Origin of the sequence: Pseudomonas sp. dw_612, from assembly GCF_018449725.1 — a bacterium.
Taxonomy (GTDB): domain Bacteria; phylum Pseudomonadota; class Gammaproteobacteria; order Pseudomonadales; family Pseudomonadaceae; genus Aquipseudomonas.
The window spans coordinates 345401-401685 of sequence record NZ_JAAVVC010000002.1; the positions used below are offsets into that span (position 1 = coordinate 345401).

A 56285-nucleotide genomic window follows, 5' to 3' on the forward strand; every position below is an offset into this window, starting at 1 on the left:
ACGCCATCGCCGTCTTCGTCGCCATCACCGTGTACCCAGCAATAAGCGGCTGCCGTGCCGCCGACCAGCAGCGCACCATACCCCGCCCACGCCGAACTTTCGGTCGCGCCGAGACCGGCACCGACGACGCCACCGACCGCCGCACAGGTCGGCCAGTCGGTTTTCTGCAAACCTGCGCAACCAGTCAACACACTGGTTAGCAGAACCAAGGGTAATGCTGTCCGAACTATGCTCATCTAGTTTTCTCCTGAGGGATCGGCTTAAAACCGATTCAGGGAGTAAAGACCGGAGTTTTAATCTCCGCCAGCAATAGGCCATTGCGGTTTCGCCCCATGTTCACGGCAGATCGGCACTTTTGGCACACAACGGCTCTAGGCCCGAACGTTAGGGCAGGCTAGTCTTGGCAGCTCTGATTGAGGATCTTCGATGATTGCAGGTATTTCTTCACGTACGCCCCAGCAGGCGTTGGCCGCTTTGCTTGACCGCTACGCCCCGGCACGCCTGTTGCTGATCGGCGCCAGCCAGTTTCCGGCGCTGGAAGCTTTCAAGCTCGCGCACCCGGACACTTGCGTTGCCCATGCCGGGCCTGGCCCATTGCCGGCGGAACTGGCGGCGCGGCGCTTTGACCTGGCGCTGGTGGTCGATTGCCTGGAGCACCTGCCCAAGCGCGATGGCCTGAACCTGCTGGGCGGAATCCGCAACCTCAACGCCAGTCGCATCGCGGTATTGGCCGATTTGCCGGCCGCCGGCTGGCAGGAAACCGACTTTTTCTCGCTGGCCCTGCAAGCCAGCGAACGATTCCAACGCGACGATCAGGTGCTGACGCTGTTCACCTATGATCTGCTGGACTATAAACAGGTGCCCGACTGGCTCAACTCACGGTTCTGGGCCAATCCGGAAAACTTCGGGAAATATTGGTGGTAACGCAATGAGTACATCCATTTGCCCTTGCGGCAGCGGCATTCCGCTCGATGCCTGCTGCGGTCATTATCATGCCGGCCATCCGGCGCCCTGCGCTGAAGCCTTGATGCGTTCGCGCTACAGCGCTTATGTGCTGGGGCTGGTGGATTATCTGGTAGCGACCACCCTGCCTGCCCAACAGGCTGGCCTGGATCGTCAATCCATCAGCGACTGGAGCGCCCAAAGCACCTGGCTGGGCCTGGATGTAGAAAGCTCCGAAGTGTTTGGCGGGCAACCGGAGCACGCCTTCGTCACCTTCACCGCACGCTGGCACGATGGCGGCGGGGAACACAGTCACCGCGAGCGCTCCTCGTTTGTGCAGAACACCGGCCACTGGTATTTCATCGATCCGACCGTGCAGCTCAAGGCCGGGCGCAACGACGCTTGCCCGTGTGCGAGCGGGCAGAAATTCAAGAAGTGTTGTGCGGGGTATTTCGGAGTTTGAGGTGACTTTAAAAGATCGCAGCCTTCGGCAGCTCCCACAGGTGCACGCCGATCCAATGCAGGACCTGCCGAAGGCTGCGATCTTTTAGGGCTAGACTGGTTCTCAAGGGAGAACCACCAACATGACCCGTCCGCGCCGCGCCTTACCTCTACTCACCCTGCTCGCCTTGCTGAGCCTGGGCGGTTGCGCCTCCTGGTTCAGCAGCGACGAACCGGATCCTCAGGTGCATCTGGTCAAGGTCGAAGTGGTGCAGGCCAAACTGCTGGAACAGAAATTCCTCCTGCACTTTCGCGTCGACAACCCCAACGACAGTGACCTGACGGTGCGTGGCCTCGAATACCGCATTCATCTGGGCGACATGCTGCTGGCCGAAGGCGAGCACGAGCACTGGTTCACCGTCGGCCCCAAACGCAGCGCCTATTTCAAAGTGCCGATCCGCACCAACCTGTGGCCCAAGGTGCGGGACCTGGTGAAAATGCTGAAAAGCCCCAAGCAACCCGTCCCCTATCGTCTGGAAGGTGAACTGGAAACCGGTTTATTCATCGCGCACTACGTGCACCTGGCGCGTAATGGCGTGATAATCCCCGCCGATTTAATTCCGGAGTAAACCCGATGACCCAGCAACCCCATGTCCATGGCCCAGACTGCAATCACGATCACGACGATCATGCCCATGACCACCATGATCACGACCATGGCCATGTCCACGGCCCGAACTGCGGCCACGCCCACCAGGAACCGGTGCGCAACGCCCTGAAAGACGTCGGCCGCAACGACCCTTGCCCATGCGGCAACGGCAAGAAATTCAAGAAGTGCCACGGCGCTTGATGCTTCGGGCGGAAATCCTTTTCGCCGGTTGAATCGCCTTCGCGAGCAGGCTCGCTCCCACATTTTGATCGGCGCCGTGCACAGACTTTGTGTACACCGCAGATCCCCTGTGGGAGCGGGCTTGCTCGCGAAAGCGGTGTGTCAGGCACCATTATTTGACTGGCACTCCCTCTTCGCGAGCAAGCCCGCTCCCACAGGGGATTCATTCAGGCTTCAGAATCTGCGCAGTGCTGACAACCGTCGCATACTCGCCATGCAGATTACCCAGCGACATGGCGTGCACTTCCTCAGCGGGATGCGCGTTACCGAAAAAATCGGCCTTGTCGAAGGTAAAGCACGCATCCTCCGCCACCCAGGTATCAAACCCCAGGTTACCGGCCGTTCGCGCCGTAGACTCCACCGAGTTATGGGTCGCCACGCCCACGATGATCAACTGATCAATCCCCGCCTCACGCAACCCCGCCTCCAGCCCCGTCGCGCAAAACGCATCCGGCACCTGTTTCTGAATCGGTTGCTCGCCGGCCATCGGCTGGAACCGTTCCTGAAATTCCACGCCCGATTGCTGCGGCCAGAACACCGAGTTCGGTGAGCGGGACAGGTGCTGCACGTGGATCACAGGCCGCGCGGAGCGCCGCCAAAACGCCAGTAACTCGACGATTCGCTCTTCGGCCTGAGGATTATTTCGACGGCCCAATTTGGGATGCAAGATGCCTTTTTGCTGATCGATGATGATCAGCGCTGCGTTGATCTTGAGCTCCATGCTGACTTTTCTCATGCCGGGTCATTGAATTTCACGCACTTCAGCATCACCTCTTCCTACAGGCAAGCTCTCCAGTGCAAACAGGACGACCTAATGCGAGCGGTTGCTGTCCGTACCTAACGACGTGCATTTTTTGGAGTACTCCATGATCGACCTGTATTACTGGACCACCCCCAACGGCCACAAGATCTCGATTTTCCTCGAGGAGGCCGGCCTCAAGTACGACGTGCACCCGATCAACATCAGCCAGAACGACCAGTTCAAGCCCGAATTCCTGAAAATCTCCCCGAACAACAAAATCCCGGCCATCGTCGATCACGAGCCGGCCGATGGTGGCGAGCCGTTGTCGCTGTTTGAATCCGGGGCGATTCTGCTGTACCTGGCGGAGAAGACCGGCCAGTTCCTGCCCAAAGACCTGCGCGGGCGTCAGCAAGCGCTGCAATGGTTGTTCTGGCAGATGGGCGGCCTCGGGCCGATGGCCGGGCAGAATCATCACTTCAGTCAATTTGCGCCGGAGAAAATCCCCTACGCGATCAAACGCTACATCGACGAAACCGCGCGCCTCTACGGCGTGCTCGACAAGCAATTGGCGAGCAATGAATTCGTCGCCGGCAACGAGTACAGCATCGCCGACATGGCGATCTACCCGTGGATCGTTTCCCACAAGTGGCAGAGCCAGAACCTCGAAGACTTCCCGAATGTGCTGCGTTGGTTCACGCATATCCAGAACCGCCCGGCGACGGTGAAGGCGTATGCGATTGCGGCGAAGGTCAATCCGCCGAATTCCTGATTTCAGGTCAAGAAGATCAAAAGATCGCAGCCTTCGGCAGCTCCTGCATGGGATTGATGCTCCCCCCGTAGGAGCTGCCGAAGGCTGCGATCCTTTGCGTTTGTCAGACAAATCCTGAAATAACCCCATGCCCCGCTTGCGCGGCCACCTCCTGCTCACTAACGTAGCGCCTTTATTGCGTTACTACCCCCGCAGGAGCTTTGCCATGGCCTCGCCAGCCCTCACACATTTTCTTCCCCGGTTCGGCGTTGCCGCAGCAGTGGCCGGTGTTTTGAGCCTGACCGGTTGTCAGACCTGGAATACTCAGGACACCCTCCCGCCAACCTCTGGCGTGCAGCCGCTCAAGGGCCTGGCGCAGAATGTTTCGATTCGACGCAATGCCATGGGCATGCCGTTGATCGAAAGCAACAGCTTCCACGACGCGCTGTTCACCCTCGGTTACGTCCACGCCAGCGACCGCCTCACGCAAATGGTCACCATGCGCCTGTTGGCCGAGGGCCGTCTGGCGGAAATGTCCGGCCCGGACCTGCTCGACGCCGACCGCTATATGCGCGCAGTCAACCTGAAGAAAAGCGCCGGTGAGCTGTACAAAGCCTCTTCGCCACGGCTCAAGCGCTTCTTCGAAGTCTATGCCCGGGGCGTCAACGCCTACCTGTTCCGCTACCGCGACAAGCTGCCCGCCGATCTCGCGGCAACCGGTTACAAGCCTGAATACTGGAAGCCGGAAGACTCGGCGCTGATTTTCTGCCTGCTGAATTTCAGCCAGTCGGCCAACCTGCCGGAAGAAATTTCTTCGCTGGTCCTCGCCCAAACCGTCAGCACCGACAAGCTGTCATGGCTGACCCCGTCCGCGCCCGACGAAAAACTGCCAACGGGCGAAACCGACAAGCTCCAGGGCCTCAAGCTCAACGGCGCGATCCCGGGCCTGGCAGAAATCACCAAGGCCACCGGGCAACTGTCCGATCTGAATCTGCTGGGTGCCACGTCGTCGAACAACTGGGCCATCGGCCCGCAACGCAGCCGCAGCGGCAAAAGCCTGCTGGCCAGCGACAGCCACGGGCCGATGGGCGTGCCGTCGTTGTTCAGCTACGTGCAGATCCGTGCGCCGAAATATCAGGCGGCGGGCGTCAGCATCGCCGGCCTGCCGATGGTGCTCGGCGGTTTCAACGGCAAAGTGGCGTGGAGCATGACCACGGTCATGGGCGACAACCAGGACCTGTTCCTGGAAAAAATCAAACGCCAGGGCAACGGCCTGACCTACGAAGCCAATGGCAAATGGCAACCGGTGGTGGTGCGTAACGAAACCTACTTCGCCAAAGGCCAGCGGCCGCTGCGCGAAGCGGTGTACGAAACCCGCCACGGGCCACTGCTCAACAGCGCTCAGGGCCTGAGCATGGCCAACGGTTTCGGCCTGGCCCTGCAAACCCCGAGCTTCACCGACGACAAGACCCTGGACGCGTTCTTCGACCTGTCCCGCGCGCAAACCGTCGAGAAAGCCTCGGACGCCAGCCGTGAAATCCGCGCCATCGCCCTGAACCTGGTGTTTGCCGACGCCAGCAACATTGGCTGGCAAGTCACCGGTCGTTACCCGAACCGTCGCGAAGGCGAAGGCCTGCTGCCGTCGCCGGGCTGGGAAGGTCGCTACGATTGGGACGGTTACGCCGACCCGATGTTGCACCCGTATGACCAGGACCCGGCCCAAGGCTGGCTCGGCACGGCCAACCAGCGGGTCATCCCCCACGGCTATGGCATGCAGCTGTCCAATTCCTGGTCCGCCCCGGAACGTGGCGAGCGCATGGCCGAACTGGCCGGCGCGGGCAAGCACGACAGCCGCAGCCTGATCGCCATGCAATACGACCAGACCACCACGTTCGCCGCCAAACTGAAGAAGATGTTTGAAGCACCGGGCATGGCGCAGCCGCTGAAACAGGCGATCGATGCGCTGCCGGAAGCCGATCGCAGCAAGGCGCGCGAGGCGTTGACGCGCTTGATGGCGTTCGACGGCAAGCTCAGTCCGACCTCCGCCGATGCGGCGATTTATGAGCTGTTCCTGCAAGAAAGCGCCAAGCAAATCTTCCTCGACGAGCTCGGCCCGGAAAGCAGCCCGGCGTGGAAAGCCTTTATCGCCAACGGCAAGTTGTCCTACGCGGCCCAGGCCGATCACCTGCTCGGTCGCGAAGACAGCCCGTTCTGGGATGACGCGCGCACCCCGCAAAAAGAAGACAAACCGGCGATCCTCGCTCGCAGCCTGGCGGCGGCCATCAGTGCCGGCGACAGTCAGTTGGGCGGCGATCACAAGGCATGGCAGTGGGGCAAACTGCACCGCTACGAGTGGAAGAATGCCAGTGGCCAGACCGTGCGCGGTCCGTTGGCGGCCGGCGGCGATCACACCACGTTGAACACCGCGGCGTTTGCCTGGGGCCAGGACTTCAACACCACGCTAGCGCCGTCGATGCGCTTTATCGTCGACTTCGGCCAGGCCGAACCGTTGATGGGGCAAAACGCTACGGGCCAGTCCGGTAACCCGGCGAGCCCGAACTACCTCGACAGCATCGACCCGTGGCTCAAAGGCCAATACATGAGCCTGCCAATGCAGCCGCAGAACTTTGACAAGGCGTATGGCAAGGCGCGGTTGACCCTGACACCTGGCAAATAAAAAACAAGTTCAAGAGATCGCAGCCTCGTTTCACTCGACAGCTCCTACATTGGAACGCGTGCTTCCTGTAGGAGCTGTGTAGGAGCTGTCGAGTGAAACGAGGCTGCGATCTTTTGATGTTCCCCTCTGAAAACCCGATAGAACTTCTGCCTTCGCGCCAACCTCCTAGCTAACAAGCCCCCCATATCGGCAACAACATGGACCTTGTTATCGCGCGTCCCGAAGGTTTGTACTGCCCCGCCGGCGATTTCTATATCGACCCTTGGCGTCCGGTGGAGCGCGCGGTGATTACCCACGCCCATGGCGACCATGCCCGCACCGGTAATCAACATTACCTGGCGGCGGCTCCCGGCGAAGGGATCTTGCGCTCACGCCTGGGCCAGGACATCAACCTGCAAACCCTGCCCTACGGCGATCGCTTGTTGCATCACGGCGTCACCCTGAGTTTTCACCCGGCCGGGCATGTGCTCGGTTCGGCGCAAGTGCGCCTGGAATACGGCGGTGAAGTCTGGGTCGCCTCGGGGGATTACAAGATTGAGCCCGACGGCACCTGCGCGCCGTTCGAACCGGTGCGTTGCCACACCTTCATCACGGAATCGACCTTCGGCCTGCCGATCTATCGCTGGCAGCCCCAGGCGCAGATCTTTGCCGACATCAATCAGTGGTGGCGGGCCAACATCGCCGCCGAGAAAGCCAGCGTCCTGTTCTGCTACTCCTTCGGCAAGGCCCAGCGCATTCTCCACGGCATCGATGCCAGCATCGGCCCCATTCTGGTGCATGGTGCCGTCGAGCCGCTGAACCGGGTTTATCGCGAAAGCGGTATTTATCTGCCGCCAACGATTTACGCCGGCGACGTCAAAAAGACCGATCCGATCATGCGCCAGGCCTTGGTCCTTGCCCCGCCCTCGGCCGGTGGCAGCAGCTGGATGCGCCGGTTTGGTGACTACAGCGACGGTTTCGCCAGTGGCTGGATGCGTTTACGCGGCACTCGACGGCGACGCGGGGTGGACCGGGGGTTTGTACTGTCGGACCACGCCGATTGGCCCGGATTGCTCTGGGCCATCGAACAGACCGGCGCGGAGCGCGTGATGGTGACCCATGGCTCGGTCGGGGTACTGGTTCGTCATTTGCGCGAACAAGGGCTGGATGCCCAGGGTTTCAGCACGGAGTACGGTGACGATGAGGAGGATCACGCCGCCGTCGCCCCGGAGCCCACCGAGGTGCAGCCATGAAAGCGTTCGCCGAGCTGTACGCGGAACTCGACGCCACCACTTCAAGCAACGCCAAACTCGCCGCCATGCAAGCCTACTTTGCACAGGCCGCGCCGGAAGATGCGGCGTGGGCTGTGTATTTTCTGTCCGGCGGCCGGCCTCGGCAGTTGGTACCCGTGCGCGCGCTGCGGGAGTTGGCGGTGGAGATTTCCGGGCTCTCGACGTGGTTGTTCGAGGAGAGTTATCAAGCGGTCGGTGATCTGGCGGAAACCATTTCATTGGTGCTCCCCGAAGCCCCTCACAGTTCTACCGAAGGGTTGGCGACCTGGATCGAAGACAAATTGCTGCCGCTGCGTGGTGAAACCCCGGAGTTCCTCGCCCGGCGCCTGCCCGCCCTCTGGGCGCAACTGGATCGCCCCAGCCTGATGCTGTGTATCAAGCTGATCACCGGCAGTTTTCGCGTCGGCGTTTCCAAGTTGTTGGTCACACGGGCGCTGGCGGCCATGGCTGGGCTCGACAGCAAACGGGTGGCCCAGCGCTTGGTGGGTTACACCGATTTGTCCAACCGGCCGAGCGCCGCCAGTTACTTGAAACTTATCGCGCCGCAGTCCGATGACGAACATGCCCAGCGCGGCGGCCAGCCCTATCCGTTTTTCCTCGCCCATGCCCTGCAACAATCCGTCGAGCAGTTCGACGCCGTGCTCGGTCCGGCCAGCCAATGGCAGGTGGAATGGAAGTGGGACGGAATCCGCGCCCAAGTGGTCAAGCGCGAGGGGCGGCTGTGGATCTGGTCCCGGGGCGAAGAACTGGTCAGCGAGCGCTTCCCCGAACTGGATGCGCTGACCCACGGCTTACCCGACGGCACGGTGATCGACGGGGAAATCGTCGCCTGGAAATCCGTCCATCCCACCACCGAGGATGCATTCAACCCGCAGTGCTCCGCGCCTCCCGCGGTGCAACCCTTCGCCCTGCTGCAACAGCGCATTGGTCGTAAAACCCTGGGCAAGAAAATCCTCGACGACGTGCCGGTGGTGCTACTCGCCTACGACCTGCTGGAATGGCAAGGCGAAGACTGGCGCAACCACACCCAGGTTGAACGGCGCACCCAACTGGAGCATGTCATCGCCCGTTGCAACAGCCCGGTGCTATTGGCATCGCCGGTGCTCACCGGAGAAGACTGGTTCGACCTCGCCCGGCAACGGGAAGCGTCGCGACGGCTCGGGGTCGAAGGCATGATGCTTAAGGCCCGGGATGCGCTGTATGGCGTGGGCCGGACCAAGGACATGGGCGTGTGGTGGAAGTGGAAAGTCGATCCATTCAGCGTCGATGCCGTGCTGATTTATGCGCAACGGGGCCATGGTCGTCGGGCGAGTCTGTACAGCGATTACACGTTCGCCGTATGGGACGGCCCGCCCGACGCGAGCGAACGGATGCTGGTGCCATTCGCCAAGGCTTATTCGGGCCTGACCGACGCGGAAATGCGCCAGGTCGACAGCATCGTGCGCAAAACCACCGTAGAGAAATTCGGGCCGGTGAGCAGTGTGAAGCCGAGCCTGGTGTTCGAGCTGGGGTTTGAAGGTATCGCCCTGTCCCGGCGGCACAAGAGCGGGATTGCGGTGCGGTTTCCGAGGATGTTGCGGTGGCGGCAGGATAAGACCGTCGAGGATGCCGATAGCCTGGCGACACTGCAGGATTTACTGAGCTAACTCAGATCGAAAATGTGGGAGCGGGCTTGCTCGCGAAAGCGGTGTGTCAGGCAATGAAAATTTGACTGACATGACGCCTTCGCGAGCAAGCCCGCTCCCACAGAGAGATTTGGGGCGATCTGATCTATATTGGTGCAGGAAATTTCCGACGCCCACTTTCGTGCACAAATGCGTCACAACCTTTTCTTTAATCACCTTTTAAAACGCTTGTTCGGGACTCTGGTTCGGAAATTGCTACTTTCATTAGGTCTTACGCTTTCCAGTAACAATAATTCTGCGCCACAAGCGCTCATATTGGTTCTTAGGGATTGAATAATGAAAAAAGCATTGCTGACCCTTTCTGCACTGGCGTTGTGCATGGCTGCCGGCTCCGCGCTGGCCAAGGAGTACAAAGAACTGCGTTTTGGCGTTGACCCTTCCTACGCACCTTTCGAGTCCAAAGCGGCCGACGGCAGCCTGGTGGGCTTCGACATCGATCTGGGCAATGCGATCTGCGCCGAGCTGAAGGTCAAGTGCAAATGGGTCGAAAGCGATTTCGACGGCATGATTCCGGGCCTCAAGGCCAATAAATTCGACGGTGTGATCTCTTCGATGACCGTCACCGAAGCCCGCGAAAAAGTCATCGACTTCTCCAGCGAGCTGTTCTCCGGCCCTACCGCTTACGTGTCGAAGAAAGGTTCGGGCATTACCACTGACGTTGCTTCGCTCAAGGGCAAAACCGTCGGTTACGAGCAAGGCACCATCCAGGAAGCCTACGCCAAAGCCGTTCTGGACAAGGCAGGCGTGAAAACCCAGGCTTATCAGAATCAGGATCAGGTGTATTCCGACCTGACTTCCGGTCGTCTCGACGCTGGCGTCCAGGACATGTTGCAAGCCGAACTGGGCTTTTTGAAGTCGCCACAGGGTGCCGATTACGAAGTCAGCAAACCAATCGACGCTCCCCTGCTGCCAGCCAAAACTGCTGTCGGTATCTCGAAAGGTAACAAAGACCTCAAGGCACTTCTGGATAAAGGTATCAAAGCGTTACACGACGATGGCACCTACGCCACCATTCAGAAGAAACACTTTGGCGATCTGAATCTGTACAGCGGCAAATAATGCCCGGCGCCCATCTCGCGATGGGCGCTTTTTTTACTCGATCAGGTTGCTGATTTATGTTCGAAAACCTCTTACAAAACCTGGGGCTCTCAGCCTTCAGCCTGAAGGGCTTCGGTCCTCTGCTGTTGGAAGGCACCTGGATGACCATCAAATTATCGGCGTTGTCGCTGCTGGTGGCCGTGTTGCTCGGCCTGCTGGGCGCCAGTGCCAAACTGTCGAAATCCAAATTGTTGCGCTTTCCTGCCCAGCTCTACACCACGCTGATTCGCGGCGTACCGGACCTGGTGCTGATGCTGCTGATCTTCTACAGCCTGCAAACCTGGCTGACGACGTTCACCGAGTACATGGAATGGGAATACATCGAGATCAACCCGTTCAGCGCCGGGGTCATCACCCTGGGCTTCATTTACGGCGCGTACTTCACTGAAACCTTCCGCGGGGCGATTCTTGCCGTACCACGGGGTCAGGTCGAAGCCGCCACGGCCTATGGCCTCAAACGCGGCCAGCGCTTCTGGATCGTGGTGTTCCCGCAAATGATGCGTTTCGCCCTGCCGGGCATCGGCAACAACTGGATGGTGATGCTCAAGGCCACCGCGCTGGTGTCGATCATCGGCCTCGCCGATCTGGTCAAGGCTGCGCAGGACGCCGGTAAAAGCACCTATCAACTGTTCTATTTCCTGGTCCTGGCAGCGCTGATCTATTTGCTGATCACCAGCGCTTCCAACTTCATCCTGCGCAAGCTTGAACGCCGCTACGCCGCCGGCTCCCGGGAGGCCGTACGATGATCGAACTCTTGCAGGAATACTGGAAACCCTTCCTTTATACGGACGGTTACCACATCACCGGCCTGGCCATGACCATGTGGCTGCTCAGCGCGTCGATCTTCATCGGTTTCCTGGTGTCGATCCCGCTCTCCATCGCCCGGGTGTCGCCGCACTTCTATATTCGCTGGCCGGTGCAGTTCTATACCTACCTGTTCCGCGGTACGCCGCTCTATATCCAGTTGCTGATTTGCTACACCGGGATCTACAGCCTGGCCGCCATCCGCGCACAACCGGTGCTGGACGCGTTCTTCCGCGATGCGATGAACTGCACCATCCTCGCTTTCGCCCTGAACACCTGCGCCTACACCACGGAGATTTTCGCCGGGGCCATTCGCAGCATGAACCACGGTGAAGTCGAAGCGGCCAAGGCGTACGGTCTGACGGGATGGAAGCTGTATGCCTACGTGATCATGCCTTCGGCCCTGCGTCGCTCGTTGCCTTATTACAGCAACGAAGTGATTCTGATGCTGCACTCGACCACCGTAGCGTTCACCGCGACCGTCCCGGACATCCTGAAAGTCGCACGGGACGCCAACTCGGCGACGTTCCTGACCTTCCAGTCGTTCGGCATCGCCGCGCTGATCTACCTGACCGTGACCTTTGCGCTGGTCGGCCTGTTCCGTCTCGCCGAACGCCGATGGCTGGCCTTCCTCGGGCCGACTCACTAGGACCCGCTTTCAGGAATAAAGAGACGAACATGCGCCACCAGATACATGACCTGCTGGCCCCGCTGCCGGGGACCGCACGACAGATCCACAGCTTCCACTTCGGCCCCGCGTCGGCCAAAGGCAAGATCTACATCCAATCGTCCCTGCACGCCGACGAGATGCCCGGCATGCTGGTGGCCTGGCACCTCAAGCAACGCCTGGCGGAGCTGGAAGCCGCCGGCCGCCTGCGCAGCGAAATCGTGCTGGTCCCCGTGGCCAACCCGGTCGGCCTGGAACAGGTGCTGATGGATGTGCCGCTGGGCCGCTACGAGCTGGAGAGCGGGCAGAACTTCAATCGCTGGTTCGTCGATTTGAGTGAAGAGGTCGGCAATGAGATCGAAGGCCAGCTCGGCAACGATCCCCGGCACAACCTCGAACTGATCCGCAGCAGCCTGCGCAACGCCCTCGCCCGGCAGACCGCCGCCACCCAACTGCAATCCCAGCGCCTGACCCTGCAACGGTTGGCCTGCGACGCGGACATGGTGCTGGACCTGCATTGCGATTTCGAAGCCGTCGCGCACCTTTACACCACGCCCGAGGCCTGGCCGCAGGTTGAGCCGCTGGCGCGCTACATCGGGTCCGAGGCGAGTCTGCTGGCCACCGATTCCGGCGGTCAGTCGTTCGATGAATGCTTCACGTTGCTGTGGTGGCAGTTGAAGGAACGCTTCGGCGAGCACTTCGATATTCCGCTGGGCAGTTTCTCGGTTACCGTCGAACTGCGCGGTCAGGGTGATGTTTATCATCCGCTGGCCAGCCGCGATTGCCAGGCGCTGATCAATTACCTGATTCACTTCGGCGCCATCGCCGGCGAAGCCGCACCGCTGCCAGAATTGCCCTACCCGGCCACGCCACTGGCCGGCGTTGAACCTGTCGCCACGCCGGTTGGCGGGCTGTTGGTGTTCACCGCTGTGCCGGGGCAATACCTGGAAGCCGGGCAACTCATCGCCGAAATCATCGACCCGATCCATGATCGCGTCACCCCTATCCATTGCACCGCAGCCGGGCTGATGTACGCCCGTTCGCTGCGGCGCATGGCCACTGCCGGCATGGTGATCGCCCACGTCGCGGGCACCGAAGCCTATCGCAGCGGCTACCTACTTTCGCCTTGAGGATGCATGCCCCATGTATAAATTGACCATCGACGGCCTGCATAAAAGCTATGGCGACCATCATGTGCTCAAAGGTGTTTCGCTCAAGGCCAACACCGGCGACGTCATCAGCCTGATCGGCGCCAGCGGCTCGGGGAAAAGTACTTTCCTGCGTTGCATCAACTTCCTTGAACAACCCAACGACGGCGCCATGAGCCTGGATGGCCAGGACATCCGCATGGTCAAGGATCGCCACGGCATGCACGTCGCCGATCCCGATGAACTGCAACGGATCCGCACCCGCCTGGCGATGGTGTTCCAGCACTTCAACCTGTGGAGCCACATGACCGTGCTGGAAAACATCACCATGGCCCCGCGCCGGGTGCTGGGTTGCAGCAAGCAGGAAGCCGAAGACCGCGCCCGTCGTTATCTCGACAAAGTGGGGCTGGCGGCGCGCGTTGCTGATCAGTACCCCGCGTTTCTCTCCGGTGGTCAGCAACAGCGTGTGGCGATTGCCCGAGCGCTGGCGATGGAGCCGGAAGTCATGCTGTTCGACGAACCGACTTCCGCGCTCGACCCGGAACTGGTGGGCGAAGTACTGCGCGTGATCCAGGGCCTGGCCGAAGAAGGCCGGACCATGATCATGGTGACCCACGAAATGAGCTTTGCCCGCAAAGTGTCGAGCCAGGTGTTGTTTCTGCACCAGGGGCTGGTGGAAGAAGAAGGCGCGCCGGAGGATGTGTTGGGCAATCCGAAGAGTGAGCGGTTGAAGCAGTTCCTCAGCGGTAACCTCAAGTAAACGCAGCCCTCCCCGTAGGAGCAAAGCTTGCTCGCGATGGCGCCCTTGAGATCGCCATCGCGGGCAAGCCTTGCTCCTACAAGCCTGACTATCGCGATTAAACCTTTCGCATCCCGGCATGGTCACTGAAAGAACACTTTCAGAGCGCAAACCGCCGGCATGGGCACCTCCCCCGACTACGCCAAACTCTGGTTCGCCGCCCGCGACTGGAAGCCGTTCGCCTTTCAGAAACAGGTGTGGGCGGCGGTTAAACGAGGCGAGTCCGGGTTGCTGCATGCCAGCACCGGTGCCGGTAAAACCTATGCGGTCTGGTTCGGTGCGCTCAATCGCTTTGCCTCTCCCATCGTGCCCGTTGAAACACTGCGTAAACGCAAACCGCCTGCTGAACCGCTGACGGTGCTGTGGATAACGCCGATGCGCGCGTTGGCCGCCGACACCGCGCGCGCCCTGGAAGCGCCGCTGACCGATTTGCTTATTCCCTGGAGCATCGGCCTGCGCACCGGCGACACCAGCAACAGCGAACGCGCCCGACAGAGCCGGCGCCTGCCGACGACACTGATCACCACCCCGGAAAGCCTGACGCTGATGCTCGCCCGGGCCGATGCGCAAACCGCGCTATCGACCTTGCGCATGGTGGTGGTCGATGAATGGCACGAGTTGCTCGGCAACAAGCGCGGCGTGCAACTGCAACTGGCCCTCGCCCGGTTGCGCCGCTGGCATCCCGGACTGATCGTCTGGGGCGTTTCCGCGACGCTCGGTAATCAGTCCCACGCCGAACAGGTCTTGATCCCACAGGGTGGCGGCGTCAGCGTTCAAGGCCAGACCAGCAAAGACCTACGCGTCGATACCCTGTTGCCACCCGCCATCGAGCGCTTCCCCTGGGCCGGGCACATCGGTTTGAAAATGTTGCCGCAAGTGGTCGCCGAACTCGACTCCAGCCCCAGCAGCCTGGTGTTCACCAACACCCGAGCGCAATCGGAAATCTGGTATCAAGCCTTGCTCGAGGCGCGCCCGGATTGGGCCGGGTTGATTGCCTTGCATCACAGTTCGCTGTCACGGGAGACCCGTGACTGGGTCGAGCGGGCACTCAAGGACGGGCAACTCAAAGCGGTGGTCTGCACCTCCAGCCTCGACTTGGGCGTGGATTTCCTGCCGGTGGAACGGGTGCTGCAAATCGGTTCAGCCAAAGGCGTGGCTCGGCTGATGCAGAGGGCGGGCCGCTCCGGGCATGCGCCGGGACGCGTATCACGAGTGACGTTGGTGCCGACCCACAGCCTGGAACTGATCGAAGCCGCCGCCGCGCAAGACGCCGTGGCGCAACGACGGATCGAACCCCGCGAATCGCCTTATAAGCCGCTGGATGTGCTGGTGCAGCATCTGGTCAGCATCGCGCTGGGCGGTGGTTTTGTGCCCGATGAGTTGTACGAAGAAGTACGCGGTGCCTGGGCCTATCGTGACTTTACGCCTGCGGACTGGGCCTGGGCGCTGGCTTTCGTACGCCACGGTGGACTTTCCCTGACAGCCTATCCGGATTATCGCCGGGTCGAACCCGATGAACAGGGCGTCTGGCGCGTACCGGATGCACGCTTGGCGCGCCGACATCGCATGAGCATCGGCACCATCGTCAGCGATGCGAGTATTCAGTTGAAATTCTGGAGCAAGGGCGGCGGTGGCAAGACACTGGGCAGTGTCGAGGAAGGGTTTATCGCAAGGCTCAAACCGGGTGACGGGTTTCTGTTCGCGGGACGTTTGCTGGAACTGGTGCGCGTTGAAAACATGACCGCTTACGTACGCCGCAGCAGCGTGAAAAAAGCCGCGGTGCCGCGCTGGAATGGCGGGCGCATGCCACTGTCCAGCGAACTGGCACAGGCAGTGGTCGCGAGTTTCAGTGCAGCGGCATCGGGTCATTTCGTCGGCCCGGAAATGACCGCGTTGCGTCCACTGCTGGAAGTGCAGCAACGCTGGTCCGGGCTGCCGACCGAGGATTCGCTGCTGGCCGAGGCGCTTAAATCTCGCGAGGGCTGGCACTTGTTTCTCTACCCCTTCGCCGGGCGCCAGGTGCATCAGGGGCTCGCGAGCCTGTTGGCGTGGCGGGTCAGTCAGCGCCAACCGGTTACGTTTTCAATTGCGGTCAACGATTACGGCCTGGAATTACTGAGTGCGACGCCCATTGACTGGTCCGTTCATCTGAATCCCGATGTGTTCAACACCAAGCATCTGTTGCCCGATGTGCTCGCCAGCCTGAACGCTGGTGAACTGGCGCTGCGGCGTTTTCGCGAGATCGCGCGGATTGCCGGACTGGTGTTCGCCGGCTACCCCGGCGCGCCCAAAAGTACGCGACAAGTCCAGGCATCCAGCGGCTTGTTCTTCGAAGTGTTCAAGCAATACGACGCCGACAATTTGTTGCTGGCTCAGGCCGGGGCAGAAGTCCTGCGGGAAGAATTGGATATTCGGCGACTGGAGCAGACCTTGGCACGCATCAACAGATTGAAATTCGACCTGCATCAGATCAAACGTCCTACGCCCCTGGGCTTTCCGCTGCTGGTGGAACGGATGCGCGAGAGCATGAGTTCCGAAAAACTGGCGGATCGAATCAGGCGAATGGTCGGTGATCTGGAAAAAACCGCTGAAACCGGGAAGGCTTGATGGGCACGCCCTACCCTGTGCGTCTGGCCGGCGAAGAACTCTGGTTGTTACCCGAGAAGGCGTTGTATTGGCCGGCACAGCAAGCGCTGTTGATCGCCGATGTGCATTTCGGCAAGGCTGCGGCCTATCGCAGCCTCGGCCAGCCTGTGCCACGAGGCACGACGGCGCAAAACATCGCAGTGCTGGACGGGTTGCTGGCCGCCCTGCCCTGTCGCCAGCTGATTTTCCTCGGCGACTTTCTCCACGGCCCAGGCTCACACGCCGTGGACACCTTGCAGGCGCTGGCAGCCTGGCGAGAACGCCATCGCGAACTGCCAATGACGCTGATTCGCGGCAATCATGACAAACGGGCGGGTGATCCACCCGCCTCGCTGAACATCCGCGTGGTACCCGAGCCTTTACTACTGGGCCCGTTTGCCCTGCAGCATGAACCGGATCCGCACCCAAGCCGTCATGTTCTGGCGGGGCATGTGCATCCGGTCTATCGGCTGCACGGCAGAGGCCGTCAAAGCTTGCGCCTGGCGTGTTTCAGGTTGGGGACGGAAATCAGCTTATTGCCCGCGTTCGGCGCGTTTACCGGCGGGTATCAAGTCGAAGCGGGCGAGAGCTGCAGGATCTTTGTCATCGGCGACAACGAAATATGGCCAGTCACGCTGTAGGTGCATCGCTTGCTCGCGATGGCGGCGACACCTTCACGTCGATGTGAATGGTAAAGCGCAATCGCGAGCAAGCTTTGCTCCTACACAGAGCGGAATCAAGCAACCGGCGCGGGAGGCGGCTCATCCGGCAGGGTGGGTTCACCGGGTTCGGTCGGCTGTTCGTTGGGGGTATCAGGATCAGGCTGGCCGGGAATGCCCCCTGCCATGTTGATTGGCGGATGTGCCAACAAGGACCAGGCCAAAACGCCAATCTGATTGGGCTCAAGCCTGGCCAGTTCGGCGCTGATTTGCGGATCGATCTTCATGGAGCACTCCTGAGCAGTGGCCCGGTTCGCTGTGCGCAAACCGGGCAGTACACCCAATAGAGTGTCTACCTGCTGAAGAATTCCCGGGAACTGTCAGATGGACGGATCAGGTGCGTGGCAAGGTGACGCCGCGTTGGCCCTGATACTTGCCGCCACGGTCCTTGTAGGAGACTTCGCACTCTTCGTCGGATTCGAAGAACAGCATCTGTGCGACGCCTTCATTGGCGTAGATTTTCGCCGGCAAGGTGGTGGTGTTGGAGAATTCCAGAGTCACGTGGCCTTCCCACTCAGGCTCGAGCGGCGTCACGTTGACGATAATGCCGCAGCGGGCGTAGGTGCTTTTACCCAGGCAAATGGTCAGCACGTTGCGCGGAATGCGGAAGAATTCCACAGTGCGCGCGAGGGCGAAGGAGTTCGGCGGGATAATGCAAACGTCGCTGGTCACGTCAACGAAGCTTTTTTCGTCGAAGTTCTTTGGGTCGACAATTGCCGAGTTGATGTTGGTGAACACCTTGAATTCACCGGCGCAGCGCACGTCGTATCCGTAGCTCGATACACCGTAGGAAATCAGCCGCTCGGCACCTTCGCCGCGCATCTGGCGCTCGACGAACGGTTCAATCATGCCGTGCTCTTGCGCCATGCGGCGAATCCACTTGTCCGATTTGATGCTCATGGCGGGGTGTCCTGAATAGCGAGGTGGAAAAATTCTGTCCGGCATCTTACTAGGCGCGCGCTCCGGGTTCAAAGCGCAGGCATTAATTCTCGCCGATCCCCCCTGATTGCCGGGCCTTGGCGTCAATAAGATGCACCGTCAGTCACGAAAACAGAGAAACCTTCGCAGGAAGCATTGGCACGTTCCGGAAAAAGGGTTAAGGTGGCGCCACTGTGCTGCTTGTGTCACTGAGAATCTCTACACGATATGTTGAATTTCGATCCAACCATCTACAAGAATTTTTCCTGCTCTTTGCACTCAGTCTCGGCCAGGGTTCTTCCTGCGTCGCAGTTATCTTTGTTCAAGGAGTTACACCATGTCTAATCGCCAAACTGGTACCGTTAAGTGGTTCAACGATGAAAAAGGCTTCGGCTTCATCACTCCACAATCCGGTGACGACCTGTTCGTTCACTTCAAAGCTATCCAATCCGACGGCTTCAAAAGCCTGAAAGAAGGCCAACAGGTTTCTTTCATCGCTACCCGCGGTCAGAAAGGCATGCAAGCTGAAGAAGTTCAAGTTATCTAACTTGTACTTGCTTTAGTAAAAAGCCCCGCCCTTAAAAGCGGGGCTTTTTTGTGGGCGCTGTTTTTCGCCTTACGCTAACCGCCTGTCGTCTATATGATTTGCCGCCTGGAAATCACATGGAAGCAGCAGGATGCCGTTCAAACAATGGAAAACGCTGGGTGCAGCGCTGATTACACTCGCACTCCCCTTCTCGACTCACGCCGATACCCGCCCCGACCATCCGACCATCATCGTCGGCATGGACACTCGCGCCACGTACCTCGCCAAAGGCCCGGACGTCCAAGGCGCCGCGCAGCTCCAGCTAATGGCCGCCGTACGACTGCAACTCTCCACCACAAACGCTTGCGGCAGCAATGAGGTTTACCTCACCCCGGACTCGTCGGGCATCCCCGCAGAGTCTTTCAGTCGAGCCCTGGACGAAATCCAGGAGCTGATCGATAACGAAACACCTGTATTGATGACGCTCTCGGCCTGCGACGGAAAACGCGCGTTTTTCGAAAAAATTCGCGAGTGCACCCCGCAAGAATGCGGCAAGCTCACGGCATCCCTGGTCGACGGAAAGCTGTATCTGGACGAGCAATATGCGCCGACCGGCAAAAGCCAGGCGTCCTACTTCCTGAAAATGCCGATGCCGTACGACAGCAAGCGCAAGGCATGGAAAGCAAAAGTCTTCTATGTCGACTCCAAGACGCTGCGCCGTGACTACTTCGTCAATGCCAAGGACTTCGTTTCAGGCAGACCCGTCCTCGCCTCAAAAACCTACTACTCGAGCGGAAAACTCGGACAAAGCTATCAGAACGATGCCAAGGGCCAGCGCCAAGGCGAGGCGATCACTTATTCCGAAAGCGGCGTTGTCATCAAACGCGCGAACTACCTGAACGATGAACTGGAAGGCTGGCAAACCACCTACCACGACAACGGTAAAGAAGCCGAATCCTACAACTGGCATCAGGGCAAACGTGTCGACGGCGAGTACCTGGAGCATGACGAAAACGGCGCACTGACCGGCCGCATCAGCTATCGCAATGACGAGCCCGACGGCCCGGCCATGAGCTACTACCCAAGCGGCAAACTCAAGGACAGCAGCACCTTCGTGGCAGGGAAGGCCCAAGGAGCGAGCACTTCTTACTTCGAAAACGGCGCGATACGCAGCACTCGTCATAACGTGGACAGCAGCCCGGATGGCTGGGTGATCAGTTATTACGCCGACGGCAAAGTGGAAGAAAAACAGTTTTTCGAGCGTGAAGTGCAGCGCAGCTACGCCACCTGGAACGAGCAAGGCATCCAGACCGTGCAATGGCAGTGGGACGAACAGCACCGCGAACAAGGGGATTTCAAGAAGTGGTACGAAAACGGCCAGCTTCAGGATCACCGCATCTACAAGGACGGCAAACTGCAGGGACCGGCTATCACTTGGTTTGAAAATGGCCAGATGAGTTTGTCGGTCGATTACGTCGATGGCCTCGAGCAAGGCGTGATGCGCACGTGGAAACAAGACGGCAGCCCGATCGGCGAATGTCGTTACGAAGCGGGTGTCCGCCAGGACGAATGCACGTAACCCGCGCCGTCAGCCCAACTGACTGAAACACCCGGCAAAGAAAAGCCCCGCAACCTTATCGGTTGCGGGGCTTTTTCATACGACCGGGTTGTTACCAGGCCACGCCAAACCCTGCGGTATAACGGGTCTTTTCCAAATCAGCATCATTGGTCCCGCTGATGATGTCCCGCTCGGCCTTGAGGTTAAGCGAAGCCCAGTCGGTGACTTTGTAGCGCAAGCCCATTTCCGCATCGAGCGAGTAATCGGCCACGCCGGAAAGCGGTTTGCCCACTTCGCCGTTGGTGAAGAATTCCACCTTCTTGCCAATCAGGTAACGGTTGTAGTCCCACTTCATGGCCACGGAATAGAAGTTGTCCTTGCCGCCGTCCCGGTATTCGTAATCGGTGCGGTTGAGCAGAGAGCCGAGCGAGAACGCGCCGAGTTCGTCATCCCAGAATTGATAGCCCGGACCGGTACCCACCACGCGCTGACGGGACAACTCTTCGACCTTGTCGCGCTTGTAGTTCAAGCGTCCCTGCCAGTACCAGTGATCCGTGAGGAATCGATCGAGGGCGTATTCGGCGCGCCAGTTGTCGGTGGTGACCACGTCATCCTGGAATTCACGGTTGTACTCACCCTCTGCCGTATGCCGCCAGCGACCATGACGGGCCGTGGTCTTGAAGCCGACATCGTAGTCGTCGGTGTCCTTCTCGGCGCGCTGGTAATCCAGCGCCATGTCGACATTACCTTTCCAGACCAGGTCTTCGACGATCGGCTTGGGCTTGAGGATCTGCTGGATACTCGCCAGCTCGACGGTTTTCGGCGCCTCGCCGTTGGCCAGGATCACCTTGCCATCTTCGGCCGCTTTCAAGGATTTGGCTTTCTCACCGTTATAGGCATCCTGCTTGACCAGCAACTCCTGATCGCTTTCCAGGGTTTTGACCTGTTTCCAGTCGATCGGGATCGCACCGGCGTATTCGGTCTGGATCAACAGTTTGCCGCCATCGAACACAGTGATCTTGCCGCTCAATTTGTCACCGTTTTTCAACCATACGGTGTCGGCGAGCAAAGGCGTGGAAGCACTGAAGACAGCGAGGCACAACAAGGTTCTGGACAACATAAGCAGATCGAAGGCTCTGGTTTGCGAAAAAAAGTCGGCATTATCCGCAGGAATAAGGCGCTAGCAAGGACTGACCCGACTATTTCTATTGAGTTCATTTCTCAATTGTCACTTCAGGACTTAATCTACGCGCGGCAAAACGAATTTCTTCAGGAACAGCGGACGTGACAGACGCGACCAGCGAAACCGAAAGCCCGGCGCAAATCCGACGCACGGCGCTCTATCTGACCCTAGCCCAAGTGCCGGAGGGCAAAGTCGTGAGCTACGGACAACTGGCCGAGCTGGCGGGACTGGGTCGTGCCGCTCGCTGGGTCGGGCGCACGCTGAGCCAGTTGCCGGGCGACACCAAGCTGCCCTGGCATCGGGTGCTCGGCGCCGGCGGTCGGATCAGTCTGCCGGTTGGCAGTCCTTCGGGGGATGAACAACGGGCGCGTTTGCGCGCTGAGGGCATCAGTATCCTGAATAATCGTGTTGATATTCAGCGTCATGGCTGGCGCCCGGTAGAGCACAGCGGTTAGAGTGCGCGCTTTGTTTCCGTAATCTTGAGGCAGACTTCAGCCCATGCCCCGTAAAACCTGGCGCGCCGCGCTCGCCGCCTATGCCAGTCCATCAACGCTCGTGCTGTTGCTGCTTGGTTTCGCCGCCGGCTTGCCCTACATGCTGGTGTTTTCGACGCTGTCGGTCTGGTTGCGTGAGGCCGGTGTGGCCCGTGAAACCATCGGCTATGCAAGCCTGATCGGTTTGGCCTACGCCTTTAAATGGGTGTGGTCGCCCCTGCTCGACCAATGGCGCCTGCCACTGCTCGGGAAACTCGGCCGCCGCCGTTCCTGGCTGGTGCTGGCCCAATCGCTGGTGATCCTCGGTCTGATCGGCATGGGCTTCTGCGACCCGCAAAAGCACCTGTCCTGGCTGATCGCCATTGCCGTGGTTGTCGCGTTCGCCTCGGCGACCCAAGACATCGCCGTGGACGCCTACCGCCTGGAAATCGCTGACGACAGCCGCCAGGCCGCCCTGGCCGCCAGTTACATGTCGGGCTATCGGATCGCAGCGCTGCTGGCTACCGCCGGTGCGCTGTTCTTCGCCGAAGGCTTCGGCTCCACCGGTTTCAACTACCAGCATTCCGCCTGGACCGGCACCTATGTGCTGTTCGGCGCCCTGATGATCCCTGCGCTGCTCACGACTCTGTTCATGCGCGAGCCCCCGGTGCCGTTGCGCACTCAATTGCAGGCCGGGCGCTACAGTTTTGTGCATCAACTGGCGTCGGTGTTCGTGCTGATCGTTTTGCTGGTATCCGTGCCGGCCATGTTCACCCAGCTCTACAACACTGATTTCGCCAGCGTGCTGTTCGGCGGCGTCAGCCTGCTCGACCTGCTGCTGGAAGACCGCGCGTTCCTTCGGGCGATTCTCTACATCACGTTGACCGCGTTGTGCCTGTCGTCCATGGGCCGCCGAGGCCTGGCGCCCGTGCTGACACCGGTCAACGACTTTATCCTGCGTTATCGCTGGCAAGCGTTCCTGCTGCTCGGGCTGATCGCCACCTACCGCATGTCCGACACGGTCATGGGCGTGATGGCCAACGTGTTCTACATCGACCAAGGCTTCACCAAGGATCAGATTGCCAGCGTCAGCAAGATCTTCGGCCTGATCATGACCCTGGTTGGCGCCGGCATGGGCGGCCTGCTGATTGTGCGTTTCGGCATTCTGCCGATCCTGTTCATCGGCGGCGTGGCCTCGGCCGGCACCAATCTGCTGTTCCTGATGCTCGCCGACATGGGCGCCAACCTGAACATGCTGATCCTGACCATTTCCCTGGACAACTTCAGCTCGGGCCTGGCGACTTCGGCGTTCGTCGCTTACTTGTCGAGCCTGACCAACCTCAAGTTCTCCGCCACCCAATACGCCCTGCTCAGCTCGATCATGCTGCTGCTGCCACGTTTGATCGGCGGCTATTCAGGGGTCATGGTGGAGAAGTTCGGCTATCACAACTTCTTCCTGATCACCGCCCTGCTCGGCGTTCCGACGCTGCTGCTGATCGCCCTGCACTGGTTCCAGGAAAGCCGCCGGGCCGGCCCGACGCCCAAACCGGAACCGGTACAGACGCAGGTCGTGGAAGAGTCGTAGGAAACGTCCCGAATGGCGGGAAGATTCCCGCCTTCAAGCCTCACCGCCGGCCGCACTTCTGTACGTCAGCAGATCTCGCCCGTACAATGCTCCGTCATTTCTCGTCATCAGCAACCGACAACGGCCAACCATGCGCACCAGTCAATTTTTGCTCGCCACACAGAAAGAAACGCCTTCCGACGCGGTCGTGATCAGCCACCAGCTGATGCTGCGCGCCGGCATGATCCGCAAACTCGCCTCGGGCCTGTACACCTGGCTGCCCATGGGTTTGCGAGTGATGCGCAAGGTCGAAGCCGTCGTTCGTGAAGAAATGAACGCCGCCGGCTCGCTTGAAGTGTTGATGCCGAGCACTCAGCCGGCTGAGCTGTGGCAGGAATCCGGTCGCTGGGAAGAATACGGCCCTGAATTGCTGCGCTTCAAGGATCGTCACGGTCGCGATTTCTGCGCCGGCCCGACCCACGAAGAAGTGATCACTGACCTGATGCGCAACGAATTGAGCAGCTACAAACAGCTGCCGATCAACGTGTATCAGATCCAGACCAAATTCCGTGACGAAATCCGTCCACGCTTCGGCTTGATGCGCGGTCGCGAATTCATCATGAAGGACGCCTACTCCTTCCACGCGGACCAGCCTTCGCTGCAGATCACTTACGATCGCATGCACCAGGCCTACTGCAACGTGTTCACTCGCCTGGGCCTGAAGTTCCGCCCTGTTGAAGCCGACAACGGTTCCATCGGCGGCGCCGGCTCCCACGAGTTCCACGTACTGGCCGAATCCGGCGAAGACGATATCGTCTTCAGCAACGGTTCCGACTACGCCGCGAACATCGAGAAAGCCGAAGCCGTACCGCGCGAAACCTCCCGCGCCGCGCCGGCTGAAGAGCTGCGCCTGGTCGACACCCCGAACGCCAAGACCATTGCGCAACTGGTCGAAGGCTTCAATCTGCCGATCGAAAAAACCATCAAGACCCTCGTGGTTCACGCTGAAGAGAAAGGCAAGCTGATTGCCCTGATCATCCGTGGCGACCACGAGCTCAACGAAATCAAGGCATCCAACCAGCCAGGCGTTGCCAGCCCACTGGTCATGGCGTCCGAGTCCGAACTGCGCGACGCCATTGGCGCCGGTGCCGGTTCCCTCGGCCCGCTGAACCTGCCGCTGCCGATCATCATCGACCGTTCGGTCGAGCTGATGAGCGACTTCGGGATTGGTGCCAACATCGACGACAAGCACTACTTCGGCGTGAACTGGGAGCGCGATCTGCCGGTTCCAACCGTGGCCGACCTGCGCAACGTCGTGGCCGGCGACCCAAGCCCGGATGGCCAGGGCACCCTGGAAATCAAGCGCGGCATCGAAGTCGGGCACATTTTCCAGCTGGGCAACAAGTACAGCAAAGCGATGAAGTGCGAAGTGCTGGGCGAGAACGGCAAGCCAGTTACCCTGGAAATGGGTTGCTACGGCATCGGCGTTTCCCGCGTGGTGGCCGCCGCCATCGAGCAGAACAACGACGACAAAGGCATCATCTGGAGCGACACCCTCGCGCCATTCCAGGTGGCTTTGGTGCCGCTGCGCTATGAAACCGAGCAAGTTCGCGAAGCCACCGACAAGCTGTACGCCGAATTGACGGCGGCCGGTTTTGAAGTGCTGCTGGACGACCGCGACAAGAAAACCAGCCCGGGCATCAAGTTCGCGGACATGGAGCTGATCGGCATTCCTCACCGGATCGTGGTCAGTGACCGCGGCCTCGCCGAAGGCAATCTGGAATACAAGAGCCGCACCGAGGCCGAGGCGCAAGCCCTGCCGGTCGCTGATGTGCTGTCCTTCCTCCAGGCCCGTATCCGCCGCTGACACCAGATAGAGAAGTCATGTTCAAGCGAAACACCTTAGGCCTCGGTGGTGCCGCCCTGTGCGGCACCCTGCTGGTCAGCGGCTGTGCCAATCACATGTCACAACGCAGCGAGCACGAGGAACGGGTCGAGCGCAAATTGCTCGATCACAGCCTGCAGATTGATGTCGGTGAGCCCAAGGTGCTTGAGCTGCCGCAACGTCGGGTGAAAATCCACGAGCAAAAGACCTTCGAAGTCACCGAATTCGAAGTCACGCGTCACTACGACCGCTACACGCCCTACCAACCCTGGCGGGAGGTCTACGAGATTCCGCTGGGCATGGTGGCCGTGGTGGCCGGTGTCGGCGCGAACGTCGTTAACGTGTTTGCTCTGGGTAATCTGCCGGACAGCGTGACCAAGGATTGGCTGAGCTACGGTTTCGCCGGGATCAACCCGTTCATGAACGTGCAGTCCCACGGGCGCGCCCAGCAAAACCTGGCCGGCATCGACGAAGTCCAGCGTGATAAACGCACGGAATACTCGAGCCTGCCGTGGAGCGAGCGCCCGGTGCAGGTCAAGGCCGGCAAGGAAACTTTCGACCTGAACACCGACAAAAACGGCGTACTGCGCATTAATCTGCTGGACAGTCCGTTCGCTGAACATGACATCAATCATCTGAGCCGACTGTTAATCACTGTCGAAGACGCCCAGGACGACGTGCACACCGACTCATCCCTGGCGGTCAGCAGTGGTTTGCGCGGCAAGTTGCTCGAAGCCCACGGCTTGATTTACGACGACCTCGAAGACGACGAAGTGAGCCAGTGGGTCCACCGGGTCAAACGCCTGTCGGAATTGGGTCTGGAAGAAGAAGCCAGCGAGCTGGAACAAAGCCTGATCGAACTGACGCGCAACGATCCGGAGTTGCAGACCGAATTCCTCAAGTCGTTGACCAAGGATGCCGGGCGGTTGGTGGCGGATCCAAACCCGAATTAAAAGCAAAAGCTTAAAAGCTTCGCGAGCAAGCCCGCTCCCACAGGGGATTTGAGGTGTTCACAAATAATGTGTCCACAGCAGATCCAATGTGGGAGCGGGCTTGCTCGCGAAGAGGCCCGAACATTCAACACTGAACTACCGCTCAAACAACTCCATCTGCTCAAACCCACCCCGCAAATCCTCCAGCCTTACCCCGACCCCCAACAACCGCACCGGTTTGCCGCCGCGATTGAATGCCTGGGTCAACAACAGCTGATAACTCCCCAGATCCCGCCCTGCCCCGGCCTGCTCCAGCGTGGTTTGGGTAAAGTCATGGAATTTCACTTTGACGAACGGCTTGCCCGGCCGATAGCTGCTGTCGATGCGCGCCATGCGCCCGGCCAGGGTTTCCAGGAGTTCAGGCAGCTTGTCCAGGCAACTCACCAGATCCGGCAGATCCACGTCGTAAGTATTTTCGACACTGATCGATTGCCGACGGTTGTCGTTGTGCACCAGACGCTCATCGATCCCACGGGCCAGGCTCCAGAGTCGCTCGCCGAAACTGCCGAATTCGCGCACCAGCGCCAACTTGTCCCACTCACGCAAATGTGCGCAATCAATGATGCCGAGCCGGCCCAGTTTGTCGGCGGTCACCTTGCCCACGCCGTGCAGCTTGCTCACGGGTAAACCGCTGACAAAGTCCTCCACCTGATCCGGCGTGATCACGAACAGGCCGTTGGGCTTCTTCCAGTCACTGGCGATCTTGGCCAGGAACTTGTTCGGCGCCACGCCTGCCGAGACGGTGATGTGCAGTTGATTGGAAACCCGACGGCGGATGTCCTGGGCAATTCGCGTGGCACTGCCGCCAAAATGCGCGCTGTCCGACACGTCCAGGTACGCCTCATCGAGGGAAAGCGGTTCGATCAGGTCGGTGTAATCGCTGAAGATCGTATGAATTTCCTTCGACGCTTCTCTATAAGCGTCCATCCGCGGCTTGACGATGGTCAGGTCCGGGCACAGCTTCAAGGCATGCCCGGAAGACATCGCCGAACGCACGCCATAGGCCCGCGCTTCGTAATTGCAGGTGGCGATCACCCCGCGCCGGTCCGCCGACCCGCCCACTGCCAATGGCTTGCCGGCCAGACGCGGGTCATCACGCATCTCGATGGCGGCGTAGAAGCAGTCACAGTCGACGTGGATGATTTTGCGTTGAGTCATATAGAAGCAGTGTTCATGGCAGGGAAATGAAGTAATGACGAGCCGGATCGGCAGTATCTCACCGACACCTGTATATAGCACCAGTACTCTGAATCTTCTTCACCGGCTGTAGGAAAAGGGTAGATGAATTTATTTTCTCAATCGAATAACACCCACCGATAGAGCTGGAACCCTTGCCACACGTGCCTTCCAGCGCGGCAGCCCTTCCCTTTTTGCAGCTAAGCGATTGAACAGGAACAGGTTTTCTCTGAATTGAAGGTTGACACCCCAGCGTTCCTCTGTAGAATGCCGACACACAGACGCGGGATGGAGCAGTCTGGTAGCTCGTCGGGCTCATAACCCGAAGGTCGTCGGTTCAAATCCGGCTCCCGCAACCAAATATCAAGAAAGGCTACTCGAAAGAGTGGCCTTTTTTGTGCGCGTCTGTTTTGTCGAAAGACATCGATCATCCGCGCGCAGACAGAAACAAGAAATCGTTCTGATTCCGAAACTTATCTCTCCCCCGTCACCGTTCGACGCTAATTCACGCTTATTTGACCTGATTCAGGATTAACCGTTGACACCCCGGCGTTCCGCTGTAGAATGCCGCCACACAGACGCGGGATGGAGCAGTCTGGTAGCTCGTCGGGCTCATAACCCGAAGGTCGTCGGTTCAAATCCGGCTCCCGCAACCAAACATCAAAAAAGGCTGCTCGAAAGAGTGGCCTTTTTTGTATCTGTTGAAAAAGTCCTTTCGCAACAATGATCTGTCACTGTGTAGTGAACCGTTCGGGATCACCAAGGCTCTGAGTTCAGACTATGCTCTGTGCCAGGCAGGCCCTCTACGACCGATGACGTGCCATCGCCGTAAACCGGTGAGAGGCGTTAATATTTGTGATTATTTTTTTCTACAGGGATTGGTAACTTGGCTCGATACCTCCATCCTGTCGCGCACAATCCAAGAGGTGATTGATGCGCGCCAACTCGTCTGATCCACAAGACACCGTCACAGCGACACAACCTATCAAGGCCGAGCGTTTGCGCCTGCTTGATCTGGTCAGCAAGTACCGTCAGCCCATAGGTCTTGCGGTCACCTTACTGTTGTTCGCTATCGCGCTGATTGCCTGTCGCCACCTGTTAAGCGAACTCGATCTGTATGCGCTCCACGACTCGATCCTGGAAGTGCCGAAACCCGCATTGATCGGCGCATTGGGCGCGACCGTCGTCGGCTTCATCATTTTGCTGGGCTACGAATGGTCCGCCAGTCGCTATGCCGGCGTCACCCTGGCACCACGCGTGCTGGCCCTGGGCGGTTTCACCGCATTTGCCATCGGCAACGCCATCGGCCTGTCGATGCTGTCGGGTGGTTCGGTTCGCTACCGTTTATATGCGCGTCATGGTCTGGGGGCTGCCGACGTTGCCCACATGACGCTGTTCGCCAGCCTCTCACTCGGCTGCGCCCTGCCCCCACTGGCCGCTCTCGCGACCCTGAGCAACCTGCCTGCCGCCTCCGCCGCCCTGGGCCTCTCCGAGACCTTGCTCGGGGTGATTGCGGCCGCGGTGCTGTTGCTGACGACCGTGCTGGCCATCGGCATCTATCGCCGTCGCCTGCCGGATCAGCCTTACCCGGATAATCTGCTGGTCAAGGCCGGACGCCGCACGTTGCGTCTGCCGGGCCGCCGCCTGACGTTCCTGCAACTGGTGATCACCGCCCTGGACGTGGCCGCCGCCGCGACCGTGCTTTATCTGTTGCTGCCGGAAGCTCCACCCTTTGGCGCCTTCTTGCTGGTCTATCTATTAGCGTTGGCAGCAGGCGTGCTCAGCCATGTGCCCGGCGGTGTCGGGGTATTCGAAGCGATTCTGCTGGCCGCGTTTGCCGATACCCTCGGCGCCGCGCCACTGGCCGCCGCCCTGCTCCTCTATCGACTGATTTATGTGGTGCTGCCCTTGCTGGTGGCCTGCGTGTTCCTTCTGATCAACGAAGGCCAGCGCCTGTTTCAGTCCCGTCAGTCGCTGCGGGCGGCTTCAGGTCTGGCGGCGCCGATCCTGGCGTTGCTGGTATTTCTGTCCGGCGTGGTGCTGTTGTTCTCCGGTGCGACTCCGGAAATCGATACACGCCTGGAACACATCGGTTTTCTGATTCCGCACCGTTTGGTTGATGCCTCGCACTTCGGCGCCAGCCTGATCGGCGTGCTGTGCCTGTTGCTGGCCCAAGGTCTGCGTCGACGGCTGTCGGCGGCGTGGATGCTGACCACCATTCTGCTGTTGGTCGGCGCCGTGCTGTCGCTGCTCAAGGGTTTCGACTGGGAAGAAGCCTGCCTGATGACCCTGACCGCGAGCCTGCTCGGGGTGTTCCGGCGGTCGTTCTACCGCGCCAGTCGCCTGACCGAACTGCCGTTCTCGCCGCTGTATCTGGTCGCCAGCCTGTGCGTGCTCGGCGCGTCGATCTGGCTGCTGCTGTTTGCCTATCAGGACGTTCCCTACAGCCATCAACTCTGGTGGCAGTTCACCCTCGACGCGGATGCGCCACGTGGCTTGCGCTCGCTGCTGGGTGCGGCCGTGTTGCTGGTGGTGGTGTCGTTGACCTGGCTGCTGCGCACCGCGCGCCCGATCATTCATCTACCCACCCAGGACGAACTGGACCGCGCGGTAAAGATCCTCATGGCGTCGGCGCAACCCGATGGCGGCCTCGCGCTGACCGGTGACAAGGCGTTGCTGTTTCACCCCAACGACGAGGCGTTCCTGATGTACGCCCGTCGTGGCCGCAGCCTGGTGGCGTTGTACGACCCGATCGGCCCGACCCAGCAACGGGCGGAAATGATCTGGCAGTTCCGCGACCTCTGCGACATCCACCACGCCCGCCCTGTCTTCTATCAAGTGCGCGCCGAGAACCTGCCGTACTACATGGACATCGGCCTGACCGCGATCAAACTCGGCGAAGAAGCCCGGGTCGATCTGCATCGCTTTGATCTCGAGGCCAAGGGCAAAGAGATGAAGGACCTGCGCTACACCTGGAACCGTGGCACCCGTGACGGTCTGTCACTGGAGATCCACGAGCCAGGGCATGCGCCGATGGACGAGCTCAAGGTGATTTCCGATGCCTGGCTGACCGGCAAGAACGTGCGCGAGAAAGGCTTCTCCCTCGGCCGTTTCAGCGATGACTACCTCAAGCACTTCCGCGTCGCGGTGATTCGTTTCGAAGGGCGCCCGGTGGCGTTCGCCAACCTGCTCGAGACCTACGGCCATGACTTGGCCAGCCTCGACCTGATGCGCGCGCACCCGGAAGCCCCCAAGCTGACCATGGAATTCATGATGGTCGGCCTGATTCAACATTATAAAAATCATGGATACGCGCGTTTCAGCCTGGGCATGGTGCCATTGTCGGGTCTACAACCCCGTCGCGGTGCGCCACTGACCCAGCGTCTGGGCTCGATGGTTTTCCGCCGTGGTGAGCAGCTCTACAACTTCCAAGGCTTGCGCCGCTTCAAAGACAAATTCCAGCCTGACTGGGAACCCCGTTATATGGCCGTGCCCGCCGGACTCGATCCGCTGGTTGCCCTGGCCGATACTGCTGCCCTGATTGCGGGCGGCTTGACTGGATTGGTGAAACGCTGATGATTCAACGCTCCTTGCGGTACGTACTGGCCACACTGGTAGTGCTGGCCCTGATTGTCGGTGGCGGTTACTGGTACCTGAAACGCCCTGCCCCGGAACCGGCCCTCGAACGGCTGACGCCGGCCGACGGCACCGTCATGACCCGAGTGATCCCTGGCACCACGCCAAAGGCCCAAGTGCTGGTGGCGGTGACTGACGAACAGAAACTCAATGACCAGCAACTGAAAACCCTGAGCCGTAGCGCCTCGGCGCAGATCGTCCAAGTGATTCTGCCCAAAGATTGCTTGCTGCAAAGCCGCGCCCTGCAATCCGGTCTGCGAGAGCTGAAAGGCCCGGCGACCCTGGTCAGCGGCATCGGCCCTGGCGCCGTGCTGGCCTGGCGCTGGTTGTCCGAGCAGAAGAACGACAAGGCCCAGGCCGTGTCGGTAGACCTGGCCCTGGAAAAAGGTGGCTGCACGCACCTGCTGCCGAAAAGCGCCGCTCACGGCCACTGGCTGGTGGCCTGGAACGACAACCCGGATGACGCCAGCGCAGGTTTCGTGCGCGACCAACCCAACGCCGAAACCAGCATCAGCGACTACGACATCAACCTGCCGCAAGTGCTGAACAACGAACTGCGCAAAATTCTGGTTGGTGGTGATAAAGCCGCTGGCGGTCTGCAGATTCCAGTGGTTGAAGTCCCGGCCGGTCAGGCCAAGGACACCGTCACCCTGTTCCTGTCCGGTGATGGCGGCTGGCGTGACCTCGACCGCGACGTGGCGGGCGAAATGGCCAAGATCGGCTACCCGGTGGTCGGCATCGACACCCTGCGCTACTACTGGCAGCACAAAAGCCCGGAGCAGAGCGCCCTGGACCTCGCCGAACTGATGCAGCACTACCGCCAGAAATGGGGCACCAAGCGCTTCATCCTGACCGGTTACTCGTTCGGCGCCGACGTCCTGCCAGCGATCTACAACCGCTTGGCGGAATCGGAGCAGCAACGGGTCGACGCAATCATCCTGCTGGCCTTCGCCCGCACCGGCAGCTTCGAAATCGAAGTTGAAGGCTGGCTCGGCAACGCCGGCAAAGAAGCCGCCACCGGCCCGGAAATGGCCAAACTGCCTGCCGATAAAGTGGTGTGCATCTACGGTGAAGAAGAGGTCGACGAGAGCGGCTGCACCGACAAGACCGCCGTGGGCGAGGCGGTGAAGCTGCCTGGTGGACACCACTTCGATGAGAACTACCCGGCGCTTGCACAGCGGTTGGTGGACATCATCGTGAAGCGTCAGGCCAAGGAAGAGGCGACGGCTCAAGAGTGATCTAAGCCCCGCCGAACAAAAAGCCCCCGCAGCCGTTTGGTTGCGGGGGCTTTTTCATTCCAGCCGTCACACTACCAATCCCCCCCTGTGGGAGCGAGCTTGCTCGCGAAGAGGCCGTGTCAGTCGACATCATTGTTGGGTGACGCACCGCTTTCGCGAGCAAGTCGAATTGCCCCACTGCCGCTCCCACAGAGGACCTTCAATATCTTCAGGACGAGGCAAGGTCCAGCCTCTTCAGAGGGGCCAGATGATAGATAGGACTCGAATGCACCATAGCTCACTTAATTTTCCTTCGCGTATCGAGCTCGCATCTCTTCGTGACTGACCATCGCATCGACCGGTTCAAACCTCATAAGCCGCTCATGGACCACAGCGTCCAATCGCAGATCATCATGCTCGTCCAACAATTCCTCGTTCACTTCAACATTACAAATCGTCGCCACTTCCGCCATTAAACTCTCACTTACCATCGTGGTGTTCGCCGTTTTTTATACGCAAAATATTGCGTCGAATTGAACCTGGACCTAGCAGCAAAACATCAGCAAAAAAAAAGCCCAAGGCCGTAGCTGTCCTCAGTCCTAGGACAAAGGACAGTCACTAACCGAGGCCGAATGAAAAATCAATCGACACCTCCACTGATCAAGCGCTCCGACAGCCTATAAACTCTCTCGCCATTCAGTTTCATTCGCTGAACGATGCCGAAATATCAGATGACGCCCACAGACCTTGTAGGCAAACTCCGAATCGTTCTTTTTAGGCACTTTGATGCCTTGTTGCGCTTTTCTTCGACGGGATAACCTCCGGACGTCGCTGACCATTCAGCGATCGGGTGTGGTAACCCGACGAAACCAGCGCAACAGCGCTTTCATCACGAATACAGGCATTTTTATGCCTGCGATTTCGAGTTATGGCAGCTGTGCGTGGGACGCCCCCGGGCGTGCCGGTTTCCTTGGTTCCCGGTTTACCACCCTGCGTACAGCTGCCTCCCTTTCGTGTGGTAACGAAGGTCGCAGCTCCTTGAACCCAGGAGTTAAACCATGACCAAAACTGATTCGTCCGCCCCATCAGATCTGAAAACCATCGGCTTCACCCCCGTCATCTACTGCTCGAACCAGGCGTTATTCAACGTCCGAGCCGGCATCCCCATCGTCGACGCATTGTCACAAGCCTCCGACCTGTTGTACCTCGCCAAATCCTTCGCCGAAGAAGCCGCCTACACCAAAGACACCGACCGCCGTGCCTGGGCAGCGCATTATCTGACGGCAATGGGCAAGGCTGTGATTGATGATGTGGTGAAGGTACTGACGCCGCGACCTGCGCGCACGAAGACTCAGTCTGAAGAAGAGCTGCCTGAAAGCAACTAACACCGCGAAACCCTTGTGGGAGCGGGCTTGCTCGCGAAGGCGTGGTGTCAGTCGATATCATGGTTGCTGGCACACCGCCTTCGCGAGCAAGCCCGCTCCCACAGGGGATCTTCATTGCACCGGCAGAATGTGGCCAGACACAAAAAAGCCCCCGCCACCTTCACGGCAACGGGGGCTTTTTGACAATGCTTACATCTCTACCTGCGTCCCCAACTCAATCACCCTATTCAGCGGCAGATTGAAGAAGCGCAAATTGCCGTTGGCGTTCTGCAACATGAAGGCAAACAGCGCCTCGCGCCAGCGGGCCATGCCTTCGAGTTTGGAGGCGATGACGGTTTCGCGGCTGAGGAAGTAGGTGGTGCGCATCGGGCTGAAGTCCAGGTCGTCGAGATGGCACAGTTTCAGCGCTTGCGGCACGTCCGGTTCGTCAACGAAGCCGAAGTGCAGGATCACCCGGAAGAAGCCTTCGCCGTAGGAATCCACCTCGAAGCGCCGGGAGGCCGGAACGCGCGGAATGTCTTCGTAGACCACGGTCAGCAACACCACTTGTTCATGCAACACCTGGTTGTGCAGCAGGTTGTGCAACAGCGCGTGGGGCACGGCGTCCGGGCGCGCGGTCAGGAACACGGCGGTGCCCTGGACGCGATGCGGGGGTTGCACGCGGATACTGCTGATGAAGATCGGCAGCGGCAGTCCGCCTTCGTCGAGACGCTCGACCAGCAGTTGCTTGCCGCGTTTCCAGGTGGTCATCAGCACGAACAGCACGATACCGGCGATCACCGGGAAGGCCCCGCCCTGGACGATTTTCGGCACGTTGGCGGCGAAGTACAGACCGTCGACCAACAGGAAACCGATCGACAGCGGCACCGCGAGGATCGGCGGCCATTTCCACAGCAGCAACATCACCGCCGACACCAGGATGGTCGTCATCAGCATCGTCCCGGTCACCGCCACGCCGTAGGCCGAGGCCAGAGCGCCGGAGGATTCGAAGCCGATCACCAGCAGGATCACACCGACCATCAGCGACCAGTTCACGGCGCCGATGTAGATTTGGCCCTGTTCAGCACTGGAGGTGTGGCGAATGTGCATGCGCGGAATGTAACCGAGCTGGATCGCCTGGCGGGTCAGGGAGAACGCACCGGAAATCACAGCCTGGGAAGCAATCACCGTGGCCATGGTCGACAGACCGACCAGCGGGATCAACGCCCAGCTCGGCGCCAACAGGTAGAACGGGTTGCGCGCGGCTTCCGGGTCGCCGAGCAGCAACGCGCCTTGGCCGAAGTAGTTGAGCACCAGCGCCGGCAGCACGAGGATGAACCAGGCACGGGCAATCGGTTTGCGGCCGAAGTGGCCCATGTCGGCGTACAGCGCTTCGGCGCCGGTCAGTGCCAGCACCACCGCGCCGAGAATCGCCACGCCCATGCCCGGGTGCACGATGAAGAAGCGCACGCCCCACACCGGGTTCATCGCCTGCAGCACTTCCGGGTGCTGGAGGATGCCATAGACACCCAAGGCACCCAGCACCACAAACCACGTCACCATGATCGGACCGAACAGAATGCCAATGCGCGCGGTGCCGTGGCTCTGAATCAGGAACAGCGCCACCAGCACGACCAACGACAGCGGCACCACCCAATGGTCGATGCCATCGAATGCCAGCCCCAGGCCTTCAATCGCCGAGAGCACGGAAATCGCCGGGGTGATCATGCTGTCGCCATAGAACAGCGCCGCGCCGATCAGCCCACAGACCACCAGCAAGGCACGCAGCTTCGGGTGCCCCGCCGCCGCCCGCCGCGCCAGCGCAGTGAGGGCCATGATCCCGCCTTCGCCCTGGTTGTCGGCGCGCAGCACGAACATCATGTACTTGAATGAAACGACCCAGATCAGCGACCAGAAGATCAATGCCAGAATGCCCAACACGCCGTCATGGTTGACCGGTACGCCATAGGCGCCGGAAAACACTTCCTTGAGGGTGTACAGCGGACTCGTGCCGATGTCGCCGTAAACCACCCCGACCGCCGCAACCAGCATACCGATCGGTTTTGCTGCCGAATGCTCGGCGCCCGCCGTCTGACTACTTGCCTGCCCCATCCAAAACTCCTACTACTCAGACCCGGACTTCTTATAAGAAGCACTATGCTTTGCCGTGCAGCATGCGCTGTTTTACTTAAGGTTACAGACGATTTGTTGACTGTAAAAATTCGGTAAAGCGTGACGGCGCGAAGCATAGCGCAGCACTCGTCGTATTTCCCTGCATAAAGCTGGTCAAGTGAGCCTCTCATCGCTAGAATTGCGCACTTTTTGATCAGAGGCGCAGCCAAGCGCCCGTCTGTCGCCTTGCCCACTTCGGCTGGAGGCGTCACCCAATACCGAGGTTAGACATGTCCACCACTCCCGCCACGGCCAATCCAAAGGTTGGCTTCGTATCCCTGGGTTGCCCCAAAGCACTGGTCGACTCCGAGCGCATCCTTACCCAGCTGCGCATGGAAGGCTATGACGTCGTGTCCACTTACGAGGACGCCGATGTCGTGGTGGTCAACACCTGCGGTTTCATCGACTCGGCCAAGGCTGAATCGCTGGAAGTGATTGGCGAAGCCATCAAGGAAAACGGCAAGGTCATCGTCACCGGCTGCATGGGCGTCGAAGAAGGCAACATTCGCAAGGTGCACCCGAGCGTGCTGGCCGTGACCGGTCCGCAGCAGTACGAGCAAGTGGTCAACGCCGTGCACGACGCCGTGCCACCGCGCCAGGATCACAACCCGTTGATCGACCTGGTGCCGCCGCAAGGCATCAAGTTGACCCCGCGCCACTACGCGTACCTGAAGATTTCCGAAGGCTGCAACCACAGCTGCAGCTTCTGCATCATCCCGTCGATGCGCGGCAAACTGGTCAGCCGCCCGGTGGGTGACGTGCTCGACGAAGCCCAGCGTCTGGTCAAGGCCGGCGTCAAAGAGCTGCTGGTGATTTCGCAAGACACCAGTGCCTACGGCGTCGACGTGAAGTACCGCACCGGTTTCTGGAACGGCGCGCCGGTGAAAACCCGCATGACCGAACTCTGCGAAGCCTTGAGCTCGCTCGGCGTCTGGGTGCGTTTGCACTACGTTTACCCTTACCCGCACGTCGATGAGCTGATCCCGCTGATGGCCGCCGGCAAGATCCTGCCGTACCTGGACATCCCGTTCCAGCACGCCAGCCCCAAAGTCCTGAAAGCCATGAAACGCCCGGCCTTCGAAGACAAGACCCTGGCGCGGATCAAGAACTGGCGCGAAATCTGCCCGGACCTGATCATCCGTTCGACCTTCATCGTCGGCTTCCCCGGCGAAACCGAAGAAGACTTCCAGTACCTGCTGAACTGGCTGACCGAAGCGCAGCTCGATCGCGTCGGTTGCTTCCAGTACTCGCCGGTCGAAGGCGCACCGGCCAACCTGCTGGACGCGGCCATCGTGCCGGATGACGTCAAGCAAGACCGTTGGGACCGCTTCATGGCGCATCAACAGGCCATCAGCTCGGCACGTCTGCAACTGCGCGTCGGCCGTGAAATCGAAGTGTTGGTCGATGAAGTCGACGAGCAAGGCGCGGTCGGCCGCTGCTTCTTCGACGCCCCGGAAATCGACGGCAACGTGTTCATCGACAACGGCAGCAATTTGAAGCCGGGCGACAAAGTCTGGTGCAAAGTGACCGACGCCGACGAATACGACCTGTGGGCTGAACAGATCTAAACGCAAAAAATACAAAAAGCCCCGCTCTCTTGACGAGATGCGGGGCTTTTTTAGGTCTATCGTTTTGTGGAGAACGGATTCGCATCATTCATCCATGAGAGGCAGGCGGGCATGCGCCACCATTCGGTCATCCACACACCGAAACAAAGTGATTACGAAGAACTCACCCGGGTCTGGGAGGCCTCGGTGCGCGCCACCCATGACTTTCTGCCGGACAGCTACATCGACCTGCTGAAGAACCTGGTACTGACCCGCTACCTCGACGCAGTGATGCTGATCTGCACCAAAGACGCGCGCCAGCACATCACCGGGTTCGCCGGCGTTGCGGCGGGCAAAGTCGAAATGCTGTTTATCGACCCGGCCCATCGTGGCCAGGGCTTGGGCAAGCAATTGCTGCGCTATGCCCTGCAACACCTGAACGCCGATGAGCTGGACGTCAACGAACAGAACCCGCAGGCGCTGGGTTTTTACTTCAAGCAGGGGTTCGAGGTGATTGGTCGCTCGGAGGTCGATGGCATGGGCCAGCCGTATCCGTTGCTACATATGCGTTTGCGCCAAGGACAACAATCGGCACGCAATGGCTGAAACAACACAAAACAACTGTGGGAGCGGGCTTGCTCGCGAAAGCGGTGTGTCATTCAACAGATAAATTGACTGATCCACCGCTTTCGCGAGCAAGCCCGCTCCCACATTTAAAAGCACATGAGGCAAATGGACCCGCGATTAACCGGCGCCCAGCAGGTACAATGCCCACCCCCTTTTTGTTACGGCCCTGTCATGACTGACCCGATTCGTCTCTCCAAACGCCTCATCGAACTCGTCGGCTGTTCCCGTCGGGAGGCTGAGCTGTTCATCGAGGGCGGCTGGGTCACCGTGGACGGCGAAGTCATCGACGAGCCGCAATTCAAGGTCGAGAACCAGAAAGTCGAGCTAGACCCGGAAGCCAAGGCTACCGCGCCGGAGCCAGTGACCATTCTGTTCAACGTCGCGGCAGGCATGGACGCGGAAACCGCCATGGCCAGCATCAGCGCCGAAACCCTGAGCGAAGAACACCGCTTCAGCAAACGTCCGCTCAAGGGGCACTTCCTGCGCCTGACCGCCAGCACCGACCTGCAGGCCAACGCCAGCGGTTTGCTGGTGTTCACCCAAGACTGGAAGATCTTGCGCAAGCTCACCGCTGACTCGGCGAAAATCGAGCAAGAGTATGTGGTCGAGGTTGAAGGCGACATGGTGGCTCACGGCCTCAATCGTCTGAATCACGGCCTGACGTACAAGGGCAAGGAGCTGCCGGCGGTCAAGGCCAGCTGGCAGAACGAAAACCGTCTGCGCTTTGCGATGAAGAACCCACAACCGGGCGTGATCGCCCTGTTCTGCCAGGCCGTTGGCCTGAAGGTCGTCGCCATCCGCCGCATTCGCATCGGCGGCGTGTCCATCGGCAAAGTGCCGCTGGGACAATGGCGCTACCTGTCCGGCAAAGAGAAGTTCTAAGACTTTTTACGCCGCCCTACATTTCGGCGCCGCTGTTTATGCGGCGCCCACTGCCGATATCAGGATTGCACACCATGATTCATAACGACGTACTGCGCAGCGTGCGCTACATGCTCGACATCAGCGACAAGAAACTCATCGAGATCATCAAGATCGGCGGCATGGATGTGTCCATGGAAGACCTGCTGACTTACCTCGACAAGAAAGAAGAAGACGAAGAAGGCTTCGTGCGCTGCCCGGACGAAGTCATGGCGCACTTCCTCGATGGCCTGGTGATCTTCAAGCGCGGCAAGGACGAAAGCCGTCCGCCGCAGCCGATCGAAACCCCGGTGACCAACAACATCATTCTGAAGAAACTGCGCGTGGCCTTCGAACTGAAAGAAGACGACATGCACGCGATCCTCAAGGCTTCCGAGTTCCCGGTGTCCAAGCCTGAGCTGAGCGCGCTGTTCCGCAAGTTCGGCCACACCAACTACCGCACCTGCGGCGACCAGTTGCTGCGCAATTTCCTCAAGGGCCTGACCCTGCGCGTTCGCCCGCAGTAATCGCGCTGCGGATTGCTCTGTAGGAGCTGCCGAAGGCTGCGATCTTTTGATCTTGTTTTTTAAGGTCAACGTCAAAAGATCGCAGCCTCGTTTCACTCGTCAGCTCCTACACAGTTCCGACACAGCTCTTACAAGGCCGAATGGCCGCTCATTCCTCGCAAAAATAGTGGCTCCGCTTCCGGCGGCTGACGACTAGGGTGTATTGACCCTCAGTTCTCAGGATTCGCCATGCACCCGTACTTTTCCCTGCAAGGCCGCACCGCTCTGGTGACCGGCGGCACCCGTGGTATCGGCAAAATGATCGCCAAGGCGTATGTCGAGGCCGGCGCGACCGTGTACGTCTGCGCCCGCGACGCCGAGGCCTGCCTGCAAACCGCTGAAGAGTTAAGTGCATTTGGCCGCTGCCACGGTGTGGCGGCGAACCTGGCCAATGAAGAAGGCGTGCTGCAACTGGCGACGCGCCTGGGCGAGCAGATCGAACACCTGGACATTCTGGTCAACAACGCCGGCACCACCTGGGGCGCACCGCTGGAAAGCTACCCGATCAAGGGCTGGGAAAAGGTCATGCAGCTCAACGTGACCTCGGTGTTCAACTGCATCCAGCAATTCTTGCCGCTGTTGCGCAAGGCAGGTTCTGAAGCCAATCCGGCGCGGATCATCAACATCGGTTCAGTGGCCGGGATTTCATCCTTCGGTGAACAGGCTTATGCCTACGGGCCGAGTAAAGCCGCCCTGCATCAACTGTCGCGGATTCTCGCGCGGGAACTGGTGAGCCAGCACATCAACGTCAACGTGATCGCGCCGGGGCGTTTTCCGAGCAAGATGACCCAGCACATTGGTAATGATAAACAGGCGCTCGCCGAGGATACGGCGCTGATTCCGATGAAGCGCTGGGGTCGGGAGGAAGAGATGGCGGCGCTGGCGATCAGTCTGGCGAGCACGGCGGGGGCGTATATGACCGGGAATATTATTCCGTTGGATGGTGGGTTTAGTCTTTAGATCGGCAGCGCGGCCTTCGCGGGCAAGCCACGCTCCCACAGGTTTTATGTCGTACACAAAATCTGTGTTCGCTCGAAAACCCTGTGGGAGCGGGCTTGCTCGCGAAGGGGCCCGACCTGTCACCGCCGATTCCGAGGTTGATCGGGTTATCATGCCCGCCTCTCCCCCGCCTCGACCCCAAACCATGACTTACAGCGTTTCCCCCATCGGCTTCGTGCGCTCCTGCTTCAAGGAGAAATTCGCCATCCCGCGCCAACCGCAACTGGCCCCGGCCGCTCGCGGTGTGCTGGAACTGGTGGCGCCGTTCGATCAGGGCGATGCGGTGCAAGGCCTGGAACAGGTCAGTCACGTCTGGTTGCTGTTCGTGTTTCATCAGGCCCTGGAAGAAAAGCCACGCCTGAAAGTCCGCCCGCCTCGCCTGGGCGGCAATAAATCCATGGGCGTGTTCGCGACCCGCGCGACGCATCGGCCCAATGGCATCGGCCAATCCGTGGTGAAGCTGGACAAAGTCGAGGCGAATCGCCTGTTCATCTCCGGCATCGACCTGCTGGACGGCACACCGATTCTCGACATCAAACCTTACGTGCCTTACGCCGACATCATCGACAACGCTTCCAACAGCATCGCCAGCGCCGCGCCGCAGTTGATTCCCGTGCGGTGGGCGGAGACAGCGCTGCAACAGGCTCACGAGCACGCTCAGCGCCTTGGCGAGCCTTTGGTTGCGCTGATCGATCAATGTTTGGCACAAGACCCACGTCCGGCGTACCAGGTTCCTACGCCTGAGCGGGAATATGGCGCGCAGTTCTGGGATCTGGATGTGCGCTGGCATTACCCGGAGGCCGGGGTTATTCGCGTCCTCGAGGTTATCCCCGCCTCCAACTGATGTAGGAGCTGTCGAGTGAAACGAGGCTGCGATCTTTTGATGTTGTTTTTTAAGAGCAAGATCAAAAGATCGCAGCCTCGTTTCACTCGACAGCTCCTACACAGCTCCTACAGGGATTGTGTCGGACATAAAAAAGCCCCCATTGCCTGCATTGGCAATGGGGGCTTTTCAGTGAGGCGGTGTTCTTACTTCTCGACGAACGCACGCTCAATCAGGTAATCACCTGGCTCGCGCATCCGCGGCGAAACTTTCAGGCCGAAGCTGTTCAGCACTTCGCTGGTTTCGTCGAGCATGCTCGGGCTGCCGCACAGCATGGCGCGGTCGTCCTGCGGGTTGATCGGAGGCAGACCGATGTCGCTGAACAGCTTGCCGCTGCGCATCAGGTCGGTCAGGCGACCTTCGTTCTCGAACGGCTCGCGGGTCACGGTCGGGTAGTAGATCAACTTGTCACGCAGGGCCTCGCCGAAGAACTCGTTCTGCGGCAGGTGCTCGGTGATGAACTCGCGGTAGGCGACTTCGTTGACGTAACGCACGCCGTGGCAGAGGATCACTTTCTCGAAACGCTCGTAGGTTTCCGGATCCTGGATGACGCTCATGAACGGCGCCAGACCGGTGCCGGTGCTGAGCAAGTACAAATGTTTGCCAGGCTTCAAGTCATCCAGCACCAGGGTGCCGGTAGGCTTCTTGCTGATGATGATCTCGTCGCCTTCCTTCAGATGCTGCAACTGGGAAGTCAGCGGACCATCAGGCACCTTGATGCTGAAGAACTCGAGATGCTCTTCCCAGTTCGGGCTGGCAATCGAGTAAGCACGCATAAGCGGGCGGCCATTGGGCTGTTGCAGGCCGATCATCACGAACTGACCGTTCTCGAAGCGCAGGCCCGGGTCGCGGGTGCACTTGAAGCTGAACAGAGTGTCGTTCCAGTGATGAACACTGAGGACACGCTCGTGGTTCATGTTGCTCATGTACGTGGGACTCCTGGAGATTGTCTGCGCCTGCTCTACGAATAATGAACGATGGTGCGCAATTGCATCGCATTCTAATGGCAGCCACAATATCTGTTAACTGGATTATTAAGATAAGGGTTATCGGTTATATAGATATGCGATTTACTCTACGTCAACTTCAAGTCTTCGTCGCCGTCGCTCAGCAGGAAAGCGTATCCCGTGCTGCGGGTCTGCTCAACCTCTCGCAATCGGCGGCCAGCACCTCGATCACCGAGCTGGAGCGCCAGTCCAGCTGTCAGCTGTTCGACCGCGCCGGCAAACGGCTGAGCCTCAACGCCCTCGGCAAACAGCTGTTGCCCCAAGCGGTGGCGCTGCTCGACCAGTCCAAGGAAATCGAAGACCTGCTCAACGGCAAATCCGGTTTCGGCTCGCTGGCGGTCGGCGCGACCCTGACCATCGGCAACTACTTGGCGACGTTGCTGATCGGCAGTTTTATGCAGCGCCACCCGGAAAGCCAAGTGAAGCTGCATGTGCAGAACACTGCCAACATCGTGCAACAAGTCGCCCACTATGAAATTGATCTGGGTCTAATCGAAGGCGACTGCAGTCACCCGGACATCGAAGTGCAGAGCTGGGTCGAGGATGAGCTGGTGGTGTTCTGCGCGCCCCAGCATCCATTGGCCAAACGCGGCATCGCAAGCATGGAAGAGCTGAGCCATGAGGCGTGGATTCTGCGCGAACAAGGCTCTGGCACGCGGCTGACCTTCGACCAGGCCATGCGTCACCATCGCAGCGCGTTAAACATTCGCTTGGAGCTGGAGCACACCGAAGCGATCAAACGCGCGGTGGAGTCAGGCTTGGGGATTGGCTGTATTTCGCGGCTGGCGCTGCGCGATGCGTTCCGCCGTGGCAGTTTGGTGGCGGTGGAGACACCGGATCTTGACCTGGCGCGGCAGTTCTATTTCATCTGGCACAAACAGAAATTTCAGACACCGGCGATGCGCGAATTCCTCGACCTGTGCCGCGCCTTCACCGCCGGGGTTCAGCGCAGCGACGAGATCGTGCTGCCTACCATCGCTTAAAGCAGAATCACCGCCCACACCAGCGCGATCATGGTCAATGCCACGAATTGCGCGGCGCTGCCCATGTCTTTGGCGTTCTTGGACAGCGGATGCAACTCAAGGGAAATGCGGTCGATGGCCGCTTCTACCGCCGAATTGAGCAACTCGACGATCAAGGCCAACAGGCAGACCGCGATCAACAGCGCTTGCTCGACGCGGCTGACGTTCAGGAAGAACGAAATCGGAATCAAGATAACGTTGAGCAACACCAGTTGCCGAAAAGCCGCTTCGCCGGTAAAGGCTGCGCGCAGGCCATCCAGCGAGTAACCGGAGGCGTTGAGGATGCGTTTTAGGCCGGTCTGGCCTTTAAAAGGTGACATAGAGTAGGCAACTGAACCAAAAAGGAGTGGGAAAGCTAGAGTAAAGAAAGTCAAAAAAGCGTGAATCTGCCGCGCTTTAGTGGCTCGAAATTGACTCAAGTTGTTGCAAGAGTAGCGCTGCCTGAGTCCGGGTGCGCACATTCAGTTTGCGGAAGATCGCCGTCACGTGGGCCTTGATGGTCGCTTCGGACACACTCAGTTCGTAGGCAATCTGCTTGTTCAGCAACCCCTCGCACACCATCGTCAGCACCCGGAACTGCTGGGGCGTCAAGCTTGCAAGGCCCTCACTGGCAGCCTTGGCTTCGGCGGAAACGCTGACCGCTTCGAACGCCTGGGGCGGCCAGAAGACATCGCCATCAAGCACCGCACGCACGGCTTTTTGAATAACGCTCAAGTCGCTCGACTTGGGGATGAAACCACTGGCGCCGAATTCACGGGACTTGACCATGATCGAGGCTTCTTCCTGGGCCGAGACCATCACCACCGGAATCTGCGGGTACTGACCGCGCAACAGCACCAGCCCGGAAAAACCGTAGGCCCCCGGCATGTTCAGGTCCAACAGCACCAGATCCCAATCGGACTTTTCGTCCAGGCGGGTTTCCAGCTCGGCAATGCTTGCCACTTCCACCAGACGGACATCCGGGCCCAGGCCGAGGGTCAACGCCTGATGCAGGGCACTGCGAAAAAGAGGATGGTCATCGGCAATCAGGATTTCGTATGTGGCCATTTTTCTAATGATCCTGTTTTTCAAACAACTCAAGGCGCAGCCACGGAGCGGCGCCAACAGGGCACGTTCAACGCCAATTACATGCAAAACGACGTTTCAAACTTTGGCCGCGCCCTAATCGGCGCCAAGCATGCCCAGCGAAGTCGGGGTGGTCAAGGTGCGTGCTCGCTACAGTTCTTTGCAGTATGGGCGACAATCAGCCGATGACCGGAGCCGTGTTCTGCACAAAAGGCATCAGCTCGGCGTGGGCCGGCGTTTCAACGTTCATGTCCAACTGGTGCTTGGCGTCCAGGTAATGCTGGCTGAACACATCGAAGTAGGCGTCCAGTGCCGATGCCGCGTCTGTATCACCCGCCAGATCCAGGCACAACGCGGCCACTTCGGCGGTGCACAGGTGCTCGCTGCGGGTCGAGCGGCGCAAGCGATAACGGGAGAGTTTTTCCGGAAGCAGGCTGAGGATCGGCAACCGGTCAAAATAAGGACTTTTGCGGAAAATCTTCCGGGCCTCGGTCCAGGTGGCGTCCAGCAGAATAAATAGCGGGCGCTTGGCGCTGTCCATGTCGACCGTGTTGGTCACACGCTCAGGCTCAACATACTCTCCCGGAAACACCAGATAGGGCTGCCATTGCGGATCGGCCAGCAGATCCAGCAGTTGCTGATCGACTTCGGTGCGCGACCAGATAAACGCATGGTTATCGCGGACCACGTCGGCGATCAGCCAGCCCGTATTGCTCGGTTTGAACACTTCCTTGTTGGTCATGATCAAGCATACGCCGGAACGCGTCTCGACCTGCGGGCGCCAGGCGCACAGGCAGTGGCTCTCGATCACCCGGCAGGCACGGCAACGCGGTGCGCGCCAGCCACGGGCCTGGATCGGCTTGATGCCTTCCTCCTCGCGCTCGTCGCGCAAGCGGGCCACGGCGTTGACCGCAAAGTGAGCAGAAAGGGTGTTCATCGCAGGCAACGCCGACAGGTAAGGAAAATCGACACAAAAACACTCGGTAAGGCAGAAAGTGCCGGCAGTTTATCAGAGCGGCCGGCGCAAGCCTGTACCGTCCGGGCCCTCTCCCCTATAATCCGCCGCCACTGAACGCACAGTCATGTGGCTGGTCGAAACCACCAGTCACTGAACCAGGAGAGTTTCATGCTGCGCCTTATCGTTCCCACCGCTGCCGTTCTATTGGCGTCGTCCTTCAGCGCTCAGGCTGCTTCCTTGAGTGAGCAGAACCTCAACAGAGAGCTGCGAAACGTCGCTGTACAAAGCAGCGTCGGCACACCGCGGGCGATCAACGAGGACATTCTTGATCAGGGCTACACCGTCGAAGGCAATACGCTGATCAACCACTTGAGCGTGCAAAGCAGCCACGCCGACAAGATGCGTGCCGATCCGAAAGCCGTGTATTTCCAGCTGGGCGCTTCTGTCTGCAACAACCCATCGTTCCGCAAACTGATGGCCAAGGGCGCCGTCATGCGTTACGACTTCACCGAAGTGAAGACCAACCGCTCGGTCGGCTCCGCCAGCTATCAGGAATCGGACTGCCCGAAAGCGACGCCGGCCAAGAAGAAGTAATCATCGGGAATTGGCGCGCCGCTGTTCATCCTCGGCGCGCAGTTCTGCCAGCAACGCCTGCAAATAACGCGAACGGCGCTCGCCACCGCCCAGACGTCGGCAGCACTCCTCTTCAAGACTCAAATGATTGGTCTCGGCTGACGACTTCAATAATCGATACAGCTGCGCATCGATCTCCAGAATCAATCTGGCCATGGTTTCCCGCCTCCCTGCTCACTCAATTCCCTGAACGGCTATCACTTTGCGTACTGCCTTTGACGCAAAGTTGTCGTGTCACGCCTGTAACTTAGTAAATCAGAGCCACAGCCACCGGGCTTGCGTTCAGACGAGCGGCGAAAGCACCTTGCAAATCGTCAATAAGCGGTTGCCAGGAAAGACTTTGCGGCGCAATGATCAAGTCAGCGCAATTGATCCCGAGAGACTAGATTTAGCGTGTTCACATTGTCTTTCCGGCCGAAAAGGAGCGGCCCGATGTACGTTTGTTGTTGCGAAGGTTTTTTTCATGCGATGGAAAAAACACAGCCTGCATGCAAGGAGAAGTTGAATGCCTTACCAACCGAATGACCTCCTCAGCCGTCATTTTGAAGAAAGCGGCCACGACCTCACCAGCAAGGTCGAAGAGCAACTCAACCTGGTTTCACCCAACAGCCCCAACATCCCGATTTACCGCGACATGATTCTGACCGTGCTGCGCATGGCCCAGGAAGATCACAACCGCTGGAACGCCAAGATCACCCTACAGGCCCTGCGTGAACTGGAGCACGCATTCCGTGTGCTGGAACAGTTCAAGGGTCGACGCAAAGTCACCGTTTTCGGCTCGGCCCGTACGCCGATCGAACATCCGCTGTATGCCATGGCCCGGGAACTCGGCGCCGCATTGGCGCGCTCGGACCTGATGGTCATCACCGGTGCCGGTGGCGGCATCATGGCCGCCGCCCACGAAGGGGCCGGCCTGGAACACAGCCTGGGGTTCAATATCACCCTGCCCTTCGAGCAGCATGCCAACCCTACCGTCCAGGGCACGACCAATCTGCTGTCGTTCCACTTCTTCTTTACCCGCAAGCTGTTCTTCGTCAAGGAAGCCGACGCGCTGGTCCTGTGCCCGGGCGGTTTCGGTACCCTGGACGAGGCGCTGGAAGTGCTGACCCTGATCCAGACCGGCAAAAGCCCACTGGTGCCGGTGGTGTTGCTGGATACGCCGGGCGGCACGTTCTGGCAAGGCGCGCTGGACTTTATCCACCATCAACTGGAGGAAAACCGCTACATTCTGCCTACCGACATGAAACTGGTGAGCCTGGTCTACAGTGCTGAAGAGGCGGTGGAGCAGATCAACCAGTTCTACAGCAACTTCCACTCCAGCCGCTGGCTCAAGCATCAGTTCGTGATTCGCATGAATCACCCGCTCAGTGACGGTGCGCTCGAACACATGCAGACGGCGTTCGCCGATCTGTGCCTGAGCGACCATTTCCACCAGCACGTTTATAACGGCGAGGAGCACGACGAGCCGCAGTTCAGCCATCTGGCGCGACTGGCCTTCACCTTCAACGCCCGTGATCATGGACGTCTGCGGGAATTGGTGGACTTTATCAACCTGCCGGAAAACTGGGCACAGCCCAAACCCCAGGCACAACAGCGCACCCGGGAACCGTCCAAGGTGACGTAAACAACAGGCAAAAAAAAACGGCCCGCTATCAAAATAGCGGGCCGTTTTCATTTAATCGTCCATCCCTCGACCGCTGAACAAGCGGTTGATCATCTCCATGGAAAACCCCCGATAAGCCAGGAAACGCCCTTGTTTGGCACGTTCGCGCATGTCTATCGGTAGATGCCCGGCAAACTTGCGCCGCCAGGTGTCTTCCAGTTGTTCCTGCCAGTTGATACCGCTTTCGCGCAAGGCGAGTTCGATATCGGTACGTTGCAGGCCACGCTGGCCCAGCTCTTCGCGAATGCGCAAAGGGCCATAGCCGGAACGGGCACGGTAGGAAACAAAGCTTTCGAGGTAGCGGGATTCAGAGAGCAGCCCCTCTTCCGTCAACCGGTCGAGTGCTGTGTCGATCATTTCAGGGAGGGCGCCGCGCTGACGCAGTTTACGCGTCAGCTCGACTCGACCGTGCTCGCGTCGCGCGAGCAGGTCCATTGCGGTTCGCCGCACTGCGACGAGTGTATCGAGTACGGCGGTCATCGGATCAATCAGATATCAGCGTCTGCCAGGTCATCAGCCGTCTCTTTGACTGGCGATGCTTTGACGTCCGGTGCTGGGGTCAGCAGTTTGTCACGCAGCTGCTTCTCGAGCTTCGCGGCGATTTCCGGATTGTCTGCCAGGAACTTGGCCGAGTTGGCCTTGCCCTGACCGATCTTGGTGCCTTCATAGGCGTACCAGGCACCGGACTTCTCGACGAAACCGTGCAGAACGCCCAGGTCGATCATCTCACCGTTGAGGTAGATGCCTTTGCCGTAAAGAATCTGGAACTCGGCCTGACGGAACGGCGAAGCAACCTTGTTCTTCACAACCTTGACGCGGGTTTCGCTACCGACAACCTCGTCACCTTCTTTCACCGCGCCAGTACGGCGGATATCCAGACGAACCGAAGCGTAGAACTTCAGCGCGTTACCACCGGTGGTGGTTTCCGGGCTGCCGAACATCACGCCGATTTTCATACGGATCTGGTTGATGAAGATAACCAGGCAGTTGGCGTTCTTGATGTTACCGGTGATTTTACGCAGCGCCTGGGACATCAGACGGGCTTGCAGGCCCACGTGCATGTCACCCATTTCGCCTTCGATCTCGGCCTTTGGCACCAGGGCGGCGACGGAGTCGACGATGATCACGTCAACCGCGTTGGAACGCACCAGCATGTCGGTGATTTCCAGGGCCTGCTCGCCGGTGTCCGGCTGGGAAACCAGCAGGTCGTCGACGTTGACGCCCAGTTTGCCGGCGTACTCAGGGTCGAGGGCGTGTTCGGCATCGACGAATGCGCAGGTCGCGCCGGCTTTTTGAGCCTGGGCGATCACGGACAATGTCAGGGTGGTTTTACCGGAGGATTCAGGACCGTAGATTTCAACGATACGGCCTTTTGGCAGGCCGCCAATGCCGAGCGCGATGTCCAGACCCAGAGAGCCAGTAGAGATAGCCGGGATCGCCTGACGGTCCTGATCGCCCATACGCATTACGGCACCCTTGCCGAATTGACGTTCGATCTGACCCAGGGCCGCAGCCAAGGCTTTCTTCTTGTTGTCGTCCATTAAAGTCCTCACGTAATCAATAAGGCCTGACGGCCAACACCTGTATAAGTAGCCAGTATTATTCCACAGCGATTCAGGATCGCCTACCCCTGATTTGAGATTTCTCCAGCGGCATGGCGCAGCAGCCCCTCTAGCGCGGCCTTCACCGTTTGTCGGCGGACCTCATCGCGGTTGCCGGGGAAGTGCTGGACCTCGCTGAATAGCTGCTCGCCGACGCCCCAGGCCAGCCAGACAGTGCCCACCGGCTTGCTCGGAGAACCGCCATCGGGCCCCGCCACACCGCTGACCGCCACGGCAAACTGCGCGTGGCTTTTGTCCTGCGCGCCACGAACCATGGCCTCGACCACCTCGCGACTGACCGCCCCCACCGTCTCGAACAACCCCTCGAGAACATTCAGTTGCAAGGTTTTCTGGCGGTTGGAGTACGTCACGTAGCCGGCCTCGAACCACGCCGAACTCCCGGGAATACGGGTGATCGCCTCGGCAATCCCGCCACCGGTACAAGACTCGGCGGTGGTGACATGGGCATTGAGAACCTGCATGCGTCTGCCAAGTTCAGCGGCCAACTGGGTGATTTCTTTCACGGTCCTCTCCTGATCGAGCTGAATGGAACCACCGTACACGAGCCAATCGCGCTGGCAAGACGCAGCGTTGATCAAAATGTTAGCGGGTCAAAGCACTGATGTAAGCCTGACAGGCCTGCAAGGCAATCAGTCCGCTGTCTCCGGCGTCGGTGATGGCGATAATTCGTTGAGCATGCGCCGGGTCAAGTCGGGCTCGCGGGGCGCCATGATCCACGCCGCCGGTGCCGGAGGCGGCTGGCATTGCACAGGTGGCGGCAACGTCATGGGCGTCGAGGAGGACTGACAGGCGCACATCAGCAGTGGCAAGACGATCGCGCAGGCGACCTTGATCACGTTGGGCATCGCTAAGCGCTCGATAATGGGTTTGTTCACTGGCCGACAGCCGCTGTTCCAGGGCCAGGCGTTTGTCCTGCTCGGCTTGTTGCGCGCTGGCAGTCGTCAGGGTCAGTTGATTAAGCGTTTCGGCGTGTAACCGGGCCTGTTCCGCCAATTGCCGGCCATAACGCCAATCCTGAACGTGCCAGGCCAGCACCGCCGAAAAACCCGCTAATACAACAATGCCCATCACCCGCCAGGGCATCAGACTGAAGGCTGGCATAGCACCGCCCTCGCCCGCGCCCAGAGTTGCAGGCGATCCTCAAGTCCGTTCAGCCCACCGTTGATCCGCCGGGTGATGCTGTTGAACTGGTCCCGGTCGGCCAGTTCATTCAAGCCGTTCTGCTCCCAGAACCACGCGGCGGATTCGGCGGCCCATTGCGGTTGTTCCAGCAATTCCGGTAGCGACAGCAGACGCTCATCGCCAAACAGGCCGAGGCTGCACTGGCGATAGTTGTCGTGCCCGGTAATCTGGATCAGGCCCCGGCCGCGGTATTTCTGGCCGTCACCGTCGGCCTCCGGCGTGTTGCCCAGACGCAAGGCCAAGGTGCCGGTGTCGTATTTGCTCAGGTATTGGTTGTTGCCCAGTTCGCGCACGTACTGCAACTGCCCGGATTCATGGCCGACTTGCGCGAGGAACGCGGCAATACGTTTCGGGGTGTTGATGGTGCGGTGAGTCATGGCTGTGTTGAGGACGGAAATGAAAACGCCCGCTTGGGAGCGGGCGTCAGGGAAAATTTGTTGCAACTGCGCTGAAGTGAGAGACATGGTTCATGTTCCATTGGCCGTTGTTTCTAACCAGACCGGCGCCAGAGGTTTACTGAAATCTTTTGGAAAGTTGGCCACCGAGGGCCAGTCACGCAGGTCCTGCCGATAATCCAGAAGTTCATGGTATTGGTCGGTGGTCAACGTCATCGGCGTGCCTGCAGCCTGTTCATCGCGGTCACGATCGACCAGCCACTGGCTGGCGGCCAATTCCTGATTCCGCCAGGCTCGGGCAACGGTTGCGGATGAACCTTGCGCAATGGCAGGCAGCGGCACGCCACCACTCGCCAGCCATTGCTGGTATTCATCCCAGAAACGGTGATTGAGAGGAACCGTTGCCCCGTCAGGCAGGCGGATGACCGTGTCAGGGTCTTCAGTCAGTTGATAGTTCATGTAATTGCCTCCTTAAAGTTCGGCGTCGGCGGTGGCCTGGATGTAATAAGACTGGGTAATGACACCGATATCGGAGTTATCGACCCAGACGCCGCGAGTCGAAGCGCCAAGCGTTCGAGCATTACCCGACGAGACTTCATCGCTCCCCGAACGCCACTGTCCTGGGGTTCCCTTGGGGGTCGTGGTAAACAGACTGAAACTTGGAATAGCCCTTTTCTCTACCTTGAAAGTCCACTGCGCCATGGGCTGAGAAGCAAACCCCGTTTGGCCCTGTCTCACAGTGGAAATCAATGCACCGTAGGGGCCGATCAAACTTCCGGGCGATATATCCTGACTGTAGGTTTTTTCGAAATAACGCTGACACAGCATTAATTCATCGCCGGGGCTACGCAGTTCGAACGGCGTCGACACCCGTCCCTCTTCCAACTGGATTTGCGCCAGGTCTATGACTTGTAAAACATTCAAAGGCAGGTCGAAGGAAAGTCGCAGAAAGTCATTGCCACTGCTGCCCAATGTCTTGCCCGCCAAGGACGGCACTTGAATCGTCGCGCTGTAGCGGGTCCACGAAGTCTTGAGTTGAAAGCTTCCAACTGGCGTCACCGTATCCACACTGCCGCCCGTTCCGAAATACTGCGAAACCGTCACATCGATCTGACGCGCAGTATCAGCCTTGGCCCAGAACGTCAGCGTTGCGGTTTTCCCTGCCAAGGTCCTGACGGACTCGATAGCCTGGGCAATTTTATGCACGCTGGCGCCCGCGCCTGCGGTGATTTGTTGCCAACGCATAAAGTAACGAGGTTCATTCGGGACCTCGGCTTGACCCAGTGCAAAATTCTGCCTGGAAATATTCACCCCGGCGTTTCCATTCCAGTCGCAACGAAAACGGTCAGCGATATAGGCCCCGGAGTACGGGCCCACGTTGGCTATCCCGCGCTGCCAGATATCGAAGTTGCCATTAATCACCAGGTTTTTACGATAAACCTGCACCGGAAAACTTTGTAGAGGATCAAGTTTCGCCAACGCTCTAATGGCCTGACTCAACTGATCATTTTGATTTTCGGAAGGCATCAATCCGGCGGCGGTGATGGCGTTGACGATTTCCAGGGTGACGGCATTGCCCCAAGTGGCCGGAATCAGGGAACCGGGGGTTCCGGCGATCGGGTTTTCATCGACAAATTGGCCGTTGACCAGCCCCGCGCTGGTTACGCTTCTTGGATAGTCCATCTTATCTACTCTGGTTATGGGGGAAACTTACAATCACGGGTTCGAACCTGGAACCTGCGGCCAATCAATCTCTGCCGGAAAGTTGGCTTGTCGTTCAAGACGATTCAACTCAACGCTGTAGAGTTTCCACTCCATCAATGCCAGTTGCTCATCATGAGTGGCGTCGCCAATATCTTCGGCATATTGAAGCGGGGCGATGCGCAGGACCGCGTCACGCAAAAGCGCGTCCCGTTTAGTCAGCACTTGATTCCTGATACCCACCAATCGGGCCTGGTCGTCCAACTGCCAGGCGTTGTCACGCCAGATATAAAACTCTCCCGGCCATGGCGTCGCGGTAAAGGCGTCGGGCAACTCACCAAGTTCATTCCATATCTGCTGTGCGCCCCCCTCTTTGCGATACACCAAACCACGTCGGTCCATCACTTCGCGCGGAACGTTGTTGATCAGCGCCCAAGTTCGGCCTTGTTCCAGTGGAGGCAATTCAAAAGACAGTTCCACGGCATTACTGGGCAGTTGAATACCGATGCCCGGCGTCACGAAAAACTCTACGGGCCCGGACAAGGCGCCCGCGCTATCAATCAGATAATTAAACATGGACACCTCAGATAAGTTTGATGCGGCCGGGATAGGCGATGTTGCGTGGGCGGGATTTATAGACGTAAAGCAACGTACTGGCAGGGTCCATCTGGTAGCTGGTCCCGGCCGGGTAGATAGGGCCGCCATTGGTGAGCGAGCTGACATATTGGGATTCCTCACCGTTGGCGGCACCAATGGTGGTCAGGCTGTCAGTCCACCGCGATCCAACCGCGCCACCGCCGTTCGCTCCCATGGCATAGGCGTGAGCGGTTCCGGGCTGGAAGGCGCCCATTACGCGACCGGCATCCACGCCACGGCCTTCGTCCAAAACCCTCAAAAACTCTCCACGATTTTCAGGGCCACGGAACGTCAACGCGCCATCGCCACTGGTCCACTTACCTTCGTTGCCCACCCGTGCGGCCTCGGTGCCGAGCATTCCCGATTGCTGAGCGTGGTCCCACAACCATGGCCATTGCGCACGATTCATCACCGTGCCATTGAGCGCGCCATAGCCACCTGGGCTGAGCAGCGTGGTCGTCTCGAAAAACGGTCGGCCCAACGGCGTGTTGTCAAACCGCCCCACCGGCCACCAACTGCCGGCACCATCGCTACGCAACTGCCACCAGTCGCCGCCGCCCATCAGCACCAGAAACGTGTAACCGGTCGCAGATAGATGGGTGTGAAATCGGATTCGATCGGTGCCGGCAGCCTGAATAACCAGACGGTTGCCGCTGTTGTCCACGCGTCGAACAATGACGTCGCGAACGCCCATGGCAACGTTGGCCGGCGGAAGCGTGATGGTGGCAGCACCGGGGCTGGCGTCAATCAACACCAAACCGAGCTCTTCTGGCGCCAGCATCTTCGATGCGGCGAGCCGGGTGACCACTGAACGCATCGGATTGCTCGCGCCGATAATGGCCTGGATCGCCTTGAGCAGTTGGCCGTTGTCTCCCTCCAATGGCGCCATTCCAGCGCCAGCCACCACACTTAAAATCTCTTGCGTAACCGAATTGCCCCACACCGCCGGAATCAACGATCCAGGCGTACCGGCCACCGGGTTCTCATCGACAAACCGCCCATTCACCAGTCCGATACTGGGGACGCTTTTTGGATAATCCATCGTTCTGCTCCCTGTAAAAAACGCCTGCATTGCCATTGGCACAATGGCTCCGCAGGTCATGTTCGAATAAAAACAAAAACGCCCACGGATACGTGGGCGTTGAGTGCGGCGGATACTTCGAACGAACTAGCCAGCGAGGTCGCTCGCCACGGCACGTATTGCGGCAATCGCGTCAGCGCTGACTTGATTGGCGAGATCGGTTTTGCCCTTGGCGATATGCACTTTGATTTGTTCTTTCGCCTTCAAACGAAGGGTTCGAAGTGTCAGCAGGCTTTCGTTGAATTGAGCGGCTCTAGCGATAATCTGGTCCGCCGCTTGTCGCGCCGTACGACCTTTGATGACCCAGGCCGACACCGACAGCGGCACCGCTTTTTTCGGGTAGCCTTCGTCCATGAAGGCCTGGGCGTCGGCGGCAGCTTGTGCATATTCCAAAGCCTTGAGCGGATCACCGGCCAATGCATTGCGTGCGCGGTCCGCTGCGGCATCGATATTGGCGTAAAGGCGCTCTGCTTCCTGCTGTTCCCGCAACGCAACTTTCTCGGCGTCCGGCGCCCATTTTTTGCCGTCCCATGAATGGGCGGCAGAGGGTTGCGCAGGACGCAAGCCATCCTCAAAGTGATGCAACTCTTGAATGACTTTCATCGAATCAGCTCCCATGACAACTGGACGTTCACCGCGTCCGAGAAATTGACGGCAATGCCAACGCTGTAGTCGGTGAGCGCCTGATGACTCTTGATCCCCATGCTCAGTAGCAACTCATCACTGTCGGCGGTGCTCGCACCCAGGGTGTGCTCCGCCTGATAGCACTGCCATAGCGAGCGCAATTGCGAATGGTCGAAGCTGGCGGTCAAGGTTGATACCGTCACGTCACTCAACACGTTGCTGGTAAACAGCACACAGGTTGACCCGGTGGCAGGGGCCCACCCGCCAGGGTTATTGCCACTGGTGGGGGATACGGGACTCAAATAGCAATAATTGCCCCCCAGCCACCCGGCCAGCGGAAACGCTACCGAGGTCACGGCGGTCGATGACGGCGTCGGATTACCGGCAACCAGACGTGCAGCGCGGGCATGAGGATCGAGCGGCAAATAGATCACGCCCGTGCCATTGACCGTCTGAGTCCAGGTCAATCGCGCTCTGTTATAGATCGTCCGGACCGTAGGCAAGGAGCCCGGCGCACCCGTTGCAACCCAAGCCAGGCACATATCCAGCGGTGTGGACGAGAAACCACCACCAGACGCTCCGTTAACGGTTCCCTTCAATGATTCAGGGGTCGTATCGAAAATACTGCCTCGCTGCATGTAAAACGTCAGCGCACCACCCACCACCTGCGCCCTCAGGAAATAGCTTGAACTGGGCAACAAATCAGCACTGCTCCACGCCGTCGTCACGTAGGTGCGCGAACGCCCCAGCTGTCCAGCCACCACTTCCTGGCCGAGGCTGATGTAGACGCCTGCAAGGATCGATACTTTACCGCCGCTCGCCGCAGCCGCTGCCGGGGTCACAGGCAAACGTGCATCGGTGGTCGCGACCGTTGGCAATGGCAGGGCCGCCAACGGCAACGCCGAGTCCAGGTTCCAACCCTTGGCCGAAACGCTCTGAATGGCTTGCAGCAACTGATCAAACTTCGTCTCGTCCGGGGTCAGCTCACCCGCCTTGATGACGTTCACAATCTCCTGCGTCACCCCATTGCCCCAACTCGCCGGAATCAACGACCCCGGCGTCCCGGTCAGCGGGTTCTCATCGACAAACTTGCCATTCACCAATCCGGCGCTAGGCACTTTCGTTGGAAAATCCATCCCTCTACTCCCTAGTCATAATTAATGTGCACCTTGGTATGCGCCGGGGCGCTGCGGTGGATCAGGCATTCCAGGGCCGAGCCTGGGTTGACGCCGAAGCGCTCGCCCCAATAGCTCGC

The 56285-nt window shown here is 59.4% G+C and carries 57 protein-coding genes and 2 tRNA genes (2 of these 59 running past the window's edge); 35 read left to right on the plus strand and 24 right to left on the minus strand.

Translation table 11 applies throughout. The features are described from left to right. On the minus strand, positions 1-236 hold the 5' end (the start) of the coding sequence (locus HB680_RS04745) for an OmpA family protein (RefSeq protein WP_213937457.1). Its footprint begins 460 nt before the window's first position; only the first 236 of its 696 coding nucleotides appear in the window; the start codon lies at positions 234-236; its stop codon lies off the left edge, out of view. A 190-nt stretch (positions 237-426) separates the two neighbouring features. Between HB680_RS04745 and HB680_RS04750 the strand changes: the two genes are divergently transcribed. The 4 genes from HB680_RS04750 to HB680_RS04765 all read left to right on the plus strand — a co-directional run bounded on the left by HB680_RS04750 (position 427) and on the right by HB680_RS04765 (position 2233). Next, positions 427-924: a DUF6231 family protein gene (locus HB680_RS04750; protein WP_213937458.1), complete on the plus strand. Its 498-nt coding sequence runs from the start codon at positions 427-429 to the stop codon at positions 922-924. A gap of 4 nt (positions 925-928) precedes the next feature. Beyond that, a complete protein-coding gene (locus HB680_RS04755) occupies positions 929-1405 on the plus strand; it encodes a YchJ family protein (RefSeq protein WP_213937459.1) in 477 nt (158 codons plus the stop codon). Positions 1406-1526: 121 nt separating this feature from the next. After that, positions 1527-2012, plus strand: a complete 486-nt coding sequence (locus tag HB680_RS04760; RefSeq protein ID WP_213937460.1) for an LEA type 2 family protein — start codon at positions 1527-1529, stop codon at positions 2010-2012. Positions 2013-2017: 5 nt separating this feature from the next. Then, positions 2018-2233, plus strand: coding sequence for an SEC-C metal-binding domain-containing protein (locus HB680_RS04765; RefSeq protein WP_054046981.1), 216 nt, complete (start codon positions 2018-2020; stop codon positions 2231-2233). A gap of 202 nt (positions 2234-2435) precedes the next feature. On the opposite strand, the gene HB680_RS04770 is transcribed toward HB680_RS04765, so the two are convergent. Beyond that, positions 2436-2993, minus strand: coding sequence for a cysteine hydrolase family protein (locus HB680_RS04770; RefSeq protein WP_213937599.1), 558 nt, complete (start codon positions 2991-2993; stop codon positions 2436-2438). 145 nt (positions 2994-3138) lie between these two features. On the opposite strand from HB680_RS04770, the gene HB680_RS04775 reads away from it, so the two are divergent. From HB680_RS04775 to pdeM, 11 genes are all read left to right on the plus strand, one after another. Beyond that, positions 3139-3783, plus strand: coding sequence for a glutathione binding-like protein (locus tag HB680_RS04775; RefSeq protein ID WP_213937461.1), 645 nt, complete (start codon positions 3139-3141; stop codon positions 3781-3783). Positions 3784-3988: 205 nt separating this feature from the next. After that, entirely contained in the window at positions 3989-6439 is a 2451-nt protein-coding gene (locus HB680_RS04780) for a penicillin acylase family protein (RefSeq protein ID WP_213937462.1), read from the plus strand. A 197-nt stretch (positions 6440-6636) separates the two neighbouring features. Further along, positions 6637-7671, plus strand: a complete 1035-nt coding sequence (locus HB680_RS04785) for a ligase-associated DNA damage response exonuclease (RefSeq protein WP_213937463.1) — start codon at positions 6637-6639, stop codon at positions 7669-7671. Beyond that, complete coding sequence (locus HB680_RS04790) at positions 7668-9356, plus strand: ATP-dependent DNA ligase (RefSeq protein ID WP_213937464.1); 1689 nt, start codon at positions 7668-7670, stop codon at positions 9354-9356. The genes HB680_RS04785 and HB680_RS04790 overlap by 4 nt, the downstream gene beginning before the upstream one ends. Before the next feature lie 315 nt (positions 9357-9671). Next, complete coding sequence (locus tag HB680_RS04795; RefSeq protein ID WP_213937465.1) at positions 9672-10454, plus strand: transporter substrate-binding domain-containing protein; 783 nt, start codon at positions 9672-9674, stop codon at positions 10452-10454. 56 nt (positions 10455-10510) lie between these two features. Continuing rightward, positions 10511-11239 (plus strand): ABC transporter permease, encoded by a 729-nt coding sequence (locus HB680_RS04800; protein ID WP_213937466.1) that lies wholly within the window; start codon positions 10511-10513, stop codon positions 11237-11239. After that, the gene (locus tag HB680_RS04805) at positions 11236-11946 is read left to right on the plus strand and encodes an ABC transporter permease (protein WP_213937467.1); all 711 of its coding nucleotides are present in this window, start codon (positions 11236-11238) and stop codon (positions 11944-11946) included. Before HB680_RS04800 ends, HB680_RS04805 begins: the two co-directional genes overlap by 4 nt. Positions 11947-11975: 29 nt before the next feature. Then, a complete protein-coding gene (locus tag HB680_RS04810; protein WP_213937468.1) occupies positions 11976-13094 on the plus strand; it encodes a succinylglutamate desuccinylase/aspartoacylase family protein in 1119 nt (372 codons plus the stop codon). Positions 13095-13107: 13 nt separating this feature from the next. Beyond that, positions 13108-13872 (plus strand): ATP-binding cassette domain-containing protein, encoded by a 765-nt coding sequence (locus HB680_RS04815; protein WP_213937469.1) that lies wholly within the window; start codon positions 13108-13110, stop codon positions 13870-13872. Between the two features lie 159 nt (positions 13873-14031). Further along, a complete protein-coding gene (locus HB680_RS04820) occupies positions 14032-16518 on the plus strand; it encodes a ligase-associated DNA damage response DEXH box helicase (protein WP_213937470.1) in 2487 nt (828 codons plus the stop codon). Further along, positions 16518-17177, plus strand: coding sequence for a ligase-associated DNA damage response endonuclease PdeM (pdeM, locus tag HB680_RS04825; RefSeq protein WP_213937471.1), 660 nt, complete (start codon positions 16518-16520; stop codon positions 17175-17177). The genes HB680_RS04820 and pdeM overlap by 1 nt, the downstream gene beginning before the upstream one ends. Positions 17178-17272: 95 nt before the next feature. On the opposite strand, the gene HB680_RS04830 is transcribed toward pdeM, so the two are convergent. Together HB680_RS04830 and dcd are read right to left on the minus strand one after the other, a co-directional pair. Next, the gene (locus HB680_RS04830) at positions 17273-17482 is read right to left on the minus strand and encodes a hypothetical protein (RefSeq protein WP_213937472.1); all 210 of its coding nucleotides are present in this window, start codon (positions 17480-17482) and stop codon (positions 17273-17275) included. Positions 17483-17588: 106 nt separating this feature from the next. Then, positions 17589-18155, minus strand: coding sequence for a dCTP deaminase (dcd, locus tag HB680_RS04835; protein ID WP_054047011.1), 567 nt, complete (start codon positions 18153-18155; stop codon positions 17589-17591). Between the two features lie 355 nt (positions 18156-18510). On the opposite strand from dcd, the gene HB680_RS04840 reads away from it, so the two are divergent. After that, positions 18511-18720: a cold-shock protein gene (locus tag HB680_RS04840; protein WP_002554837.1), complete on the plus strand. Its 210-nt coding sequence runs from the start codon at positions 18511-18513 to the stop codon at positions 18718-18720. A gap of 130 nt (positions 18721-18850) precedes the next feature. Further along, the gene (locus HB680_RS04845; protein WP_213937473.1) at positions 18851-20278 is read left to right on the plus strand and encodes a toxin-antitoxin system YwqK family antitoxin; all 1428 of its coding nucleotides are present in this window, start codon (positions 18851-18853) and stop codon (positions 20276-20278) included. A 91-nt stretch (positions 20279-20369) separates the two neighbouring features. Here the strand turns inward: HB680_RS04845 and HB680_RS04850 are convergent, their stop codons facing one another. Continuing rightward, on the minus strand, positions 20370-21377 hold the full coding sequence (locus HB680_RS04850; protein ID WP_213937474.1) for a DUF481 domain-containing protein: 1008 nt from the start codon (positions 21375-21377) through the stop codon (positions 20370-20372). Between the two features lie 164 nt (positions 21378-21541). Here HB680_RS04850 and HB680_RS04855 point away from each other — a divergent pair, with 164 nt between their 5' ends. The 4 genes from HB680_RS04855 to HB680_RS04870 all read left to right on the plus strand — a co-directional run bounded on the left by HB680_RS04855 (position 21542) and on the right by HB680_RS04870 (position 26315). Further along, a complete protein-coding gene (locus HB680_RS04855; RefSeq protein WP_213937475.1) occupies positions 21542-21895 on the plus strand; it encodes an MGMT family protein in 354 nt (117 codons plus the stop codon). Positions 21896-21938: 43 nt separating this feature from the next. After that, positions 21939-23498, plus strand: coding sequence for an AmpG family muropeptide MFS transporter (locus HB680_RS04860; protein ID WP_213937476.1), 1560 nt, complete (start codon positions 21939-21941; stop codon positions 23496-23498). Positions 23499-23628: 130 nt separating this feature from the next. Further along, positions 23629-25344, plus strand: coding sequence for a proline--tRNA ligase (locus HB680_RS04865; RefSeq protein ID WP_213937477.1), 1716 nt, complete (start codon positions 23629-23631; stop codon positions 25342-25344). Between the two features lie 17 nt (positions 25345-25361). Continuing rightward, positions 25362-26315, plus strand: coding sequence for a hypothetical protein (locus tag HB680_RS04870; RefSeq protein WP_213937478.1), 954 nt, complete (start codon positions 25362-25364; stop codon positions 26313-26315). A 135-nt stretch (positions 26316-26450) separates the two neighbouring features. Here HB680_RS04870 and dinB read toward each other — a convergent pair whose 3' ends face one another. After that, a complete protein-coding gene (gene dinB / locus HB680_RS04875) occupies positions 26451-27512 on the minus strand; it encodes a DNA polymerase IV (protein WP_213937479.1) in 1062 nt (353 codons plus the stop codon). A 300-nt stretch (positions 27513-27812) separates the two neighbouring features. Between dinB and HB680_RS04880 the strand changes: the two genes are divergently transcribed. The 5 genes from HB680_RS04880 (at position 27813) to HB680_RS04900 (ending at position 33768) form a co-directional block, all read left to right on the plus strand. After that, positions 27813-27889 (plus strand) — tRNA-Met (locus HB680_RS04880). Positions 27890-28109: 220 nt separating this feature from the next. Then, a tRNA-Met gene (locus tag HB680_RS04885) sits at positions 28110-28186 on the plus strand. Positions 28187-28463: 277 nt separating this feature from the next. After that, complete coding sequence (gene mprF, locus HB680_RS04890) at positions 28464-31106, plus strand: bifunctional lysylphosphatidylglycerol flippase/synthetase MprF (RefSeq protein WP_213937480.1); 2643 nt, start codon at positions 28464-28466, stop codon at positions 31104-31106. Next, a complete protein-coding gene (locus HB680_RS04895) occupies positions 31106-32404 on the plus strand; it encodes an AcvB/VirJ family lysyl-phosphatidylglycerol hydrolase (protein ID WP_213937481.1) in 1299 nt (432 codons plus the stop codon). Before mprF ends, HB680_RS04895 begins: the two co-directional genes overlap by 1 nt. Positions 32405-33441: 1037 nt before the next feature. Then, positions 33442-33768 (plus strand): DUF3077 domain-containing protein, encoded by a 327-nt coding sequence (locus HB680_RS04900; RefSeq protein WP_213937482.1) that lies wholly within the window; start codon positions 33442-33444, stop codon positions 33766-33768. 189 nt (positions 33769-33957) lie between these two features. Here HB680_RS04900 and HB680_RS04905 read toward each other — a convergent pair whose 3' ends face one another. After that, positions 33958-35859 carry a potassium transporter Kup gene (locus HB680_RS04905; RefSeq protein ID WP_213937483.1) on the minus strand — a complete coding sequence of 634 codons (1902 nt, stop codon included), beginning with the start codon at positions 35857-35859 and terminating at the stop codon, positions 33958-33960. A gap of 290 nt (positions 35860-36149) precedes the next feature. On the opposite strand from HB680_RS04905, the gene rimO reads away from it, so the two are divergent. From rimO to tsaA, 6 genes are all read left to right on the plus strand, one after another. Continuing rightward, positions 36150-37487 carry a 30S ribosomal protein S12 methylthiotransferase RimO gene (rimO, locus tag HB680_RS04910; protein WP_123512023.1) on the plus strand — a complete coding sequence of 446 codons (1338 nt, stop codon included), beginning with the start codon at positions 36150-36152 and terminating at the stop codon, positions 37485-37487. A 111-nt stretch (positions 37488-37598) separates the two neighbouring features. Further along, entirely contained in the window at positions 37599-38072 is a 474-nt protein-coding gene (locus HB680_RS04915; RefSeq protein WP_213937484.1) for a GNAT family N-acetyltransferase, read from the plus strand. A gap of 192 nt (positions 38073-38264) precedes the next feature. Beyond that, entirely contained in the window at positions 38265-38975 is a 711-nt protein-coding gene (locus HB680_RS04920; protein ID WP_213937485.1) for an rRNA pseudouridine synthase, read from the plus strand. Between the two features lie 74 nt (positions 38976-39049). Next, a complete protein-coding gene (locus tag HB680_RS04925; protein ID WP_092272289.1) occupies positions 39050-39520 on the plus strand; it encodes a DUF1456 family protein in 471 nt (156 codons plus the stop codon). Between the two features lie 228 nt (positions 39521-39748). After that, the gene (locus HB680_RS04930) at positions 39749-40519 is read left to right on the plus strand and encodes an SDR family oxidoreductase (protein ID WP_213937486.1); all 771 of its coding nucleotides are present in this window, start codon (positions 39749-39751) and stop codon (positions 40517-40519) included. 184 nt (positions 40520-40703) lie between these two features. Further along, a complete protein-coding gene (gene tsaA, locus HB680_RS04935) occupies positions 40704-41402 on the plus strand; it encodes a tRNA (N6-threonylcarbamoyladenosine(37)-N6)-methyltransferase TrmO (RefSeq protein WP_213937487.1) in 699 nt (232 codons plus the stop codon). A 185-nt stretch (positions 41403-41587) separates the two neighbouring features. Here tsaA and fpr read toward each other — a convergent pair whose 3' ends face one another. Next, complete coding sequence (fpr, locus tag HB680_RS04940) at positions 41588-42367, minus strand: ferredoxin-NADP reductase (RefSeq protein WP_003443014.1); 780 nt, start codon at positions 42365-42367, stop codon at positions 41588-41590. A 137-nt stretch (positions 42368-42504) separates the two neighbouring features. On the opposite strand from fpr, the gene HB680_RS04945 reads away from it, so the two are divergent. Then, positions 42505-43431: a LysR family transcriptional regulator gene (locus HB680_RS04945; RefSeq protein ID WP_163908774.1), complete on the plus strand. Its 927-nt coding sequence runs from the start codon at positions 42505-42507 to the stop codon at positions 43429-43431. Here the strand turns inward: HB680_RS04945 and HB680_RS04950 are convergent. From HB680_RS04950 to HB680_RS04960, 3 genes are all read right to left on the minus strand, one after another. After that, positions 43428-43790, minus strand: a complete 363-nt coding sequence (locus HB680_RS04950) for a diacylglycerol kinase (protein ID WP_007947182.1) — start codon at positions 43788-43790, stop codon at positions 43428-43430. The genes HB680_RS04945 and HB680_RS04950 overlap by 4 nt on opposite strands. A gap of 76 nt (positions 43791-43866) precedes the next feature. Beyond that, positions 43867-44517 carry a response regulator transcription factor ErdR gene (gene erdR / locus HB680_RS04955; RefSeq protein ID WP_010462704.1) on the minus strand — a complete coding sequence of 217 codons (651 nt, stop codon included), beginning with the start codon at positions 44515-44517 and terminating at the stop codon, positions 43867-43869. Positions 44518-44713: 196 nt separating this feature from the next. Beyond that, entirely contained in the window at positions 44714-45472 is a 759-nt protein-coding gene (locus HB680_RS04960; protein WP_213937488.1) for a tRNA-uridine aminocarboxypropyltransferase, read from the minus strand. Between the two features lie 189 nt (positions 45473-45661). On the opposite strand from HB680_RS04960, the gene HB680_RS04965 reads away from it, so the two are divergent. Next, positions 45662-46087, plus strand: coding sequence for a PA3611 family quorum-sensing-regulated virulence factor (locus HB680_RS04965; RefSeq protein WP_123405872.1), 426 nt, complete (start codon positions 45662-45664; stop codon positions 46085-46087). Here HB680_RS04965 and HB680_RS04970 read toward each other — a convergent pair whose 3' ends face one another. Beyond that, a complete protein-coding gene (locus HB680_RS04970) occupies positions 46088-46282 on the minus strand; it encodes a hypothetical protein (protein ID WP_054047053.1) in 195 nt (64 codons plus the stop codon). A gap of 349 nt (positions 46283-46631) precedes the next feature. On the opposite strand from HB680_RS04970, the gene HB680_RS04975 reads away from it, so the two are divergent. Then, positions 46632-47750, plus strand: coding sequence for a TIGR00730 family Rossman fold protein (locus HB680_RS04975; RefSeq protein ID WP_213937489.1), 1119 nt, complete (start codon positions 46632-46634; stop codon positions 47748-47750). Positions 47751-47801: 51 nt separating this feature from the next. Here the strand turns inward: HB680_RS04975 and recX are convergent, their stop codons facing one another. The 12 genes from recX to HB680_RS05035 all read right to left on the minus strand — a co-directional run. Further along, the gene (gene recX / locus HB680_RS04980; protein ID WP_213937490.1) at positions 47802-48269 is read right to left on the minus strand and encodes a recombination regulator RecX; all 468 of its coding nucleotides are present in this window, start codon (positions 48267-48269) and stop codon (positions 47802-47804) included. Between the two features lie 8 nt (positions 48270-48277). Beyond that, complete coding sequence (gene recA, locus HB680_RS04985; RefSeq protein ID WP_007907270.1) at positions 48278-49330, minus strand: recombinase RecA; 1053 nt, start codon at positions 49328-49330, stop codon at positions 48278-48280. Between the two features lie 83 nt (positions 49331-49413). Next, positions 49414-49914 (minus strand): nicotinamide-nucleotide amidohydrolase family protein, encoded by a 501-nt coding sequence (locus HB680_RS04990; protein WP_213937491.1) that lies wholly within the window; start codon positions 49912-49914, stop codon positions 49414-49416. A gap of 79 nt (positions 49915-49993) precedes the next feature. Next, the gene (locus HB680_RS04995; RefSeq protein WP_213937492.1) at positions 49994-50512 is read right to left on the minus strand and encodes a lysis system i-spanin subunit Rz; all 519 of its coding nucleotides are present in this window, start codon (positions 50510-50512) and stop codon (positions 49994-49996) included. Further along, positions 50494-51057, minus strand: a complete 564-nt coding sequence (locus tag HB680_RS05000; RefSeq protein ID WP_213937493.1) for a glycoside hydrolase family 19 protein — start codon at positions 51055-51057, stop codon at positions 50494-50496. The genes HB680_RS04995 and HB680_RS05000 overlap by 19 nt, the downstream gene beginning before the upstream one ends. A 3-nt stretch (positions 51058-51060) precedes the next feature. Further along, positions 51061-51447, minus strand: a complete 387-nt coding sequence (locus HB680_RS05005) for a phage tail assembly chaperone (protein WP_213937494.1) — start codon at positions 51445-51447, stop codon at positions 51061-51063. A 12-nt stretch (positions 51448-51459) separates the two neighbouring features. Beyond that, a complete protein-coding gene (locus HB680_RS05010; protein ID WP_213937495.1) occupies positions 51460-52671 on the minus strand; it encodes a carbohydrate-binding protein CenC in 1212 nt (403 codons plus the stop codon). Positions 52672-52704: 33 nt separating this feature from the next. Next, positions 52705-53265 carry a tail fiber assembly protein gene (locus tag HB680_RS05015; protein ID WP_213937496.1) on the minus strand — a complete coding sequence of 187 codons (561 nt, stop codon included), beginning with the start codon at positions 53263-53265 and terminating at the stop codon, positions 52705-52707. A 7-nt stretch (positions 53266-53272) separates the two neighbouring features. Further along, positions 53273-54367 carry a phage tail protein gene (locus tag HB680_RS05020; protein ID WP_213937497.1) on the minus strand — a complete coding sequence of 365 codons (1095 nt, stop codon included), beginning with the start codon at positions 54365-54367 and terminating at the stop codon, positions 53273-53275. A 126-nt stretch (positions 54368-54493) separates the two neighbouring features. Continuing rightward, entirely contained in the window at positions 54494-55009 is a 516-nt protein-coding gene (locus HB680_RS05025) for a phage tail protein (protein ID WP_213937498.1), read from the minus strand. Beyond that, positions 55006-56166 carry a phage tail protein gene (locus tag HB680_RS05030; protein ID WP_213937499.1) on the minus strand — a complete coding sequence of 387 codons (1161 nt, stop codon included), beginning with the start codon at positions 56164-56166 and terminating at the stop codon, positions 55006-55008. Before HB680_RS05030 ends, HB680_RS05025 begins: the two co-directional genes overlap by 4 nt. Before the next feature lie 11 nt (positions 56167-56177). Further along, on the minus strand, positions 56178-56285 hold the 3' end of the coding sequence (locus HB680_RS05035; RefSeq protein ID WP_213937500.1) for a putative phage tail protein. Its footprint extends 492 nt past the window's final position; only the last 108 of its 600 coding nucleotides appear in the window; the start codon falls outside the window, past its right edge; its stop codon occupies positions 56178-56180.

Excerpts from the sequence above, each read along its gene's own strand:
- HB680_RS04750 (WP_213937458.1), top strand. The coding sequence starts at position 427 with ATGATTGCAGGTATTTCTTCACGTACGCCCCAGCAGGCGTTGGCCGCT.
- HB680_RS04755 (WP_213937459.1), top strand. The coding sequence starts at position 929 with ATGAGTACATCCATTTGCCCTTGCGGCAGCGGCATTCCGCTCGATGCC.
- HB680_RS04760 (WP_213937460.1), top strand. The coding sequence starts at position 1,527 with ATGACCCGTCCGCGCCGCGCCTTACCTCTACTCACCCTGCTCGCCTTG.
- HB680_RS04765 (WP_054046981.1), top strand. The coding sequence starts at position 2,018 with ATGACCCAGCAACCCCATGTCCATGGCCCAGACTGCAATCACGATCAC.
- HB680_RS04770 (WP_213937599.1), bottom strand. The coding sequence starts at position 2,993 with ATGGAGCTCAAGATCAACGCAGCGCTGATCATCATCGATCAGCAAAAA.
- HB680_RS04775 (WP_213937461.1), top strand. The coding sequence starts at position 3,139 with ATGATCGACCTGTATTACTGGACCACCCCCAACGGCCACAAGATCTCG.
- HB680_RS04780 (WP_213937462.1), top strand. The coding sequence starts at position 3,989 with ATGGCCTCGCCAGCCCTCACACATTTTCTTCCCCGGTTCGGCGTTGCC.
- HB680_RS04785 (WP_213937463.1), top strand. The coding sequence starts at position 6,637 with ATGGACCTTGTTATCGCGCGTCCCGAAGGTTTGTACTGCCCCGCCGGC.
- HB680_RS04790 (WP_213937464.1), top strand. The coding sequence starts at position 7,668 with ATGAAAGCGTTCGCCGAGCTGTACGCGGAACTCGACGCCACCACTTCA.
- HB680_RS04795 (WP_213937465.1), top strand. The coding sequence starts at position 9,672 with ATGAAAAAAGCATTGCTGACCCTTTCTGCACTGGCGTTGTGCATGGCT.
- HB680_RS04800 (WP_213937466.1), top strand. The coding sequence starts at position 10,511 with ATGTTCGAAAACCTCTTACAAAACCTGGGGCTCTCAGCCTTCAGCCTG.
- HB680_RS04805 (WP_213937467.1), top strand. The coding sequence starts at position 11,236 with ATGATCGAACTCTTGCAGGAATACTGGAAACCCTTCCTTTATACGGAC.
- HB680_RS04810 (WP_213937468.1), top strand. The coding sequence starts at position 11,976 with ATGCGCCACCAGATACATGACCTGCTGGCCCCGCTGCCGGGGACCGCA.
- HB680_RS04815 (WP_213937469.1), top strand. The coding sequence starts at position 13,108 with ATGTATAAATTGACCATCGACGGCCTGCATAAAAGCTATGGCGACCAT.
- HB680_RS04820 (WP_213937470.1), top strand. The coding sequence starts at position 14,032 with ATGGGCACCTCCCCCGACTACGCCAAACTCTGGTTCGCCGCCCGCGAC.
- pdeM (WP_213937471.1), top strand. The coding sequence starts at position 16,518 with ATGGGCACGCCCTACCCTGTGCGTCTGGCCGGCGAAGAACTCTGGTTG.
- HB680_RS04830 (WP_213937472.1), bottom strand. The coding sequence starts at position 17,482 with ATGAAGATCGATCCGCAAATCAGCGCCGAACTGGCCAGGCTTGAGCCC.
- dcd (WP_054047011.1), bottom strand. The coding sequence starts at position 18,155 with ATGAGCATCAAATCGGACAAGTGGATTCGCCGCATGGCGCAAGAGCAC.
- HB680_RS04840 (WP_002554837.1), top strand. The coding sequence starts at position 18,511 with ATGTCTAATCGCCAAACTGGTACCGTTAAGTGGTTCAACGATGAAAAA.
- HB680_RS04845 (WP_213937473.1), top strand. The coding sequence starts at position 18,851 with ATGCCGTTCAAACAATGGAAAACGCTGGGTGCAGCGCTGATTACACTC.
- HB680_RS04850 (WP_213937474.1), bottom strand. The coding sequence starts at position 21,377 with ATGTTGTCCAGAACCTTGTTGTGCCTCGCTGTCTTCAGTGCTTCCACG.
- HB680_RS04860 (WP_213937476.1), top strand. The coding sequence starts at position 21,939 with ATGCCCCGTAAAACCTGGCGCGCCGCGCTCGCCGCCTATGCCAGTCCA.
- HB680_RS04865 (WP_213937477.1), top strand. The coding sequence starts at position 23,629 with ATGCGCACCAGTCAATTTTTGCTCGCCACACAGAAAGAAACGCCTTCC.
- HB680_RS04870 (WP_213937478.1), top strand. The coding sequence starts at position 25,362 with ATGTTCAAGCGAAACACCTTAGGCCTCGGTGGTGCCGCCCTGTGCGGC.
- dinB (WP_213937479.1), bottom strand. The coding sequence starts at position 27,512 with ATGACTCAACGCAAAATCATCCACGTCGACTGTGACTGCTTCTACGCC.
- mprF (WP_213937480.1), top strand. The coding sequence starts at position 28,464 with ATGCGCGCCAACTCGTCTGATCCACAAGACACCGTCACAGCGACACAA.
- HB680_RS04895 (WP_213937481.1), top strand. The coding sequence starts at position 31,106 with ATGATTCAACGCTCCTTGCGGTACGTACTGGCCACACTGGTAGTGCTG.
- HB680_RS04900 (WP_213937482.1), top strand. The coding sequence starts at position 33,442 with ATGACCAAAACTGATTCGTCCGCCCCATCAGATCTGAAAACCATCGGC.
- HB680_RS04905 (WP_213937483.1), bottom strand. The coding sequence starts at position 35,859 with ATGGGGCAGGCAAGTAGTCAGACGGCGGGCGCCGAGCATTCGGCAGCA.
- rimO (WP_123512023.1), top strand. The coding sequence starts at position 36,150 with ATGTCCACCACTCCCGCCACGGCCAATCCAAAGGTTGGCTTCGTATCC.
- HB680_RS04915 (WP_213937484.1), top strand. The coding sequence starts at position 37,599 with ATGCGCCACCATTCGGTCATCCACACACCGAAACAAAGTGATTACGAA.
- HB680_RS04920 (WP_213937485.1), top strand. The coding sequence starts at position 38,265 with ATGACTGACCCGATTCGTCTCTCCAAACGCCTCATCGAACTCGTCGGC.
- HB680_RS04925 (WP_092272289.1), top strand. The coding sequence starts at position 39,050 with ATGATTCATAACGACGTACTGCGCAGCGTGCGCTACATGCTCGACATC.
- HB680_RS04930 (WP_213937486.1), top strand. The coding sequence starts at position 39,749 with ATGCACCCGTACTTTTCCCTGCAAGGCCGCACCGCTCTGGTGACCGGC.
- tsaA (WP_213937487.1), top strand. The coding sequence starts at position 40,704 with ATGACTTACAGCGTTTCCCCCATCGGCTTCGTGCGCTCCTGCTTCAAG.
- fpr (WP_003443014.1), bottom strand. The coding sequence starts at position 42,367 with ATGAGCAACATGAACCACGAGCGTGTCCTCAGTGTTCATCACTGGAAC.
- HB680_RS04945 (WP_163908774.1), top strand. The coding sequence starts at position 42,505 with ATGCGATTTACTCTACGTCAACTTCAAGTCTTCGTCGCCGTCGCTCAG.
- HB680_RS04950 (WP_007947182.1), bottom strand. The coding sequence starts at position 43,790 with ATGTCACCTTTTAAAGGCCAGACCGGCCTAAAACGCATCCTCAACGCC.
- erdR (WP_010462704.1), bottom strand. The coding sequence starts at position 44,517 with ATGGCCACATACGAAATCCTGATTGCCGATGACCATCCTCTTTTTCGC.
- HB680_RS04960 (WP_213937488.1), bottom strand. The coding sequence starts at position 45,472 with ATGAACACCCTTTCTGCTCACTTTGCGGTCAACGCCGTGGCCCGCTTG.
- HB680_RS04965 (WP_123405872.1), top strand. The coding sequence starts at position 45,662 with ATGCTGCGCCTTATCGTTCCCACCGCTGCCGTTCTATTGGCGTCGTCC.
- HB680_RS04970 (WP_054047053.1), bottom strand. The coding sequence starts at position 46,282 with ATGGCCAGATTGATTCTGGAGATCGATGCGCAGCTGTATCGATTATTG.
- HB680_RS04975 (WP_213937489.1), top strand. The coding sequence starts at position 46,632 with ATGCCTTACCAACCGAATGACCTCCTCAGCCGTCATTTTGAAGAAAGC.
- recX (WP_213937490.1), bottom strand. The coding sequence starts at position 48,269 with ATGACCGCCGTACTCGATACACTCGTCGCAGTGCGGCGAACCGCAATG.
- recA (WP_007907270.1), bottom strand. The coding sequence starts at position 49,330 with ATGGACGACAACAAGAAGAAAGCCTTGGCTGCGGCCCTGGGTCAGATC.
- HB680_RS04995 (WP_213937492.1), bottom strand. The coding sequence starts at position 50,512 with ATGCCAGCCTTCAGTCTGATGCCCTGGCGGGTGATGGGCATTGTTGTA.
- HB680_RS05000 (WP_213937493.1), bottom strand. The coding sequence starts at position 51,057 with ATGTCTCTCACTTCAGCGCAGTTGCAACAAATTTTCCCTGACGCCCGC.
- HB680_RS05005 (WP_213937494.1), bottom strand. The coding sequence starts at position 51,447 with ATGAACTATCAACTGACTGAAGACCCTGACACGGTCATCCGCCTGCCT.
- HB680_RS05010 (WP_213937495.1), bottom strand. The coding sequence starts at position 52,671 with ATGGACTATCCAAGAAGCGTAACCAGCGCGGGGCTGGTCAACGGCCAA.
- HB680_RS05015 (WP_213937496.1), bottom strand. The coding sequence starts at position 53,265 with ATGTTTAATTATCTGATTGATAGCGCGGGCGCCTTGTCCGGGCCCGTA.
- HB680_RS05020 (WP_213937497.1), bottom strand. The coding sequence starts at position 54,367 with ATGGATTATCCAAAAAGCGTCCCCAGTATCGGACTGGTGAATGGGCGG.
- HB680_RS05025 (WP_213937498.1), bottom strand. The coding sequence starts at position 55,009 with ATGAAAGTCATTCAAGAGTTGCATCACTTTGAGGATGGCTTGCGTCCT.
- HB680_RS05030 (WP_213937499.1), bottom strand. The coding sequence starts at position 56,166 with ATGGATTTTCCAACGAAAGTGCCTAGCGCCGGATTGGTGAATGGCAAG.